At 50.0% G+C, this 57,671-nt stretch carries 40 protein-coding genes and 1 pseudogene (2 of these 41 cut by a window edge); 21 read left to right on the top strand and 20 right to left on the bottom strand.

Annotation, left to right across the window (positions count from 1 at the left end; translation table 11 throughout):
* The 4 genes from CRO74_RS28955 to CRO74_RS28940 all read left to right on the top strand — a co-directional run.
* Positions 1-695 carry the 3' portion of a S1C family serine protease gene (locus CRO74_RS28955; RefSeq protein ID WP_097131391.1) on the top strand. It extends 319 nt beyond the left edge of the window, so the window shows 695 of its 1,014 coding nt (coding positions 320-1,014); its start codon lies off the left edge, out of view; its stop codon occupies positions 693-695.
* Between the two features lie 80 nt (positions 696-775).
* Positions 776-1,057 (top strand): hypothetical protein, encoded by a 282-nt coding sequence (locus CRO74_RS28950; RefSeq protein WP_097131389.1) that lies wholly within the window; start codon positions 776-778, stop codon positions 1,055-1,057.
* 136 nt (positions 1,058-1,193) lie between these two features.
* Positions 1,194-1,442 (top strand): MoaD/ThiS family protein, encoded by a 249-nt coding sequence (locus CRO74_RS28945; RefSeq protein WP_097131388.1) that lies wholly within the window; start codon positions 1,194-1,196, stop codon positions 1,440-1,442.
* Positions 1,443-1,461: 19 nt separating this feature from the next.
* Positions 1,462-1,872 (top strand): molybdenum cofactor biosynthesis protein MoaE, encoded by a 411-nt coding sequence (locus CRO74_RS28940; protein ID WP_097131386.1) that lies wholly within the window; start codon positions 1,462-1,464, stop codon positions 1,870-1,872.
* Positions 1,873-1,966: 94 nt separating this feature from the next.
* On the opposite strand, the gene CRO74_RS28935 is transcribed toward CRO74_RS28940, so the two are convergent.
* Positions 1,967-3,085 carry an endonuclease/exonuclease/phosphatase family protein gene (locus tag CRO74_RS28935; protein ID WP_097131580.1) on the bottom strand — a complete coding sequence of 373 codons (1,119 nt, stop codon included), beginning with the start codon at positions 3,083-3,085 and terminating at the stop codon, positions 1,967-1,969.
* Positions 3,086-3,274: 189 nt separating this feature from the next.
* Here CRO74_RS28935 and CRO74_RS28930 point away from each other — a divergent pair, with 189 nt between their 5' ends.
* The 7 genes from CRO74_RS28930 to CRO74_RS28900 all read left to right on the top strand — a co-directional run bounded on the left by CRO74_RS28930 (position 3,275) and on the right by CRO74_RS28900 (position 15,081).
* A complete protein-coding gene (locus CRO74_RS28930; protein ID WP_097131384.1) occupies positions 3,275-3,787 on the top strand; it encodes a ribosome maturation factor RimP in 513 nt (170 codons plus the stop codon).
* A 77-nt stretch (positions 3,788-3,864) separates the two neighbouring features.
* The gene (nusA, locus tag CRO74_RS28925; protein ID WP_012925815.1) at positions 3,865-5,109 is read left to right on the top strand and encodes a transcription termination factor NusA; all 1,245 of its coding nucleotides are present in this window, start codon (positions 3,865-3,867) and stop codon (positions 5,107-5,109) included.
* A gap of 183 nt (positions 5,110-5,292) precedes the next feature.
* Positions 5,293-8,751: a translation initiation factor IF-2 gene (infB, locus tag CRO74_RS28920; protein WP_097131382.1), complete on the top strand. Its 3,459-nt coding sequence runs from the start codon at positions 5,293-5,295 to the stop codon at positions 8,749-8,751.
* Positions 8,752-8,776: 25 nt separating this feature from the next.
* Positions 8,777-9,550, top strand: a complete 774-nt coding sequence (locus tag CRO74_RS28915) for a metallophosphoesterase (RefSeq protein WP_245878016.1) — start codon at positions 8,777-8,779, stop codon at positions 9,548-9,550.
* A 76-nt stretch (positions 9,551-9,626) separates the two neighbouring features.
* Positions 9,627-11,729, top strand: a complete 2,103-nt coding sequence (locus CRO74_RS28910) for a BatA domain-containing protein (protein WP_097131379.1) — start codon at positions 9,627-9,629, stop codon at positions 11,727-11,729.
* Between the two features lie 118 nt (positions 11,730-11,847).
* Positions 11,848-12,375 (top strand): hypothetical protein, encoded by a 528-nt coding sequence (locus CRO74_RS28905; protein WP_097131377.1) that lies wholly within the window; start codon positions 11,848-11,850, stop codon positions 12,373-12,375.
* A 252-nt stretch (positions 12,376-12,627) separates the two neighbouring features.
* Positions 12,628-15,081, top strand: coding sequence for an ABC transporter permease (locus CRO74_RS28900; protein ID WP_097131375.1), 2,454 nt, complete (start codon positions 12,628-12,630; stop codon positions 15,079-15,081).
* 222 nt (positions 15,082-15,303) lie between these two features.
* Here the strand turns inward: CRO74_RS28900 and CRO74_RS28895 are convergent, their stop codons facing one another.
* The 4 genes from CRO74_RS28895 to CRO74_RS32450 form a co-directional block, all read right to left on the bottom strand.
* Positions 15,304-19,926: a lamin tail domain-containing protein gene (locus CRO74_RS28895; RefSeq protein WP_097131373.1), complete on the bottom strand. Its 4,623-nt coding sequence runs from the start codon at positions 19,924-19,926 to the stop codon at positions 15,304-15,306.
* A 694-nt stretch (positions 19,927-20,620) separates the two neighbouring features.
* A complete protein-coding gene (locus CRO74_RS28890; protein WP_097131371.1) occupies positions 20,621-22,207 on the bottom strand; it encodes a sulfatase family protein in 1,587 nt (528 codons plus the stop codon).
* A gap of 139 nt (positions 22,208-22,346) precedes the next feature.
* Positions 22,347-23,924, bottom strand: a complete 1,578-nt coding sequence (locus CRO74_RS28885; protein WP_097131369.1) for a sulfatase family protein — start codon at positions 23,922-23,924, stop codon at positions 22,347-22,349.
* Between the two features lie 117 nt (positions 23,925-24,041).
* On the bottom strand, positions 24,042-24,146 hold the full coding sequence (locus CRO74_RS32450; protein WP_144035994.1) for a RagB/SusD family nutrient uptake outer membrane protein: 105 nt from the start codon (positions 24,144-24,146) through the stop codon (positions 24,042-24,044).
* Between the two features lie 583 nt (positions 24,147-24,729).
* Between CRO74_RS32450 and CRO74_RS28880 the strand changes: the two genes are divergently transcribed.
* The gene (locus CRO74_RS28880; RefSeq protein WP_097131367.1) at positions 24,730-25,074 is read left to right on the top strand and encodes a hypothetical protein; all 345 of its coding nucleotides are present in this window, start codon (positions 24,730-24,732) and stop codon (positions 25,072-25,074) included.
* A 106-nt stretch (positions 25,075-25,180) separates the two neighbouring features.
* Here the strand turns inward: CRO74_RS28880 and CRO74_RS28875 are convergent, their stop codons facing one another.
* Both CRO74_RS28875 and CRO74_RS28870 read right to left on the bottom strand, forming a co-directional pair.
* Complete coding sequence (locus tag CRO74_RS28875; protein WP_097131365.1) at positions 25,181-28,855, bottom strand: nSTAND1 domain-containing NTPase; 3,675 nt, start codon at positions 28,853-28,855, stop codon at positions 25,181-25,183.
* Between the two features lie 3 nt (positions 28,856-28,858).
* A complete protein-coding gene (locus CRO74_RS28870) occupies positions 28,859-30,721 on the bottom strand; it encodes a CHAT domain-containing protein (RefSeq protein ID WP_097131363.1) in 1,863 nt (620 codons plus the stop codon).
* 289 nt (positions 30,722-31,010) lie between these two features.
* Here CRO74_RS28870 and CRO74_RS28865 point away from each other — a divergent pair, with 289 nt between their 5' ends.
* Entirely contained in the window at positions 31,011-34,064 is a 3,054-nt protein-coding gene (locus CRO74_RS28865; RefSeq protein ID WP_097131361.1) for a caspase family protein, read from the top strand.
* 476 nt (positions 34,065-34,540) lie between these two features.
* Complete coding sequence (locus CRO74_RS28860) at positions 34,541-34,939, top strand: DUF1016 N-terminal domain-containing protein (protein ID WP_097131359.1); 399 nt, start codon at positions 34,541-34,543, stop codon at positions 34,937-34,939.
* 120 nt (positions 34,940-35,059) lie between these two features.
* Here the strand turns inward: CRO74_RS28860 and CRO74_RS32155 are convergent, their stop codons facing one another.
* Positions 35,060-35,269: a hypothetical protein gene (locus CRO74_RS32155; RefSeq protein ID WP_245878015.1), complete on the bottom strand. Its 210-nt coding sequence runs from the start codon at positions 35,267-35,269 to the stop codon at positions 35,060-35,062.
* Positions 35,270-35,610: 341 nt separating this feature from the next.
* Between CRO74_RS32155 and CRO74_RS28850 the strand changes: the two are divergent.
* From CRO74_RS28850 to CRO74_RS28840, 3 genes and pseudogenes are all read left to right on the top strand, one after another.
* Positions 35,611-35,817, top strand: a pseudogene (locus tag CRO74_RS28850) (helix-turn-helix transcriptional regulator); the annotation flags it as partial.
* Positions 35,818-36,033: 216 nt separating this feature from the next.
* Positions 36,034-37,308 (top strand): flavin-containing monooxygenase, encoded by a 1,275-nt coding sequence (locus tag CRO74_RS28845; RefSeq protein WP_097131356.1) that lies wholly within the window; start codon positions 36,034-36,036, stop codon positions 37,306-37,308.
* A 189-nt stretch (positions 37,309-37,497) separates the two neighbouring features.
* Entirely contained in the window at positions 37,498-37,890 is a 393-nt protein-coding gene (locus CRO74_RS28840; protein WP_097131354.1) for a barstar family protein, read from the top strand.
* A 271-nt stretch (positions 37,891-38,161) separates the two neighbouring features.
* On the opposite strand, the gene CRO74_RS28835 is transcribed toward CRO74_RS28840, so the two are convergent.
* The 8 genes from CRO74_RS28835 to CRO74_RS28795 all read right to left on the bottom strand — a co-directional run bounded on the left by CRO74_RS28835 (position 38,162) and on the right by CRO74_RS28795 (position 46,023).
* Complete coding sequence (locus CRO74_RS28835) at positions 38,162-41,410, bottom strand: histidine kinase dimerization/phosphoacceptor domain -containing protein (RefSeq protein ID WP_097131352.1); 3,249 nt, start codon at positions 41,408-41,410, stop codon at positions 38,162-38,164.
* A 28-nt stretch (positions 41,411-41,438) separates the two neighbouring features.
* Positions 41,439-41,951: a YybH family protein gene (locus CRO74_RS28830; RefSeq protein ID WP_097131350.1), complete on the bottom strand. Its 513-nt coding sequence runs from the start codon at positions 41,949-41,951 to the stop codon at positions 41,439-41,441.
* A gap of 22 nt (positions 41,952-41,973) precedes the next feature.
* Complete coding sequence (locus CRO74_RS28825; protein ID WP_097131346.1) at positions 41,974-42,378, bottom strand: hypothetical protein; 405 nt, start codon at positions 42,376-42,378, stop codon at positions 41,974-41,976.
* Between the two features lie 83 nt (positions 42,379-42,461).
* Entirely contained in the window at positions 42,462-42,998 is a 537-nt protein-coding gene (locus CRO74_RS28820; RefSeq protein WP_097131343.1) for a GNAT family N-acetyltransferase, read from the bottom strand.
* A gap of 49 nt (positions 42,999-43,047) precedes the next feature.
* Entirely contained in the window at positions 43,048-43,542 is a 495-nt protein-coding gene (locus CRO74_RS28815; RefSeq protein WP_097131342.1) for a RidA family protein, read from the bottom strand.
* A 60-nt stretch (positions 43,543-43,602) separates the two neighbouring features.
* On the bottom strand, positions 43,603-44,142 hold the full coding sequence (locus tag CRO74_RS28810; RefSeq protein ID WP_245878014.1) for a nuclear transport factor 2 family protein: 540 nt from the start codon (positions 44,140-44,142) through the stop codon (positions 43,603-43,605).
* Positions 44,143-44,180: 38 nt separating this feature from the next.
* The gene (locus CRO74_RS28805) at positions 44,181-44,675 is read right to left on the bottom strand and encodes a YybH family protein (RefSeq protein WP_097131340.1); all 495 of its coding nucleotides are present in this window, start codon (positions 44,673-44,675) and stop codon (positions 44,181-44,183) included.
* A gap of 610 nt (positions 44,676-45,285) precedes the next feature.
* Positions 45,286-46,023 (bottom strand): LytR/AlgR family response regulator transcription factor, encoded by a 738-nt coding sequence (locus CRO74_RS28795; protein ID WP_097131338.1) that lies wholly within the window; start codon positions 46,021-46,023, stop codon positions 45,286-45,288.
* A gap of 745 nt (positions 46,024-46,768) precedes the next feature.
* Between CRO74_RS28795 and CRO74_RS28790 the strand changes: the two genes are divergently transcribed.
* Both CRO74_RS28790 and CRO74_RS28785 read left to right on the top strand, forming a co-directional pair.
* On the top strand, positions 46,769-47,176 hold the full coding sequence (locus CRO74_RS28790; protein ID WP_097131336.1) for a PadR family transcriptional regulator: 408 nt from the start codon (positions 46,769-46,771) through the stop codon (positions 47,174-47,176).
* Positions 47,177-47,211: 35 nt separating this feature from the next.
* A complete protein-coding gene (locus CRO74_RS28785; protein ID WP_097131334.1) occupies positions 47,212-49,764 on the top strand; it encodes a PspC domain-containing protein in 2,553 nt (850 codons plus the stop codon).
* A gap of 144 nt (positions 49,765-49,908) precedes the next feature.
* Here the strand turns inward: CRO74_RS28785 and CRO74_RS28780 are convergent, their stop codons facing one another.
* Positions 49,909-52,308: a hypothetical protein gene (locus CRO74_RS28780; protein ID WP_097131332.1), complete on the bottom strand. Its 2,400-nt coding sequence runs from the start codon at positions 52,306-52,308 to the stop codon at positions 49,909-49,911.
* Between the two features lie 384 nt (positions 52,309-52,692).
* Between CRO74_RS28780 and CRO74_RS28775 the strand changes: the two genes are divergently transcribed.
* Positions 52,693-53,796 carry a fatty acid desaturase family protein gene (locus tag CRO74_RS28775; protein WP_097131330.1) on the top strand — a complete coding sequence of 368 codons (1,104 nt, stop codon included), beginning with the start codon at positions 52,693-52,695 and terminating at the stop codon, positions 53,794-53,796.
* A 55-nt stretch (positions 53,797-53,851) separates the two neighbouring features.
* Positions 53,852-54,565, top strand: a complete 714-nt coding sequence (locus CRO74_RS28770) for a B3/B4 domain-containing protein (protein ID WP_144035993.1) — start codon at positions 53,852-53,854, stop codon at positions 54,563-54,565.
* Between the two features lie 132 nt (positions 54,566-54,697).
* Here CRO74_RS28770 and CRO74_RS28765 read toward each other — a convergent pair whose 3' ends face one another.
* The 3 genes from CRO74_RS28765 to CRO74_RS28755 form a co-directional block, all read right to left on the bottom strand.
* Positions 54,698-55,765, bottom strand: coding sequence for an AI-2E family transporter (locus tag CRO74_RS28765; protein ID WP_097131326.1), 1,068 nt, complete (start codon positions 55,763-55,765; stop codon positions 54,698-54,700).
* A gap of 106 nt (positions 55,766-55,871) precedes the next feature.
* A complete protein-coding gene (locus CRO74_RS28760; protein ID WP_097131574.1) occupies positions 55,872-57,254 on the bottom strand; it encodes an L-serine ammonia-lyase in 1,383 nt (460 codons plus the stop codon).
* Positions 57,255-57,333: 79 nt separating this feature from the next.
* Positions 57,334-57,671: the 3' end of an oxygenase MpaB family protein gene (locus CRO74_RS28755; RefSeq protein WP_179830333.1), read on the bottom strand. 418 nt of this gene lie beyond the right edge of the window; 338 of the gene's 756 nt are visible here — the last part of the coding sequence; the start codon falls outside the window, past its right edge; it ends in the stop codon at positions 57,334-57,336.

Genomic DNA, 57,671 nt, shown 5'->3' with positions numbered 1-57,671 from the left:
CGTCGCAACGTCAGTTGTTGAATGATTATAACGGGCGGGGCCGTGGGTTAAGCACCAATCCTGCGCAAGTGGCCGGAACAGGCTTTCTGCTGACGGGCGATGGCTATTTTGTTACGAATAATCACATCGTGCGCGACGCCGATTCGGTATACGTACAAAGCACCAAAGGCGAAGTCTATAAAGCCAGAGTTGTCTATACCGATCAATCGCATGATCTGGCATTCCTCCAACTTTGCGACGATAACGCCTTCCGAACCATGCCGACGGTACCCTACAGTTTCGATGCCCGTCCGTCTGATTTAGGAGAGCGGGTATACACGCTTGGGTATCCTCGTGAAGAAATTGTTTATGGCGAAGGTTACCTCAGTTCGGGCACTGGTTATCGGGGTGATTCAACGGCCTATCAGGTAGCTATTGGCGTGAATCCGGGTAATTCAGGTGGGCCGTTGCTGGATGAGAAAGGGAACGTTATCGGCATTATTAGCGGGAAACAGACAACATCGGAAGGAGTTAGCTTTGCGGTGAAGACTAATTACCTGCTCGAAGCACTCAATAATATTCCGGTCGACTCTCTAAAAGGTCAGCCACTTAAATTAAACCGACGCAATACATTGGCTAACCTGTCTCGTAAACAGCAGATTAAGCGGATGCAGGATTATGTTTATCAGGTAAAGGTGTTTAAACACAAAGATTAAAGTTCATTAATAGGCCGCGCTTCTGCCAAACAATTGCCGCCATTGCCGAGTTTTCTGAAAAAAATTTAAACTCAGCAACGATGAAAAAGCTCATGACACTGGCTGCTGCCTTACTCTTTTCAGTAGCCGTTGTGTCCGCCCAGGATACAAAACAGAATACTAAAGAAGCGGCCCACCAGGCTAAAGAAACAACAAAAGCAGCTGGCCGAAAAGTAGGTCGTGAAGCTGATAAGGCCGGAGACAAAATTTCCTCGGCGGCTAAAAACACCAAGGAAGATGTTAAAGACGGTACCAATAAGGCGCTCAACAAAGCTGATCGCAAGATGAAGAAGGCAGAGCGCAAATTAGATAACTCGAAATAAACGAAACAGATAGTAATAAAACGGCATCTCCCTAAAGTGTGGTGATGCCGTTTTTTATTGGTATCCGACGAACTTCAAGCAGACCTTACTGCGTTCTGTCGGCAGTTAATTGCTTTCTACTGCATTACGCAAACCTATGAATTCATCCATTTCGGTGCTTTTATTTGGGATCACCCGCGATCTAACTGGTCAGTCAGCGGTATCGGTTCCTTTGGCTGAAGGGGCCAGCGTTGGCGACTTGCTTACCCAAATACACCAGAAGTACCCTGCTTTAGCGGGTATTCGTTCCTTGCTGATTGCCGTGAACGGTGAATATGCCGAGTCCGAACAGGTGTTGACCCGGCACGACGAAGTAGCTCTTATTCCTCCCGTGAGCGGAGGTTAATTCTTTTGCTTATCATTCTATGATTGCCCTTACCTCAGACCCCATCGACGTCCCGGCCGCACTTCGGTTTCTACAGTCGGAACAGGCAGGTGCCATTGACTTTTTCCTTGGTGTTGTTCGCGATAATACACAGGAGCGCCCGGTCGACCGGCTCGAATACGAGGCCTATGACCGCATGGCCATCAGCGAAATGCAAAAGATTGCCGATGTTGCACAACAACAGTGGCCTATACTTCGCTACACGATCATCCACCGAAAAGGCACCCTGCAAATTGGTGATATAGCCGTCTTAATTGGCGTTGCTACTCCTCATCGCGCTGCCGCTTTCGAGGCTTGCCGATACATAATAGACACCATCAAACAAACGGTACCCATCTGGAAAAAAGAAGTCTTCACTGACGGAGAATCGTGGGTGAATGCGCATCCTTAAAGTAGTTAGGAGCGAGGAGGGAGTAATAGGAGTTGCTGACGCGAAAACTCTGCTGGCGTCAGCAACTCCTATTACTCCCTCCTCGCTCCTAATACTACTTAACCAAATACGTTCCCACAATTGGGTAGTGGTCTGAGTACCCGATGTAATTGAGGGTTTCGAAGTTCAGGACCGGCAATTTCGGGTCGTGAAATTGATGGTCGATTCGAATAAAGCCCGGCAGGCGATTATACGTGAACCCAAAACCACGTCCTGCATCTTCAAAACTGTTTGGCAGTACCCGACGCAGCCGTTCATAAACAACACTATACGGGGTGTCATTGTGGTCGCCGGTAACGATAACAGGATAGGGGCTTTCCCGGATGTAGTTGATGACCTTATATACTTCCTCTCTTCGATCCGTAAAACCATTATGCAGCGCCTTTACTACGCCATGTGTTTCGCGCTTTACGCCCTTTATCTCTTTTTGTTTCAGGACTTTACCGACACGAATGCCCATTGAGCGGAGGTGAACATTAATGACACGGATCGTATCATTTCCTATTTTGATGTTTGCCCAAACGATTCCGTTTGACCCTCCGAATGGTTCTCTGCCTGAGCCCACAATTGGGTAGATAGAAAAAATAGCAGCCCCTACATCACCTTCGGGTACTAATGCATTCTCCGGGTACAAAAGTACAGAATAACGGTATCCGGCTTTCCTGAATCGAAGTACAACGTTATAATCGGGTATCGATGTGGAGTTGTAAAATTCCTGGAAGCATTTTATGGGTGCATCGTAGCGCAATACATAGTTATCTGTTCGGCGAACGCGGGGGGAACTTGTATAAAACGACCAACTGTCGTTCAGGTCAAAGGATTGAACATTGTAGCTAAATACTTTTATCGGTTTACCGTTACCGGTTAGTTCGACCGGTGTATGCCACACAAACGTGCGTGATCCAAATAAAATCAGACCAACGATTAAGACAATTCCCGAAAGCCAGCTTCGCCAGGGACGTGAGGTTAGCCAACAAAAAACGACGATCAGGTTCAGAACCCAGACTACCGGTAAACTAATCATAATCATGCTTGCTGACCAGTGTTCGGTTGGCAAACTATACAGGAGCCAGTAGCCAAGGCAGGTGTATAAAACCAGTAGTAAATTCAGCGACCAAAGCAACGACCGAAAAAAATAGGCGATGACCTGTCCAACCCGTATTCTTAGCGTCATAGTAGCGTCGTTGAGCGAGGAAAATTCTATTTTGAAGTCAAAAATAAGGTATAATGACCGGAATGCCTGCAACTGGGCCAGCACAGGGGCTTGCGATGGACGCAGAAATTCATTACCTTTGTGGCACAAAAACTATATGGCATTGATCAAAAAAGGGAGTCGCACTCCCTTTTTTGTTAGCCATACCTTATGGACGACAAAGCGAAAATTACCGAACTACTACAGCCTTACCTGAAAAACGATCAGTTCTATATCGTTGATATTCAAGTAGCTGGAAGGCAAGGTGGCCGACTGAAGGTCACGATTCTTTTAGATAGCGATGCGGGCATCACAATTGATGACTGCGCTGATATTAGCCGCAGGCTAGGAGGACAGATGGACGAGATGAATTTTTTCGGAGATTCGCCTTTTACGCTGGAGATTTCATCCCCCGGCGTCGATTATCCGCTGACTTTTCCACGTCAGTTTGTTCGCAATGTGGGCCGTCAGTTGATCGTGACCCTTACCGATGGAGCTATCCGTAAAGGGGTATTGGAATCGGTAGCCGAAGATCATGTTGTTCTGGATGTGGAAGCCGAAAAAAAATCGAAGAGTAAAAAGAAAAAGGAAGCTGATTTATCTACCGACGTTCCACCCGTTGGCCCAACGCCGATTTCGTTCGGGCAGATAAAAAAAGCGCAAGTGGAAGTATCATTTAAATAAGGTTGCTAGCCGATAGTTGGACGTACATTCACGAACGATTACTAACATCGACTGTCGACTATTGACAAAACACGAAAATGACCAGTGGACTATTAATTGAATCGTTTGCTGATTTTGCCCGGTCGAAGAACATTGATCGGCCTACCATGATCGCTATTCTGGAAGATGTTTTTCGGACCATGATTCGCAAGAAGTATGGCACCGACGAAAATTTCGACGTGATCATCAACGCTGAAAGTGGTGATCTCGAAATGTGGCGGACGCGCGAAATTGTTGACGATAATTCGGAAGATATCTGGGATTATGATAAAATCCCCCTGGCCGAAGCCCGTAAAATTCAGGACGACTTTGAGGTAGGTGAGCAGGTTGCCGAAGAAGTAAAGCTGGATGATTTTGGCCGTCGGGTAGTGCAAACAGCCCGCCAAACACTCATTCAGAAGATAAAGGACATGGAGAAAGAACTCCTTTATCAGAAATATAAAGACCAGGTTGGGGATTTGGTGACGGCAGAAGTGTATCAACTGCTGAAGCACGAAATTATCCTGGTCGATGGTGAAAGCAACGAACTGAGCTTACCCCGCACCGAGCAAATCTCCAAAGATCGATATCGGAAGGGGGAGCCCGTAAAAGCGGTTATCAGCCGGGTCGATATGCTCAACGGCACTCCTAAAATTGTGCTGTCTCGTACATCCCCCGTATTTTTGGAGCGCCTGTTCGAAATCGAAGTGCCCGAAATATACGATGGCCTGATATCCATTCGTAAAATTGTGCGTGAACCGGGCGAGCGGGCAAAAGTTGCCGTTGAATCGTACGACGACCGGATTGATCCTGTTGGTGCCTGTGTAGGTATGAAGGGATCACGGATACACGGTATCGTACGTGAACTTGGTAACGAGAACATTGACGTTATCAATTACACAGAGAACCTTGAATTGCTCATCAGTCGGGCACTTAGTCCGGCCAAAATCAGTTCAATGCAGATCGATCGGGAAACCAAACGTGTATCTGTTTTTCTGAAACCCGATCAGGTTTCGCTGGCCATTGGTAAAGGTGGTCAGAACATTAAACTGGCCGGACGGTTGGTAGACATGGAAATCGACGTATTCCGGGATAATGAAGGCCAGGAAGACGATGAAGACGTTGACTTGATGGAGTTCTCGGATGAGATCGACGAGTGGATGATTCAGGAACTTCGGAAAGTAGGTCTGGATACGGCTAAAAGCGTGCTGGCCCTAAATAAAGAAGAATTAGTTCGCCGGACTGATCTTGAAGAAGACACCGTCGAAGAAATTTTGAATATCCTCAAACAAGAGTTCGAATAAGTAATTAATGAAGACGGGGTTACCCGTGTGGTGGAACATTAAGAAGGAAGAGCACTTTTAGGGGCATTTACCGGTCATTCTTAACTTTTCACCCTTCATTATCAGAATGAGGGATTTTTATTGTTGGAACTGGTGTTCATACCTTACCAACACCTGTTAAATTTGCCGAATATAAACCGAAGTATGGCAGAAGAAAAGTCAATGCGCCTGAGCCAAGTGGCAAAAATTCTCAACAAAGGGCTTTCCTCTGTTGCGAGTAGTCTGTCTGCCAAAGGGTTTAAGGTTGAGATTAATCCTAACACCAAAATCAACACAGAACAGTTGGAGGTGTTAGCGAAGGAGTATAAATCTACGGAACTCCTGAACGGAACTCGCCGGGCTGAACCGCCGGTTGTAGCCGCCGAGCCACCGCGTCGTCAGGAGGAGGATGTCGTTCTATACCGTCGTGATGACGCGAGACGTCCGATTGTTGAAAACAAACCAGAATCAGCTCCGGCTGATTTGCCCAAACCGGCTTCGGTGGAGCCCAAACCAGCACCACAAACCGCTCAGACCGGTTTGCCAGGCCTGAAAGTACTGGGCAAAATTGATTTGAACGCCAAACCGTCACCTCCGCAGCCCCAGCCTATTCCACAGGCAAAGGCACCGGAGCCACAGGTGGCGAAGCCCGTTGTGGCTCCGCCGGTCGAATCGAAGCAGCCTGAAGAACGTGTATCGGTGCCTACTCCTGTGGAAGCACCCAAACCCGTTGTTCCACAACCTGCGCCACCAGTAGCACAACCTGTTGTTGAGATCCCCAAAGCGGTACAAACACCGCCTGTTGAGGTAAAACCAACCCCAGCACCTGCTCCTGTAGTTGCTGCACCGCCGGTAGCTGTTGTTAAGGAAGATGTTGCTCCAAAGGAAGCACCTAAACCAGTTGTAGCTGAATCGAAGCCTGCACCTGTTCAAGGGGCTCCAGTGGTACCAGTTGCCGTCCCAAAACAACAACAACCTGCGTCTGCTCCAGTTTCAGCTCCTGTGGAAGCATCTAAGCCCACAGTTCAGGAGAAACAAAAGGAAAACCGTCCAGCTAATCAGGCTAATCCATCGAAACAGGAAAGCCAGACAGCCAAACCGGCACCGGCTGTTTCTGCTGATGAGCCAGATGCTGCAACGGAAACAATCCGGGCGGCTGGTAGCCATCAATTAGGCGGGTTGAAAATTCTTGGTAAAATTGAGTTGCCGGTTAACAACCCGCGTCAGGGTGGTGGCGGCAACAATGCTGATAAGAAAGGAAAACGTAAGCGTATTCGCGGTGGTCGTGAGGGAGGGAGCAATCCCAATCAGCCGAACCAGGGCGGTGGGCAACCACAGGGTCAGGGCGGAAACCGGCCTCCACGTGAGGGCGACCGCGGACCGGCAAACCGTACCCAGGGTGATCGTCCACAAGGCGACCGCACCCAGGTAAGTGGCCAGCGGGAAGCTACGCCACGCGATGGCAACCGTCCGCAGGGACAAGGTCAGAATGACCGAACGGCAGCACCTGCTAACCGTACGGGTGGCACTGGTCAGAACCAGGGGGGGACTAACAATGCCAACCGGACTGGACAGTCTAATACGAACACAAATACGAATGCCAACAACCGATCGGGTGGTGGCAATAACAACGCCAATCGGGGTGGAACCGGCAATGCTAACCGTGGCGGAACCGGCAACAATGCCAACCGTGGCGGTGGTGGTCGTCGTGAAGCGCCAACTCAGGCCGATGTTCAGAAGGCTATCCAGCAAACGAACGCCCGGATGCGCGGTAACACGCCAAACCGGGGTGCCGACCGTCGACGTGATCGACGAAGCCAACGCGAAGACGATCGTCGTTTATTGAACGAACAGGAGGAACTGGAAGCAAAAACACTGAAAGTTACCGAGTTCGTATCAGCAAACGATCTGGCCTCGCTGATGGATGTATCGATTAATGAAGTTATCTCGGTTTGTTTGAACCTAGGTATGTTCGTGTCGATCAACCAACGTCTGGATGCTGAAGCGATCACAGTTATTGCCGATGAGTTTGGCTACGATGTGCAATTTATATCAGCTGAGGACGAAACCGAAGCCAGTATCGACGTTGAAGCTGATGAACCGAACGACCTGCAACCACGGGCGCCAATTGTGACCATCATGGGTCACGTTGACCACGGTAAAACATCATTACTTGACTACATTCGTCGGGCTAAAGTTGCGGCTGGTGAAGCTGGTGGTATTACGCAGCACATTGGTGCTTACAGCGTAAAACACAGTGATAACCGGATGATCACATTCCTGGATACACCGGGTCACGAAGCCTTTACGGCCATGCGTGCACGGGGAGCTAAGGTAACGGACGTCGTTATTATCGTAATTGCCGCTGACGACAGCATCATGCCCCAAACGCGTGAGGCTATCAACCACGCTCAGGTGGCTGGGGTGCCCATTGTCTTTGCTTTCTCGAAAGTGGATAAGCCGGGTGCTGATTCTGAAAAGATTCGGACTGAACTGGCCTCTATGAACATGCTCGTTGAAGAATGGGGTGGTAAATACCAGGCACAGGAGATTTCGTCTAAATCGGGTATGGGCGTTGATGATCTGCTCGAAAAGGTACTGCTTGAGGCAGAACTGCTCGAACTGAAAGCCAACCCATCACGCCGTGCATTGGGTACAGTTATTGAAGCTTCCCTTGATAAAGGGCGCGGCTACGTGTCGACTGTACTCGTTGAGAATGGTACACTGCGTCAGGGTGACATTATGCTGGTAGGGGCCCACTACGGTCGCATCCGTGCCATGACAAATGACCGGGGTGAGCGGATTAAAGAAGCTGGTCCATCAACACCTGTACAGATTTTAGGTCTGCCGGGTGCTCCGCAAGCCGGTGATAAGTTCAACGTAATGGAAACGGACCGTGAGGCCCGCGAAATTGCGAACAAACGGGAACAACTGCTGCGTGAACAGACATTGCGTACCCGCAAACACATTACCCTCGAAGAGATTGGTCGCCGGAAGGCTATCGGTACCTTTAAAGAGTTGAACGTGATTGTGAAAGGCGACGTGGACGGTTCTGTGGAAGCCTTGTCGGATTCGCTGCTGAATCTCTCTACAGAAGAAGTTCAGGTGAATATCATTCACAAGGCCGTTGGTCAGATCTCCGAATCGGACGTTCTGCTGGCGTCGGCTTCGGATGCGGTTATCGTTGGTTTCCAGGTGAGGCCATCGGCAAGTGCCCGGAAGTTAGCGGAGCAGGAACAGATTGAGATCCGTCTCTATTCGATTATCTACGATGCGATCAATGAGGTAAAAGACGCTATGGAAGGGCTGCTTGCTCCAACTGTGGAAGAAGTTATCGTTGGTAACATTGAGGTACGTGACGTCTTCAAAATAAGCAAAGTGGGTACAGTAGCAGGTTGTTACGTAACCGAAGGAAATATTAAGCGGAACAATAAGATTCGAATCATCCGCGATTTCATTGTCGTGCATACGGGTGAAATAAGCGCACTGAAACGTTTCAAGGAAGATGTTAGTGAAGTGAAGTTTGGCTACGAATGTGGTCTGAGTATCAGAAACTTCAACGACATCGAAGTTGGTGACGTTATCGAAAGCTTCGAATTGAAAGAAGTGAAGCGTACACTTTAATCATAACCGCTCCGCCGGAGCGGTTATGAAAAAAGCCCCTACAGGTTTTCCTGTTGGGGCTTTTTTGTACCTTATCAATCTGAATGTTATTGAGATGAAACTTCTTACAATTAGTGATCTCCACGGGCGAACCGTTTGGAAGGAAGCAAACATCGACCAGTATGACCGAGTTATTTTCCTTGGCGACTATACCGACAGTCATATTTTTGATAATGAGACTATCTTTAAGAACCTCCTCGACATTATCTGGCTTAAACACCAGAACCCCCACAAGGTTGTTTTACTCATAGGTAACCACGATGCACAGTATCTGCACTTCCCGTATTATCGATGTTCAGGCTTTCGGGAGGGAGCGAAGGCTGAGTTAAGTTCATTGTTTGGTATGAACGCCAGTTTATTTCAAATCGCTCATCAGGAAGGAGATTATCTGTTTTCACACGCTGGCGTTACCAAAAAATGGCTGGCACATTTTCTCGTAAAAACCGGTAATGAGTTAAATGAATGCACATTCGGTTATAATCTGGCCGGATTATTGAATGAAGCTCACAGACAGGAAGAACGTTTTCGAAGCCTGCTTTTTGACGTTGGCCCGAAACGGGGAGGTGTTAATGCCTTTGGTGGGCCGATTTGGGCGGATCGCAGCGAAACGTCTACTGATTTCCTGATGGGATTTCAGCAGGTTGTGGGACATACACCCGTCTCCGATTTCTCAACAATATATGGCGATAGTGGGTCTATTACTTATACGGATGTTTTACAAACGAAAACGGCATTTTATGAAGTCATAATCCCTGACTAACTTAGGGACTGAAGAAACGAAAGGGCCGTGTAAGGCCGTTATTAAGAAAACCCTGTTTGCTCCGCAAATACCCTGAATGAATTTTCTCTATCCTTCTTTTCTGCTTGGTTTGTTGTCGGTCTCCGTCCCGATTGCCATTCACCTGTTTAACTTTCGACGGACAAGGCGGGTTTTCTTCTCGAATGTAGCCTTGTTGCGCACAGTTCAGACTGAAACGAAGTCGTTTCGACGGTTGAAACATTGGCTCATTCTGGCCTGTCGTTGTCTGTTTCTGGCCTGTCTGGTACTGGCATTTGCACAGCCATTCATCCCCAGTAAAAATAAGTTGGGTTTATCGCGCCAGGGAGTGACGAGCCTGTATGTCGATAACTCATACAGTATGCAGAATGAACGCAATACGAAACGATACCTGGATATTGCCATTAGTAAGCTGGATGAGTTACTGACGTTGTTCAGGAATGCAACATCACTCCAGTTATTGACCAACGACTTCTCCGTGGCTGAACAGCAGGCCGGAACCGCCGAGGCCGTTCGGGATCGCGTAACGTCTATCCGATTTGCTCATACGCCACGTACCTTCGAAACCGTTTACCGGCGGCAGCGTAACCTGCTCAGTTCTCTTAATCCTGGTGGCCGAAACCAATTATTCTGGTTTTCCGACTTTCAGAAAAGCACCGCCGGTGATTTATCCAGACTGAAAATTGATACAACCGATCGGCTGTTTATCGTGCCGCTCGATGCTCAGGCTACCAAGAACGTGTATGTCGACTCAGTCTGGCTCAGCACACCGTTTATCCGGGAAATGCAGAATAACAGCCTGAATGTAAAATTGAACAACGCTGGCCGGGAAAATGTCAAAAACCTGCCGGTACGGCTGTACCTTGATGATACGCAAACGTCGACCGCAACGGCAACGCTGACATCGGACGGATCGGCGACGGTTGCGCTTAACTTCAACGTGACATCAAAAGGGTATCACCGGGGGCGAATTGTGTTTGAAGATTACCCGATTACGTTCGACAATCAGTATTTTTTCGTCATTGAAGCATCGCCAGCCGTTCGGATACTACATCTTTACGAGCAGAAATCAGGTCCGGCAGATCGAACATCGGACTACATCAATGCCGTTTATTCCAATGATAGTTTGTTTGTTCGGCAAAGTTTCAGCGTGCAGAATTTTGACGTTGGACAGTTAAAAGAAACAGATTTGGTTGTGCTGGAGGGAGTTTCGGAAGTGAATGGTACACTCCGTACGGAATTGGAGCGCTTTGTTCGGCAGGGTGGGAGCCTGGCAATTATACCTCCTGCCAATCCCAATAGTAACTCCTACACCCCTTTTTTACAGACGTTGGGAGTGGGTACCGTTCAGGTTACCGGCACATCGGGCACTACACCAACGGCTCTGCCGGTAGCTGATCCCGACCGGCGTAATCCATTTTTCCAGGATGTTTTTCAGCAGAGTTATCAGTCCGAGCCCTTGAATATGCCCACAGCTGCGCCCGTTTGGCGATGGAGTTCGGGCCAACGGTTGCTGAGTCTGCGGGATGGAAGTCCATTACTTACCCAAACCAGGCTAAGTGGTGGAACAACCTCCCGCCAGGGAAGTGTTTATGTACTGGCCAGTCCATTAGCCTCAAATTATGGGAATCTGGCTGAACACGCGCTGTTCGTCCCAATTATGTATAAAATGGCGGCCCTGAGTGTCCGGGCGCAACGGACGGCTTATTCATTCGACGATAATCTGGTCACCATTTCGGTTAGCAATCCATCCGAAAAAGCTATTTATAAGCTTAAACATGACAAGCTGGAAATTATACCGGTACAGCGAATCGTTGGCAATCAACTTCAGCTCGAAATGCCGAAGAGTAACGAACTGGCGGCCGGTCAGGAGGTGGAAGCGGGTTATTATGAGCTTCGCCTGAACGATAAAACCGAACGATTACTGGCCTTCAATCACGGCAATCAGGAGTCGACGATGAGTTTTTATTCGGCTGACGAATTGCGTAAAATCTTTGCAACCCAACCGAATGTCGAAATATTTGATAGCATACAGGACGGCGATTTTGTTCAGGTACTCGAACAGGAGAATCTCGGCAAGAGCCTCTGGAAATATTTCCTCATAGCAGCGCTTGCGTTTATGTTGCTGGAGGTTGGCCTTGTGCGGTTTATGAAGGGGTAAACTGCTACCTGTGGCTGGCTATGGGCGAGGAGTAGGTGGTGAACTTGCATAACCCGGCACCGTCACAACACTGGTTCTGAAACCCTTACAGATCAGCCGGGTACGCAGGTCGCGCAGTTTGCAGGCTGCTCAGGCCCCGGACGAAGCCCGGTACTATCTCGTCAATCTTGACCCAACCCCGAAAGCGGATAAACCCGGTAAATACAATGACTATCCGCTTCTTACGGCCGGTAATTTCAGGGGGGCTAAAGGAGGTTGGCTACCCAGTCATTCTACCAGCTTTGAGTTCGGTTCCGGTGACTTTGGCTACGTAATTTCCTGTAACAGTGTCGGCCAGAGTGATGTCAAGACAGACTGGTTGCGGAATATCGACGGACAAGGCAATTGGTGGGAAGTAGACCCTAACAGCGTTATGGGCGTTGCGCAGGCCCACGATTGGGGAACCATAGATCTCTTTAACGATTACCAAATGCCTGCTTTCGGTACGAGCCAGAGCGGTTCGATCGGCAAGGCCAGCCAGATCAAGCTGCCGACAATGGTACTACAGGCTGGAGGAACACACAAGCTCGAACAGGATACTATGGTTACCATGATGCAGCAAGCCGATTCTGCGCGTATGGCCAGCAAGCGTTTCCAACCTGCTTAGTGAAGCCGCTTTTACGGGGCAAAGGCAGGAATGTTATCAGGCCTTCGTCCCATTTTTAGCTCAATTCATCCCATTTTTTCATTCAGCATGTACTAGCCTGGTATTTTTGCTGTGGGTTACTTGTACACTCCGCCCGAATACATTGAGCGGAGTGTACAACCCAATGGGCCGTGTCGCACAAGGCTGATCTACAGTAGCGATGCCTTTAGGTCCTTTAGAGTGTATTTTGTTGCCCTTTCCAACCACTGGATCATGATCGGAAGCTACATTAAAACATCGAGACGTAACTTGATGCGCAACAAGCTGTTCTCGTTTATCAATATTGTGGGCCTTGCCATCAGCATGTCCGTCGGGCTACTGCTGATTGCATTTGTACTCGACCTGTATTCGTACGACAGCTTCCACACGAACGGGGATAGAATCTATCGCATTACTAACGTGTTGACTGCCAATCGTCAACAAAGTCGCTCGCATTCCGTTGGCAAACTTGCTACTACATCGATAAAAACCGGCAAGCTGATTCGGCAGAAAGTGACCGGCATCGAGGAGGTGGCTATTCTGCGCAACGACTTTTCGCAGGATGCCAGGGTTGACGACAAAATACTACCCATTAAAGGTTTCTGGGCGGAGCCGTCGCTGTTCCGGGTACTTACTTTCCCGATGCTGGAAGGCAATCCCGAAACGGCATTAAAAGATCCCTACTCGATCGTGCTTACGGAGACGGCCACCAAAAAGCTATTCGGTAACGAATCGGCACTCGGAAAGGCGATCCGATTCGATACCCTCCAGTACCAGGTGACCGGTGTCATGAAGGATGTCCCCTTCTTTTCACATATCAACTTCGAAGCGCTGGTATCGCTGTCGACGGCTGTGCAGCTCAATCGTAACGACCGAAACTTCGAAAAATGGACAAGCATGTCGTCGAACTATGTATACCTCCTGCTACCGGAAGATGCCGACATGGCGTCAATCCAGTCGCAGCTCGACGCTCTGGCCAGAGAAGAGAATCTGGCCGAAGAAGACACGAAGATCGAACTCGAACTACTTCCTTTGTACAAGATCGTGGTGGGGGAGACTCTCCGTCGTTCTGAGGGTGGTCCCGGCTCCGTGGGCCCTCACATGTCTCCAATTGTGCTTTGGCTACTCGGCGGGCTTGCACTCGTTGTAATTTTGTCGGCGTGTTTCAATTACGCCAATCTGTCGATGGCACGCGCCATGCGTCGTTTTAAGGAAATGGGTCTTCGCAAAGCAATTGGTGCTGATAAGAGTCAGGTATGGCAACAGTTTCTGGTGGAGGCAGTCATGATCTCACTGGCCGCCCTTCTTCTATCCTACGTTATCTTTCTCTTCTTGCGGCCGTTGCTCATCAACCTGGCTCCGGAGATGCAGCGCATGGTGAAGCTCGACCTCACGCCCTCGATGGTCGTCGCCTTCGTCGTCTTTTCGGTTAGCGTAGGGGTTATTGCCGGTTTTATGCCTGCCCTTTTCTTTTCTAAGGTTAGTGCAATCAATGCGCTCCGAAATGTTTCCGTTCCAGGGGGGCAGTCGGTGAACATAGTCAAATACGGAACACTCCGACGTGCCCTGGTGGTGATCCAATACACGCTCACCCTAATCTTTATCACAACGACCGCCATTGGCTATGTGCAGTACAAAAACATACTCGCATTTGACCTGGGATTTAATACGGAAAATATCCTGAACATCAATACGCAGGGGAATAAGCCCGATGCACTGCTTAAGGAACTGAGCGAGATACCGGAAGTTACGGCACTGTCCCGGTCGCTGATTATTACCAGCGTCGGGAATGCGTGGGGCGGCTATATGAAATACAAAGAGTCTCGTGATTCTGCACTGGTCCTGACTAACCACGTCGACGAAAACTACCTGGCTCTGCATGAATACAAGCTCATTGCCGGAGGTAATTTCAGGGCACGGCCCACGTCAACCGCAGCCGCTACAGAGGTGATCGTGAACCAGCAAGTCTTAAAGCGCTTTAACATCGGCACCAATGACCCCCAGAAAGCCATCGGGCAAGAAATTACATTCACAAGTTTCAAGGGAACCCGCCGGATGACTATTGTTGGCGTCATGAAAGACTTCCACTATGGCAAGGTCGACAACTTCATTGAGCCGGTAGCCTTTATGTTCTGGACGCCCGAAGACAGGGCCATCATTAACGCCAAAATACATAGCAAAGACCTGCTGGCAACCAGAGCCAAAATCGAATCTGTATGGAAAAAATTCGATCGGGTTCATCCTTTTCAGGCGAAATTTTATGATCAGGAAATCGAAGATGCCTACAGTGAATTTTCGGCCATGATCAAGATTATTGGCTTCCTTTCCTTCCTCGCCATTTCAATTGCGTCGATGGGCTTGTTCGGTATGGTAGTACTTACCACCCAGACAAGACTAAAAGAAATCAGCATCCGTAAGGTGATGGGCGCAAGCCCGGTCAATCTGATCTATTTATTAAGCCGTGGTTTTCTTGTACAGCTATTGCTATCAGCACTCATCGCGCTGCCTGTCACGTACCTTTTCTTCGAAAATGTTCTGCTCACCCGTTTCCCGTATCATACACCCGTGCAGGTCGCCGAGTTATTGGTGGGCTTGCTGGTGGTACTACTAATCGCCTTCGTTCTGATCGGATCACAGACGATGAAAGCTGCGAAGCGTAATCCGGCGGAAGTCCTGAAAAGTGAGTAGAGGGGAGGAGATCGGCAGATCCTATTTTTGGTTAATGGCCGGTATTCGAAAGCTGAAGACGATACAGTGCCCAATGCTGAGGTTAGCGAGAATTTGTACACTACGAATAAATTGAGCGGTAGTAAGCGCTCGTTCAGGGAAATTCTTTTGTTGAATGAACGAACGCTTACTACCGCTCAACTGTCAACTGTAGCATACACATTAACAGTTCGACCTTATTCTTTACCGGGTTTTGATCAGTTTATAACGTTTGGCCCGAGACCCTGTTCCTATCTGTAATAGATATAAACCGGGTGCAAACCCGCTGCTCATCCGAATAACCTGCTCAGGATCGGTATCTTCCCGTTGCAAAACCACACGACCGTACGCGTCATAAATAAGCAGGGGTGCTTTAGCCGATGACTGACCCCGCACCAGCACAGTGAACGACTCTGAAAACGGATTCGGGTAATACCTAACCTGCATGTCCTGTTCCTGACTCTCTGCGGCTAAGCGTCCCGTTGGAGTCTGGTTGACCACCGTAAAGCTCAGCGTTAGTGGCGTACCGGCCGTGCCGCTCCCCCCGCTACCACTGTAGGGGGTAGCGGTCAGGGTATAACTTCCCACCAGTGGTACCCAAGTGTTGAAGTTGCCCGCCACGTCGCCGAACAGAGCATAAGGGGCAACTGTCTCGGTCACATTCTGACTCTGGCTGCCACTGAGGCTGAACTTAACGCTGCCCACCGTAACGGGACTGGTGTTGGCCCGGATGTTGAGGTTGCGCGTGGGCAAGCTAGCCAGGTTAAGCTGCTCATCAGGAGTCAGTAGTTTAATTTCCTGCTCGGTGTCGGCATTGATCAAACTGAAACCGACAAGTGAAATCTGACCAGGCGTCGTCGTCTGATCGACCACCGTGAAATTCAGCGTTAAGGCCGTCCCTGCCGTGCCGCTCCCGGCGGCTCCGGTATAAGGCGTGGCCGTTAGGGTATAACTTCCCACCGGCGGCACCCAGGCGTTGAAGTTGCCCGCCACGTCGCCGAACAGAGCATAGGGGGCAACTGTCTCGGTCACATTCTGGCTCTGGCTGCCACTGAGACTGAACTTAACGCTGCCCACCGTAGCAGGGTTGGTGTTGGCCCGGATGTTGAGGTTGCGCGTGGGCAAGCTAGCCAGGTTAAGCTGCTCATCAGGAGTCAGTAGTTTAATTTCCTGCTCGGTGTCGGCATTGATCAAACTGAAACCGACAAGTGAAATCTGACCAGGCGTCGTCGTCTGATCGACCACCGTGAAATTCAGCGTTAAGGCCGTCCCTGCCGTGCCGCTCCCCCCGCTACCACTGTAGGGGGTAGCGGTCAGGGTATAACTTCCCACCGGTGGCACCCAGGCGTTGAAGTTGCCTGCCACGTCGCCGAACAGAGCATAAGGGGCGACCGTCTCGGTCATATTCTGGCTCTGGCTGCCACTGAGGCTGAACTTAACGCTGCCCACCGTAGAGGGGTTGGTGTTGGCCCGGATGTTGAGGTTGCGTGTGGGCAGGGTGGCTAGATTTAGTACATCGTTAGCTACCAGTTCCCGAATCGGCAGATCCGAATCGGCATTGATAAGCGTGAACGTCGTAATCTGTTGACCCACGGACGCGGGGTTGTTGCTGGCGTTTGGGGTAGAAGCGGTAAAACTCACGAAGGGAGTGGCTCCATCTCGTTGTCGCCCAATCGATACATCTGTCGTTTGCACCCCAAAGCTTACCGAGTCCAGAAGGGCTACATTTGCTCCATCTGGCTGAAAGAGACCAATCTGCTCGCCACCCGAGCTCAGTTTAATTCCTACGTGCAGCACACCCTGCGCGGCCTGCTCATCGGCCCAAAGTAGCAGGAAGCCTTTCGGTGGAATCGTCGTTTGGCCTGGCTGCGACGAAGGAATCTGGTACTTGCTCGGTTTTGTGAGATCGTCAGTAATGTACAGTCCCCCAATATCGACGGGCTGTGTGCCGCTATTGTACAGTTCGATCCAGTCATCGAATTCGCCAAACTCGTCTGGCTTGTTAGCGTTGCTGGCCATGAATTCATTGATGTAAATACCGGGTAATATGGGAAGTGTATTGGTCGCACCTGGCGACGGGGTCGTAAAAAACTTGAACTGTTTGCTGCCATCCGGGTATCTTCCTCTCGATACATCCGTCGTTTGGATTCCGTAACTTAACGAGTCAACCAGCGCAGCATCGGGACCAACGATATCCGTTAACGCCAGCTGACCGCCTGTGGGGCTCAGGCCGAAACCCAGATGCAATACCCCCTGAGCCGGTTGATTGTCGGCCCATAGCCTTAGGAAGCCTTTGCCCGGAATGGTTGTCTGGGCCGCATTCGTAGTTGGTATTTTCCAAAGAGAAGGTTTGCTGAATGTATTGGTGAGATACATCCCGCCAATATCAACCGGCTCGTTATTATTGTTGTAAATCTCCAGCCAGGCATCATGCTCCCCGGCTTCGTCTGTACCACCAGTTTGGTTTGCCGCAACGAACTCGTTGATAAACAGGTTAGATCGAAAGGAGATCGCGTTTTTACTGCCCGGCGTCGGAACAACAAAGGTCCTGAACGTAGCACTGCCATCGGGGAATCTACCCGTCGATACGTCGTCCTGCTGGGCTCCGAAAGTATACGAGTCCAGCAGCGTGGCGGTAGAGCTCAGCAGTTGCGATAACCCGATGGCTTCTCCGCCTTTGCTGAGTTTGAGGTTCACGTGCAAAGGTCCCTGGGTAGGTTGTCCATCCGCCCACAAAAGCAGGTACCCTTTGGCCGGAACGGTCGTCAGCGCCGGATTGGTCATGGGGATTTGCCACTGAGTGAGGTTATTCAGCGCATCAGTGATGTATAGACCACCGATGTTGATCGGCTGAGCCGTTGCGTTATAAATCTCGATCCAGTCGTCAAATTCGCCAAACTCATCAGGCTTCCTGGTGTTGCTGGCCATGAATTCGTTGATATACAAACCCGAAATCAGTCCTGATACCGTGAAGGAAACCTCGTGCAACGCACTCCAGGTGCTACCCGTTTGCACGCGGGCTTTGATCGTCAGATTAGCGGTCAGCATCACGGGTTCCGTATACGTTCTGGCACTGGCCGAAACGCCCCCTTCGGCCGTTTGCGGGTCGGTGCCATCGATGGTGTAATAGATGGTGCCCGAAGGGTTGGGGTTGGTCATGGTCAACTGGAAACCGGCCGCAATGCTACCACCCTCCTGGTTAAAACCCGGAGCTGCAATCGTTGGGTAATAACCCTGCGCAACAAGGGCATTGATGAGCCGGTTCACATTCCCGTTCATGAGCCCGTCTACCCGGTTTATCTCGGGTGTCCAGTGCGTGTCGCGGGTGCGCGTTACCCCGTCGTTGAGGGCATCTCCCCAGCGGGCAGATTCTGCAATAATGGCGGTGTTTATGTACTGGTTGATAAGCTGCCAGCGGGCACGGGAAGCCGCATCGGTGAGCCCTCCGTTGTTAAAGCAATGTTTATACACCCGGTCGGCGAAGAGTTGCATGAACGACCGGTTGGTTCGGGCCGCATGCCAGAGCTTGGCGATGGTTGCCGAACCTGTCGTCGTATTTCTGAATTCCGGATGTACCCAGGCTCCCTCATTGGAGCCGTTCGTGACGTCGAAAGACCATTCGGCATCCCAGGCGTTGTAGAAGAAAGGACTGGGTGGATTGTTTCGATTGCCACCATGAAAATTATTGCCGGGCCAGTCCGTCATGCCCATCATCCAGGTAAGAATCAAATAATCGCAGAATTTTTCGACATCCAGGTATTCCTTCAGTTTGGCATAATTGGCCGCTACTGTCATATCCTGATTGACGAGGGTAGTGGTCAGGTACGAAAAGCGGGTGGGGTCCCCATCTCTAATTCCGTCGTGATCAAGCGACATCCAGTCGGCAAAATCACCACCAAAATACGTAGACAGCATACCATTGTCGGTACGCTCTACGGGGTTGTAAAGCCCCCAGTATAAACCATTGACATACAGATGGACAAAGGTACCCCGCCCGCCTGTTCCGGAAATGACCTGCTGCGACGTCCGGTACCATTCATCGCGCGTGTAACAGGTCCGGTCGGGATTCCAGTTACGGGCCCAGGATCGGTTGTTTCCGCTACGCAACACAAGTTTGGTGTCCTTGAATGTGCTGGTGGTAGCGGCATTGTTGAAGGGAGCCTCCTTCAGTAGGTTACTGGTAATACTCGATTTCATTCTGAGCTTCAGCGAGCGTTTGAGCCGGTTGTGGCTGTGGGGTTCCAGTTCGCAGTCGAACTGCTCCTTCAAACCCGACGGATAGAAAATCTCTACCGAGGTAGGATGCGTCGTTTCGCCTTCATAGAGGTCCCAGAAATCATCCTTATTGAGCACCAACGACATCGTTGGGATAGACGTCAGCCCGCTTTTTATGGCCGTACTATAGGCCGGGTTATTGACAACGGCCGGGTCCATTTGGTAATCGTGGACAGCCGTGGCAGAGCCGGAGCCAAGCGCATACGTGTGGTTGGGCCATCCACTAATCGTAGCTGGCTGTTTCAGTACATCGGCCAAAAACAGGTAGGAGTGCGTAGCGACCGGCGTGCTGGTTATACCGTTATACGCAACGGCCCGGATAATGCTGGTGGTTGCTACGGGTATGGCTCCGGCGTAGAGGATACCCGTGGTTGGGGTTGGCGCGGAGCCATCAGTCGTATATCGCATCGTACCGCCAGCCAGTGTAGTGGACAGCGTGAGTTGAAAGGGGGACTCGTAAAGTCCCCGGCTTGATGAAAATGTAACGTTCTGACTGCTTACCCAAAAGGGCAGGAGTACCAGCAGAATAAAGAGGAAGTAGTGTTTTTTCATGGGATTTAATGTTTATGGTATATAGATTTAATAGATATATCTCGCAAGCTATCCGTATGTGGTTTCTACTTAATTTACTATTGGGATTTTGTAGACTTTTTTTGCTTGCCGAGCCTGATTTGATTAACCGGTATTGGCACGCCACGTATTCGCTAAATTGGCATCTGATACAGCCTCATTTAGCTATGAATTATAGCTTTTCTGTAGATTAAAACCGGATTAAAAGCTTGTATATGTAGTTATATAGGAAGGAGTCGGCTTTTGTAAGTTCGCGGATGAATGGTTCAACACGGTGGAGGTTATCAATTTTTGACTCCTAAATGTATAGTGACAGGATACGCACTCTGCTATATTGAGAGGTAGTTTTTTTATGTATTGCTAAGTATATATACTGGCTTTATCGCTATGTGGATTCTTTCTTTATCCAGTAGCAACTCGTTGCTCCGAATGGTCTAAGTCAGCTTTCTACCCTATTTAACGCCAGGGCGGTCAAGTCGTTGTGGCTGATAGTGCATCAATCCGGTGACGTAGAAAAAAGGTACCATGCCACCAAAAAGCAATTTCCAACGGCCGAATTAAGTTATTCGACCGTTGGAAATTAATACCCTCATATAGCGGAAATATTGAAAATAGTACCCCTATGGCGGAGCAATCAGGGGCTTGGTTCTATCTTCCAGTGGTTATAAGTGTATTTTTACTTATCAGCCTCCATTAGCTTCAGGGCTTCGTCATCTTTGTACCTGACAATCTGCTCTTTCAACTGCTTTTTGAGTAAGGCCGTTGCCTTTTCGTAGCCTTTCTGGCCGTACAGATTCTTTAGGTTTTTGGGGTCTTTCCGGATGTCATATAGCTCCCAGAAATCATCTGGACCGTAAAACCGGGCCAGTGTGTACTGAGCCGTACGTAAGCCGAAATGGGGCGACACATGGTGCGGCTGTGGGTATTCGTAGTAATGATAATATGCCTGATTGCGCCAGGTATTTTTGCCGCCGGTCAGCAGGGGTAGAAACGATTCGCCCTGTACATAGTCCGGAATGCGGGTGCCCGTCAGGCTCAGCAGCGTGGGTGCCCAGTCGACATTCGACACGACCTGCTTCACCTGGCTGCCCGGTTTGATAACGCCCGGATACCGGATAACAAACGGGGTTTTCAGGGATTCTTCGTAAATCCAGCGCTTGTCGAACCAGCCGTGTTCGCCCAGATAAAAGCCCTGATCGGAGGTATAAACGACCACCGTGTTTTTGGCCAGTCCGCTCTTATCGAGGTAATCGAGTAGTTTGCCAATATTGCGGTCGAGGGAGTTTGCCACCGACAGGTAATCTTTCATATACCGCTGGTACTTCCATTCGACTAAAGCCTTACCGCTAAGTTTCTGTTCGTCAAATTCTTTACTGACTTTATTCTCGTAATAGTCGTAAAATGCCTTTTTCTGTTCGGGGGTGAACCGGTTATAAGACGCGTTGGGGGTCTTGGCGTCATAATTGGCATGTACTTTCAGATCGCTGGCCAGAACCATGGTTTTGTCGATGCTCATGTCCTGCTTCTGGGCTGCGGTTCGTCCTTCGTAGTTGTCATAGAACGTAGGCGGCAACGGAAATGTAACGTTATCGTAGGCACCTAAGTCCTCCGTGGCTGGTAGCCATTCCCGGTGGGTAGCTTTGTGGCCTACCACCAGAAAGAATGGCTTCGAAGTGTCCCGGCGATCAAGCCAGTCGGTAGATAAGCCCGTTACAACGTCGGTAACGTAGCCCATGTGTCGGGTTGTCTTGTTGTTGGAGTCGACAAAGTCCGAATTATAATAACTCCCATGACCCGGGAGTATATTCAGGTAGTCGAAACCATGAGGGAGGCTGCCCAGGTGCATTTTGCCGATCCAGGCAGTTTGATAGCCGTTCTTCTGTAGCTCTTCCGTGAAAACCGGCTGGTTGATATCGAATACTTTCTCATTGAGTTTGTAGCCGTTCCGGTGCGAAAATTGGCCGGTCAGTAAGGTAGCCCGGCTGGGGCCGCAGATGGAATTTGCCACTACGTTGTTATAAAGAATAGCCCCTTCGCGGGCAATCCGGTCAATGTTGGGCGTTTTGGCCAGCTTGCTCCCATACGCACTGATGGCCTGAGATGTGTGATCGTCGGAGATAATAAAAATTATATTAGGCCGCTGCTGCGCCGAACGATCCGTTTGGGGTTCATCCGGCAGAATAGGCGTATAGCCGGGTATCGCCAGTAACAAAGCTACGACGGTTGCGCCCAGCAGCGAGCGAAAAATAGTTTGTTTAGTCATTGGTTTACGGGTTAGATAGGGATTTTTACTAACTGTAGTACGTGCCGGGAGAGGCAAACAGCCTGTCGTTTAGTTTATGGCCGATTTTGCGGCTGGGGTAGAGTAGCTCGACGTGCCACAAAAAGCCCCGTCGCTGACGTTAGTAATTACCCCGGTAGCGGTGGTCGAAGCGTTTCTGCTTGATCGAATGAAGCGGAATCTGCAATCCATTGGTCGATTCGAGCCAGTCGAATACCTGACCTTTCAGATCTCTTGCTATCTCCTGATGTTCCGGGCTGCGAATCAGATTGTTCACTTCCTGCGGGTCGTTTTTCAGATCGTACAACTCGTTGGCTTCCCAAACGCCGTGATTAAAGATGTACTTGTAGCGGTCATTTCTAACGCCAAACATGGTGGGCGTCTGGGGAAAATCGGCCTCCCAGTAGTATTCGTAAAAAGCCCGGTCGCGCCAGGGTATGGTTTCGCCTTTGAGCAGGGGCAGGAACGAGTTTCCCTGCATCTGGGCGGGTTTAGCCAGACCCGCATACGCCAGAAACGTTGGGGCAATGTCTACATTCTGAATAACCTGCTCCAGCTTGGTACCGGGTTTTACAATAGCCGGGCAACGAACCAGCAGCGGCACCCGCATCGACTCTTCGTACATGTGCCGCTTGTCGATCAGGCCCCGTTCGCCAAAGCTGAACCCGTTATCGCCCATGTAAACGACCATTGTGTTTTCCAACTGGCCATTTTCTTCCAGCCATTTTAACACCCGCCCAACACTGTCGTCGACACCCATCAGGGTTTCGCAGTACTGCCGGTAAAAATCGTTGAAATCAATGGCCCCGTGGTACAGGTAATCGACACCATGCCAGCTGTAACGCTGCTGTTTCACCCAGTTGGGCATATCGGCCATATTCACCTGCAAGGCTTTGGTTTCCGGATTTACCGATGGCCTGGTTCCCGGCGTGGATCCGCCCCAGACTTTACTTGTATCAGAAGCCGTCAGGTACATCGTTTCCGGATAATTGATGGGCATGTTTCGGTACATGCCTTTGTGGCGTCTGGCCGGTTGAAAGTCCGCGTGAACGGCTTTATGAGACAGGTACAGGCAAAACGGCTTGTCTTTATTAAGCGAACTCAGCCACTTAACGGCATAATCGGTCAGCAGATCAGTAGTGTAACTGCTATCCCCGTGGGCAACCTGTTTGCCGTTGATGTTAAACGTCGGGTTGTAATAAACGCCCTGCCCTTTAAAACTTAGCCAGTAGTCGAAACCTGGTTGGGGGGCATCGTCGGCGTTACCCATGTGCCATTTGCCCAGAAAAGCCGTTTTGTAGCCTGCCTTTTGCAAATACTGCGGAAAGAACTTCAGCCCCGGCGTCATGGGGGCAAAATTGTCGACCACCTTATGCGTGTGGGCATACTGGCCACTCAGGATACTGGCGCGGCTGGGTGAACAAAGGGCGGTACTGACAAAGGCATTTCGAACATGGGCACCTTCGGCCGCGAGCCGGTCGAGGTTAGGGGTTTTCAGCCCGGCAACCTTGCCCGTAAAGCCCATAAAATCGTACCGATGATCGTCGGCCAGGATGTAAATAATGTTCTTTGGTTTGGCCGCAGGGGGACTCGCCGACGATTGGCCGGGAGCCTCGTTACCGGCTAACTGAGGCCGAAAGGCCGTTAGCGAGCCAATGAGCGCCAGCAGGCCAAACGTGTAAAAAAGTGGGTTTTTCATAGAAAATTGGGAAACGGGAAACGGTACAGAAAATCAATTGAGTCTTTTTATCATGCCTCAGCACCGGTCGCCCGGCATCATCAGCATAACAAAAAAGACGCAATGGCAGCTAACTACTTAATAACCGGTATTCGGCTTTAATTTTTTATTCGTATCTATTTCCCGTTGCGGAATGGGACGCAACACATGAAACGGCTTGGCTTCATGTAATCTCGAAGTCACGTTAGTTTAGAAAGAAATCGTATTGACAGTAGTTGTCGTTGAGGTTGTAGGAGTAGCTTTCAGGGTAGCGCCCGAATTTGAGTAGGTTCTTCCCGTGTATACGCCCTAGCCACTGGTATTGCCAACGAAGTTCCCACCGCTATAACTTCCACCAACGTATAACTTATAGGCTGATCCTTTTTGCAGATCCGGATGAGAGAAATGGAAGTAGGCAGACGCACTTTTAGGCTTAAACGTCTACGGCTATTCATTCGATGTATTAGGCGAAAATTTTACGGATACCTAATGACATACGAGTCCAGGATAGAAAATGTGGCATGAGCAGCGAAATTGGTTGCCCTGTCAGTTGAATACAGCTTAGTGATTTTGCTCATACAGTTGCCTGATCGATATCATATAGTAAGGAGAGGGGCTTGACTATTTTTGTAATGAAATCAATGACCAGGCTGATTTACCCCACCATTTACAATCGTTAGTTTGCTTACCTGAAGAAGCCTGGTCATTGATTTTTTATAAAACACACTCGTATACGTATCAATCTTTTTAGCTTTTTCACCCTTAACGGCTTAAGCCAGAACCAAAGATGCTAATACCAACTACCTTTCCTCAGTCAGGCTTATTTGAGTATGCTTATCCAACCTTCGACGATAAGCCTCAACACATTTACGTTCACTTTATTACGCCTGATCAGCAGCAGGCCTTTGTTTCGTTTCCCCATCATCCGTTCAAGAAAGCGGCTCAGTTAATTCCGGTCAGTTGGTTCGACACGGTCAGTATGGTTCAACTGGAGGGCCAATCACCACTTTTTTACTTTCTGGAATGTATGCTGCCCCGATTGGTTAGTTCAAAAAAGCCTAAACTTGTGCCTGCCGATTTGTTATTCAATCAGGTTGAGGTTCATGAGTTCGATGAGTTAATGGTAGCTTAAGTCCATTTGGCGTACTTGTTTGATCTGCCACCCTTGGCGGATACAAGTATCTTTATCGGTAGGCATCAGCGTTTGAGCAGTCGCACGCGTAAGTAGCAAATTCTATTTATTGGTCGCTCACGCCATAACGCTGCCTGTTCTCCTGCGACAGAGGAGCTACGTTATCATTATTCTTCTTTAGCCACTGTAAAGCTCCATCGGCTTTGTACCATAGCTTAACCGTTTTGCCCGATGTAGTTAGAAATTGGTGGCCATCCGGGGAAAACTGCGCTGATTTAATCTGAGGTTGATAGTATAACGCTTTGCTCAAAGGCAGATGGTACAAACTTGCCACTGCGTCGCCCTTACGATCCCACAAATTGACCTTATAGTCAGACACGGTCAGGATAGTATTGCCATCAGGAGAAAATTGAGCCGATAGAACCGAAGCCTGGTGACGCAAAATGGCAATCGATTTTCCTGTCAAATTCCAGAGTCTGGCTGTATTGTCTCGGGAAGCCGTTAGTATACTATCGCCTTGCGGAGAAAACTGCACCGAGTTAACCGGTCCCTGATGGGGCAGCGTTGCGACTACTTTTGCCTGCCGGTTCCACAGCTTAGCCGTGCCATCCGCCGAAGCTGTGACAAGTAATTTACTATCAGGCGAGAATTGCGCCGATACAACCGCTTTGTTGTGGGGCAGGGATGCTAACAGAGTACCGTCATAATTCCAGAGTTTAGCCAAACCATCTTCCGAAGCCGTTACAATGGCATCGCTCATACGCGAAAATTCGGCTGTTAGCACAGGCCCCTGGTGGGTTAACGTCTTAAGTAGTTTGCCATCTGGCATCCAGAGTTTGGCCGTTTTGTCGGCCGAAGCGGTTAAAATTCGGTTGCCATCTGGAGAAAAAACCGCCGATACTACTCTCCCCTGATGCGGCAAGGTTGCCAGAAGTTGTCCGGTTAAATCCCATACTTTGCCCGTATTGTCGTCTGAAGCGGTCAGTAACCGGTTTCCATTGGGAGAAAATCGGGTTGAGTTAATAACTCCCTGATGTAGCAAAGTGGCCAGTACTTGCCCTTTAGCATTCCAGAGTCTGGCTGTACCATCTGCCGAACCTGTCAGCAACGTTTCGCCACTGGGTGAAAACTGAGCTGATACAACAATTGCCTGGTGGTTTATCAGTCTCAAGACCTGCTCATGTAGATTCCACAGTTTCGCAGTCCGATCTCGGGACGCTGTCAAAATTCGGTTTCCATCAACAGAAAACTGTGCCGCATTGACCCAGTCAGCGTGCGATAAAGTAGCCAGCTGCTGCCCGTTGCTAGTCCATAAATCGGCGGCTTTATCGCTCGATGTGGTCAGGATTAGACTGCCGTTTCCGGAAAATTGGGCCGAGCTGACCGGTTCTTGATGCGTCATTGTCACCAATACGTCTCCGCTGAGGTTCCAGACTTTGGCTGTGTAGTCACCTGAAGCGGTTATAATTTTAGTGCCATCCGGGGAAAACTGCGCTGAATTGACCGAAGCTTTATGTCGTAATACTTTTAGTAGCTGTCCGTCAAGATTCCACAGTTTAGCGGTGTGATCCCAGGAGGCAGTCAGGATTTTGGTGCCGTCGGGCGAGAACCGGGCCGAATTAACCCATCCTGTATGCGTAAATGGTTTTATCAGTTTGCCTTCCAGGGTCCATAAGTTGGCGGTGTAGTCTTGAGAGGCCGTTAAAACTCGCTTGCCGTCGGGTGAAAAGTGCGCTGAAACAACGGTTTTGCGATGGGGTAGGCTGGTTATAAATTGACCGTCAATACGCCATACTTTGGCGGTGGAATCCCGGGATGATGTGACGATAAAGTTGCCATCTTTTGAAAATCGGGCCGAAAGCACCCAATTCCGGTGAGGAAGCGTTTTCAGTAACTTACCCGTCAGATCCCACACCTTAGCTGTACCATCGGCCGAAGCCGTTAGTAAAAACGAACCATTCGGTGAGAAATCAACCGAGTTAACCCAATTTCCGTGCGTCAATGTTGCCAGAAGCTGTCCCTTCAGGGTCCAGAGTTTGGCAGTGTTATCGGCCGAAGCGGTCAAAACCGCATGGCCGTCGGGCGAGAACTGAACAGCATGAACCGATCCCTTATGAACGAAGTCGATCTGGTTAAGCAGGGCTTTATCGGCACCGTTAAAGCGGTCGAACAAACGGCCCTGAACCAACGCATTGTGAGGAGCGTACCTGTCTGCCCGCTCAAACAGGCGCATGGCTTGCGTTAGGGGTAGCTTATCGCTGTCGTAAGCCCAGAACAGCGCTTTGGCAAAACGGGTTTGCTGTTCGGCCAGCGCCCTTTGACGGATTGCCCTTTGCCGTTGGTCCAATGCCTCCTGACCTTGACGCACTGCATAATAGATTGATATAACGGCAAGGACTAACAGCACGGATACAATAGCTACCGTTTGCTGTAAACGTGCATTTTTACGACGCTGCTCGTCGATTTCCTGCTGTTGCTGTTGCTTAACCCGTTCGCGGCTTTGCTGCACAAACTGCCAGATAGCTTCGCTGTTGGGTGCGTTACGCGCTAAGGTCGTTTGCAGAGATGATTCATACAGTTGAATTTCGGCCAACCGGCGTTGGGAAAGCAATAAATCGCTGGCGTTTTGGTTGAGGGTGTACTCCTGAAACGAGTCGTTCAATCGCTTGATGAGGGCGTTTAGCTGCCGCTGCTCCACCGACCGGCCGTTGTCAATTATCTTGGCCAGGCTGTCGTGAGCCAGTTCATACATACCTTCATCTGCCTGTAAAATACGGGCGTCTTCTAAAGCCTTGACAACGCTGCTGATCAACGGCAAAGCCAGTCCGGTTTCATCCTGCAGTGTTTCCAGGCTGCATTCCCGTCGGGTTCCTTCGTACGTTGCCAATGCTTCCAGAAGGGTTTTAACGGCTGGCTGGTCGGCCTCGGCAAGTTGACTACGAATGGATTCTGCCTGCTCTTCCATAAACAGCGTGAGCACATCGTCGATGCGCCCTACCCGCTTCACCAGGGCCGGATCGAAGAGGGTAGGGCCTGTTTGAGCCTGAGCCGAACGCCAGAGCCGGTCGAGGTACACCTGTAGGTAGGGTAGTTGAAATGAGTTATGTGCAGTTTGGTTATTACGAATGATCGCCTGTACGGTTTGGTCTTCGTCCGTTACGGTAATCCCCGCCTGCCGACACGTTCCAACGATCACTTCGTGCAGGTTCCGTTCGCTCATGGGCTCTACCCGCAGCCGAAAATCAAACAAACCCGGCAGCCGGTCTTCATAGGTGTAAAGCGACGCGATGTATTCCTCCCGCATGACCAGCAGCAGTTTGCAGCTTGCCGATGATTGATACAGCGTTTTGAGGAGGGTAAAAAACTGACTTTGCTCGGTGGGATCGCCACTGATGAACAATTCCTCAAACTGGTCGAAGATTAAGTAAACAGGCCGTAATGCGTAGCGAGCCACTTGATTGACCATCTCGGCAGTATCGGTCGTTTCTTCACTGTCCAGAACGCCAGACAGCGCGGTTTGCAACGATTGGATGATGTTCGAACGTCGGCGGATGAGGATCGGGAAATAATCGGAGGAGGATAGCGCCTGGGCCAATCCGCACTGCACCAGGCTCGTTTTGCCCGTTCCGGACTGACCGTAGACCAGCAGGAGCCGCGAGCGAAAAATCAGTTCGACAAGCCGCTGTTGCTCGGCCCGTCTACCGAAGAATCGGCCCTTATCCTGCGCCGTGTAAGCCTCCAGAAACTTGAACGGACTTTTGATCAATGAAAAGGCAGACATAATTTAAATGCGGGATAGTTCGCTGGGATCAAGATCATTGGTGTTTGTTGTTGCCGTAGTCGGTAACACCTGGGGCAGGCCAAGCAGCGTCCGTAACGACTGGAATTGCTCTCGCAGAACGCCGAAATCCTGCTTGGCCCACAATTCCTCATCAACCGGACCCACAAACAGCCCAGTATCTTCAGGACGGGCAACGTGTTTGAAACGCAACCTGTCCGACTCGCCGGAATGAAAACTGTATAGGTCAAAAACGGCGTTGTCGCTCTTGAAAAAAACGTTTTTGTCGATCAAAAACGGAGACAGGTTTAGGAACCCCTTCGCCTGAAGTTCTTCGGTAACCGTTCCTTCCCTCAGTTGACGCGTAATTTTTACCAGCAGTACCGATTGGCAATCCCACAGGTCGGCGAATTGAATTTCCTGAAAATACATTTCGTCGGTACGGTAGCTCTGACTGGTTCGCAGTACGACCATTTCGTGCCGATAAGCGGGTTGTTGCCGGTAGAAGCGAATAGCGCGTATGTTTTTGAACGATTCGAGCCGGTACCTCGCCCAGAAGCCCATGTGCTTTATTAATTCGCTGAGGTGTTCTTCGCCAACCTGGCAAAGCGCAGCTACATTCCCGATTCCGTTTGGCTGGGTAAGTCGTTCTTTGAGCGTATAAAGAAACTGAAGGCTGCCCTCTAACTGCGTCTCCTGCTGAAACTGATCGAGCCAGGTGGTCAACTCGTCAATGAAGTGGGGAGTGTGCTGCTGTTCAAGAAACGCCCGGAGCGGCCGAACCGAAGTCACAATCCGGTCGGTTTGCCAGTTTGACCATCCGTTAGTTATCAATTCCTCAACGAGTTGGTGCGTAGCTGCGTCAACCCTGGCAATAACCGGGTCGGCGCTCTGTAGCCAGTCCCGAATCTGAGACAATAGTGTACTCATCAAGAGGTCGACCGTTGAATCCAGAAGCGTTGTGTAGTTGATTAGTCGATCTCTCGTTGCGCGAACAGGAATGAGTTTATTCTCCGGTGAAATGTGCGGACAAAGTAGTTTCCGGAGCGGCTCCGAAATCGGGAAAGGCAGTCGCTGAAGTACTTCTTCGTGCAGCCAGCTTCGTAGACCCTCATCCGAAAGGGTCTGTTTTTGTTTCATTCGGTATTGTTCGGTCAGTGTTGGGTCGTGCAAACGCAGCGCATCGAAAAGCGTTCGGCGCAGGGTTGTATTAGGTATGTACGGTGCCTCGTCGGTAACCTCACCCGTGGGCAGTTCCCAATTGGCCGTCTCTTCATCAGGACAAAAAAAATACCATTGATCAGGACTAACCTCCGGCGCCGTATCCAGATCGCCACGGGCAATGCGCCGGACGTCTGTTCTGATTTTTATCTGTACGCGCAAACGAGCTTGCTCCACGGCTTCCTGTAGGGAATACTGATTCGCCAGGGCCTGATAAAACGCACTGGCGAACTGGGTAGCGGAGTAGTCATCTACGGGCGACCGTGTGGCAATAACGGCCGCTTTCACGTGCTGATCTGCCAGTAGCCGGACGTGGTTTAACGTTGAGCATCCATTCAGGAAAATTAGCCGCAGGTTGGGGCAGCGGGCCAATAGCTGAGCCACGCCCACGCCCCTGGCCGTAGCATCTTCCAGTTGTAATGCCGTGCTCCCGGCATGACCGCTAAAGTGGAATAGGCAGAGTGACGCCTGATAGGTTAAAATCTTACCGGCTACAGATTCGGTGGTCGCAAACGAATCGCGTATTTTCTGAAAATGGTTTTTACTGCTGCGCGGGTCAAGTAATCGGTCAACGTCGCTATCCTCGTTGCCTAAGGTCTCTAAAGGACGGTTGCGGTCATTCGCGTAACAGAGCAGGAGGGTATCCATTGCGTTGGATGCGTAAGTAAGGCAATTGGCTGATTCAGGTTTCAAGATAAGTAAAAAGGTACGTAATCAGGCTGGTTTTTATCGAAGTTAATTTGTTCATATCAAGTCAATTACAGGATTGTGTCAGGCGCTGTAATTTTTATACCGTTCGATAAAAACATAGCCTTCTTCACCGGGCTAACCGATAATTTACTTTACTGTGCGTATCCTATACGTTCCAGACATCATACATTTTGATACCTTACCACCAGCCGGAACTGGTTTCAATCAACAAAAACAACCCCTTGACATGAGTACGCAGAAACCTCCGATGGTATACGCCTTATTGGTTGGTATCAACAACTACGATAGAATTAGCAAGCTCAGGGGCTGTTTACACGATGTAAAGGCAGTGGAGAACTACCTGACTCAGCGTACCACGTTTGACTTCAGCCTGACCGGAAATAGAACAGGTAAAATCAAAAAACTGACGGACGAACAGGCGACTCGTCACGGCATTGCCAACGGGTTTCGGCAGCACCTGAGCCAGGCCACCAAAAACGATACGGTCCTGTTTTATTACTCCGGGCATGGTACGCAGGAACAGGCGCATGCCATCTGGGAGGAGACAGACAGAAAACTCGAATGTTTGGTCTGCTACGACGGTGGAACAACGAAACCCGCTGAATTTTTGCTGACCGATAAAGAGCTGCGATTTCTGATTCATGAACTGTATCAAAAAACCGGGGCGCACATTGTCACGTTGTTTGACTGCTGTCATTCCGGCGACAATACGCGGAATGCCGCTCTGGTGGAGGCAACGCACGAGGATGTGCTGGCGCGTCGGTTGGGGGGGAGTGCGTTTCCAATGCGCAACTGGTCGGATTTTATGTTCAGCGACACACTTGCTGAAGCAGATGTAGCCGGTAAGAGAGTAATGGATTTTTTGCCGCAGGGCGCACACATCCAGATGGCCGCCTGCGAATCGAATCAAACGGCTGTTGAGGTGGCGGGGGAGGGGATCTTTACCAAAACGCTGCTGAAAACGCTTACCGATGCGGCCGGCAATCTATCCTACAACACTCTTCGTAGCCGCATTCGGCAGTACATGCGGGCTGGCTACGAGCAAACGCCCCGTGTGTACGCGCCCATAGAACCGGAGAAGCTATTGAACCTTGGTGTTTTTAATCAGCCGATTGCTCCGCAACAGACAATATCGGAAGCGGTGTACAATGCCAAAACGGGCTGGCAATTAAACGTGGGGGCTATTCACGGCGTCGACGCCAGGACAACCGTTACCCTGATTGATCCCGGCAATGCCCATAAAACGATTCCGGTGCGCGTGAGCACGGTCGGCGTTTTTGTAGATTACACCCTGCTGACCGATACCGCGTCTCTTCATCAGGGCACAATTTACAAAGCGATGGTGTCGGGCCTGATGACGCAGGAACTCGTTCTTGAACTGCAAAATCACGACGGCAACCCGAAAGCCGTTGAGGAAATGATCGTTTCCATGCAGGGGGCGGCCAGGGGTAGTTTTTCGTTCGGGGGCGAGGAGGGGAAAGCGAATGGACAAGCGCAGGCAGAGAAAGACAGTGGAATGGCGCAGCGAGCAGATTACACGTTCCACATTCGCGCCGGAGAAGTGTATCTTACCTTGCCCAACGATCCGTATCGGCCCTTACTTCGGCCGATACCATTTGTAGCTGGGCGTAATCAGGGGCATGTGCTGCGTACCATGCAACACGTTTCCCGCTGGCATTTTATCAAAGATCTGCAAAACCCGATCATTCCCCAAAACTTCCCCGAGCAGGCACTCGCCGTCGAATTGACGCGGGTAATGGCTAACGGAACCACGCAGGTCATTGACACCTCGCGGGGAGTTGCAGCAATTACGTATGAGCAGATTGATCAGGTATGGAAGGGTACGATCCAACTGAAAATTACCAACATCACCGGTCAGGATCTGTATGTATGTGCCGCTTACTTAAGCAAAGAGTTTGGAAGTTTCCTTGATTTTCTGCCGTCACGCGTGTACTTACTACCGGCAGGAGCTTCGGTCTACTTGGGCAGAAACGGGAAGGACCGTATTGGTTACAGGTTTGGCCGGGTTGCGCAGGAATACAATTGGCCAGAGCGAACAGAATTTATTAAATTCATTAGTTCTACAACCGAATTCGATGGAGAAGCCTTAACACTGGAAGAACTGCCACAGCCACTCACGACCAATGATATTGGGAAAAATACCGATGCTACTTTCAGGGGTGATCTGGACGTTGAGGATGATACGAAGGTGACGTTTGATGGCTGGATAACTCAGACCATACGCCTTAATTTCAAGAATCCGGTCTATAATCAACCTGAACCCGAAACGCTCAAAGCCCTTCTGGAATGGGAAGAGACGGCCTATTTTGCGGGCGGTCTGTATGGAACGGTCAAGCCTGACGCGTTTGGCCAGCCCACCATCTGGGAACTCAATGAGGAGATCAGCAAAGGGCTAAAGGTATCGGAAGAAAAGAAAAACATCTTCACGGATTTTAAACTCTTCGCAGCTAACCAGATTGAATCGGCGCAACGGCGTAAACGGTATCGCAACCTGTTAAAGCAAGACCCCAACCGGCTGAGAATCGTAGCCGAAGGCGACTCCTGGTTTCAATACCCGATCCTGCTGGAGGATACGCTCGATCATCTATATAAGTTGTACGCCATTCGCAGCTTCGCCGAAGCGGGTGATACGCTGGAGAATTACATGAAAAAGCGGGAATACCTGGATGCGATCGGCGAAGAAAATGCGCATTTTTTCCTGGTGAGTGGCGGGGGCAACGACATTTTAGGTGAGCAGTTTGAACACTTTTTGCGCGACTCTCCCGATCCTGATGGCACCACCGTTCAAAAATATTTCAACACCAGTCTCGACGCTAAACTTACGGACCTTGAATCGTTTTATGAGGATATGTTTGGGCAGTTGCTTGACCGTTACCCCGACCTGTACATACTGGTTCACAGCTACGACTATGTCATTCCCCTGGATACGGATGATCCCATCAATAAGAAGAAATCGAGCTGGTTGGGCAAATACTTGATAAAAAGGGGAATTCGGCCCCAGACCGAACGCGAGCAGTGCATTAACTTCATCATGGATGAGTTTAACAAGCGGCTGAAAAGCGTAGTGGAACGGACCAACAACCGATTCAGGAATCCGGACAACAAGACTCTCCCTGATCGGGTGTCGTACATCGACGTTCGCACTGTGGTAAATCGCACCAGTTGGTTCGATGAAATTCACCCGACCAACGAGGGATTTCAGTTGGTAGCAAATCGGTTTATTGAAGAGATTGAGGAGATCAGGAAGAGAATCAATTGAGCTGCTCCTGATGAGTCAAGGCTCAGTCATTAATAAGGTTATGTCCCTGATCACGTCTCCTCAAGCCAGACCACATTAAGGCCATTTTGTTATGATTGCCTCTTTCTTGTCGACTTGTCTTGTCCGAGAATCTATTGGACGTTTAATTGAACGGTTTTGATAACGGATCACTACAAGTTCAGTTAATGATGAACATTGACCTTTTCGTGCACGATAAAAAATGAACTAAACTAGGCCACTCTACCACAATCAGTTACATCACAAAGCTAATAGTTAGCTTTGTGATTGACACAAAAATTGAAGTGGTCAACATCAATAAAATGGGCTCCTGAGATGGCTTCAACGATTACCTTTGCTTGTACTTGTCCAAAATCTAAATGTCCTGGCAAAATAGGCTAGAAGCCTGATCATCGGCAAATTTCGTCATGGAAGAGTTTAAGCAATACCCGGAACTACTTCAATGGGTTAAATAACAGATTCAACAGGCTCAAGTCAAAATAGTTACCTCAGCCAACCAACAACTCTTACTCTCCTATTGGCAAGTGGGTAGTTTGATCCTGTTTTTTCAACAGCAACAAGGCTGGGGAGCCAAAGTAATTGATCGCCTTTCGGCTGACATTCGTCAGGCCTATCCAGGGATTGAGGGGTTTTCAACCCGTAATATGGGCTACATGAAGAAGTTTGTCGTGGCTAATCTACCCTTAATTTTGCAACAGGGTGTTGCAAAATTACCTGAAACGTCTCAGGAGGCCATTGATGTAGCCCCCATTTTAGAAAACGCTGAAAACTTTGAGCAACTGTTCTTGCGCTCCGTATTGTCCAAAATCACCTGCGGGGCCGCCCTTTCCAAGAAGGCATCCTGTAACAGCCAATAAAGCTTTCGTCCTCCAATGCGCGGATGATCTTGACGGACCTTCTTGACCAGTTGCAGAATGTCGGCGTCATGGTTCACCTGGTCCGCTTGCCGTTGCCAGTATTGATAGTACCCCTGTCGACTAAAACCAATCGGACCGCCGAGCGGCACACCCTCCAGCTGCCGAATCGAAATGTTTGGGTGATTCGTCAACATAAACCGGATGGCTTGGTAACGGGCCGGGCCACGGCGGCTTTTTTTCAACGTCGACCCCCAGCTCGTGTTTAGCAACCCGGACCAGGGTCGAATAATAAAGGGCTTTAAAGTTGGCCGTTTCCAGTTGTTTTTCCATCGACTGGAGCTTAGTCCGCAGTTGCTTAACTGCATCCTCAGGGGTAAAGCGACGAGTTGATTTTCCGGTCGGCAGGGAGGGCTGATCAGAAGCAATCGTGGTGGTTTGTTTACTAGCCTTGGCTTCCTCTTCGATTTTCCGGATCCACCGAAGTACCGTTAAGCGATTGACTTTGTAGCGCTCAGCGGCTTGGTCAATTCGGACCGCCGATGCGGTTGAGCTGATCGAGGAGAACGGCGGCCACCATTTCCCGAATGATTCGTTTGGGCTGTTTCATGCGGAGTTTAACAAGTCTGTCCATAAATTGACTATTTATGGTCAACATTTAGCCGGACAAGTCAATGCTTAAAACATTGACCGGGCAAAGTGCCCGGCAGTATATCCATAACCAGTTGATTGAGGAGGCCAAATTCATGTTAAGCACCACTCGGCTGAGGGTTGCGGAGGTGGCCTACCGACTGGGATTTGAGCATCCCCAGTCATTCAATAAACTTTTTAAGAGCCAAACTCATACATCACCGTCAGAATTTCGCCAATCGTTCAATTAAACAACGTCGTCTATGGCAACCATTCACTTATTGTCTCCTAAATCTACCTAAACGCTCCCATGTGAGACAATGGAGCATTCATATATCTGCTCCATAAATGGGGCGTTTAGTTGGACGGTCACTTTTTTAATCCAAAAGAAATAATGATATTAGCTACTTGCTATACAGAGATAACTATCTAATAAACAGCCCTGTTAACGTTGACTCGATTTGCCTATGATTAAGCCCGTACTGGATGTCATTGTGGTTGGCGCGGGGCATGCTGGCATTGGCGTCAGCTATTATCTAACCAAACAGGGTGTTCCCCATCTGGTCTTTGAGCAGGGACGAATCGGGGAAACCTGGCGTTCCCAGCGGTGGGATTCCTTTAAGATGAACTCGGCTAACAAATTAAATCTGCTTCCCCAGCAGGCCCCCTATTTTGACGATCCCGATGCCTTTGCTGGGGCAACTGAATTTGCGCTGGCGCTGGAAACCTACGCCCACCAGGAAAGTCTGCCAGTTAAAGAATACTGTCCGGTAGTGTCCGTACATACCGACCAGGAACGAGCTGTTTTTCGGGTTACCGTCTCGCAGGAGGGCAAAGAGACAGTCTATCTCAGCCGACGGCTAGTTATCGCTTCGGGTGGACAAAATAAGATTTGGGTCCCTGACTTCGCCAATCACCTGGCCAAGTCGGTGATGCAACTACACGCCAGTGAATACAAAAATGCCCATCAACTCCCAGCTGGAAATGTGTTGGTGGTCGGGAGTGGCCAATCCGGAACTCAGATCGCCCAAGATTTGCTGCATTCGGGGCGACACGTTTTTCTGTCGACGGCCCGGGTTGGTCGGATACCAAGACGCTACCGGGGCAAAGATATTTTTGACTGGCTGGTTAAGATTGGGTTTTACAATACGCCTACTGAGGAGGTCACTGACCCGTCTTTGTTAAAGGTCAAAAACCCGCAGGTGTCGGGAGCCGGGCAGCGGGGGAAAACCTCGAGCTTACAGTCCCTGGCCAGAAGTGGAGCCATTATACTGGGTCGGGCGGACAGGGCCGAAGCAAATACTATTTTTTTTCAGCCCAATTCGTCCTCTAACGTCAGGTACGCTGACGAATTTTCCCAGCATGTGAAACAGCTCATCGACGAGTACATTCAAAAAAATAAGGTGTTGGCTCCGCTTGCCGACATTGATCTGGATGATGTGCCGGACGAAGAAGCCGCCTGCGCGTCTGATTTAACTCAACTGAATCTAGTACAGGTGGCGATCACCTCAATCATCTGGACGACCGGGTTTAGCGGTGATTTCAGCTACCTGCCCTTGCCCGTGCTCAGTGACGAGCAGTTACCCAAGCATCGAAATGGGATTGGTACCGTCGACGGACTTTATTTTATCGGGCTCCCCTGGTTGAGGAAACGGCAATCGGCCATAATACTAGGGATTAAGGAAGATGCAGAATTTATTGTTAGTCACATCGTAAACAGTAGCTTATCTGGCAAAAGGTAAATGAACCGTCCAAATGAATTTAATCATTGTTATTTTAAGAGATTGGATCGTTTTGCAAGCGCTGATCCAGCCTTAAATTCTGACTGCCCGAACTAGTAATGGCCTGATCGTATGCTACGCATTGAGTTAAACAGTGATTATATTCAGAGTCTCATAACGCGCTGGTATAAACTGACCCTGAATTGAACGATGGTCAAACAGATTGAAATCGAGGGTAACACAATTAATGACATTACCTCCTTTTACAAGGAGATCAATCGGGTGTTTATGGAAGGCGAAAGCTGGCTGATTGGCCAGAGCCTTGATGCCTTCAATGATTTACTGTTTGGGGGTTATGGTGCTTTACAAGGAGCAGAATCGGCTAAACTTGTGTGGCACCATATGGACCATAGCCGGAAGGCTTTAGGCTATCAAACGACCCGAGATTACTATTTGGATAAGCTAAAGCCTGGATCACCCTACAATAAAAAAGTGTTTCAAGAAAAGCTAGTCGCTCTGGAAAGCGGTAGTGGCGAAACGTATTTTGACAACATAATGAGCATTATTGCCGAGCATCCGAGAATTAAGGTGATCAATGAATGAGGGTACTGGTATAGCTGAGAGTTGGTCGTTTCCCTGATCTGAAGCCGTTAGTACTTAGTCCCAAATAAGGCTCCCAATTGAGAATGAGGAACGTTCCTTAATCTGCTTCTTGAATGGACCCTTTTAGTGGTCGAAAACGGCCAGAAGGAGGAGACGAAAAGGTACGGTAATCAACAGGTTCGTTAGATAACTAAAACGTCCCTATCGAAAGCGGGAAATTGGTTACCAGATAAGCAAACGGTCGAATACAGGGTTCTGATTTTGGCTGGCCTTAGGAAATGACTGGCCGGTTGAAACGGAGTTTGATCAACGTCCCATGCTGGTTTTCGTAGGTCAGCATACCATCGAGCTGGCGGGTAAGCAGTTCCACCAACTGGGTGCCGAAGCCTGTTTCGTTGACGGCTTCCACCGGCTGTTTACCGATACCATTGTCGGCTACCATCAACAGCAACGAATCGTCGCCCATCCGCGTCAGGCTGATGCGAATTGTGCCTTTGTCCTTACCGATAAATGCATATTTAAGCGAGTTAGTTATTAACTCATTCGTTATTAGTCCTATGGAAACCGCCGTGTCAATGTCCAGCACTAGTTCGGGCATCGAACAATAGATGGTGACGCGACTGGCGGCATCGAACGAATCGAGAATGCTTTCGCCCAGATTGTTAAAATAATCGCGCATTTCGATAGCCCCTAACTGTTTGCCCTGATACAGTTTCTGGTGAATGATGCCCATACTCTGCACCCGATTTTGACTGGCCTGTATGGCTTCCTGTACGTTGGGGTCAGTAACTTTAGCCGATTGCAAGGCCAGCAAACTTGACACCACTTCCAGATTATTCTTGACCCGGTGATGAATCTCTTTCAGCAGGAGTTCGTTCTGGGCGTTTTTCTGAGCAATCTCGTCGCGCTGTTGTTTAATGACAACGGCTTCCTGCAGGGCCAGTTCGCGGGCTTGTTCACGCAGACGGACCTTCAATAAGTACCAAAAGCCGAGTAGCAGCAGCAGCGCATAAGCCGCATAGGCCCAAAGGCTTTGCCACCAGGGTGGGCTGATGTGTATGCGGAGGGGCGCTAAAGTTGTCCAAATTCCGTCGCTGTTGCGGGCTTTCAGGTGGAACAGGTACGTTCCCGGCTTCATCTGAGCAAAATCAACGGTGTTTTTCAGGCCGATGTTTACCCATTGTGGCTCGTCATTCGGTCCGGTCAGGGAATAGGCATAGGCACGACTGCTGGGGTTGCGGTAATCCAGCAACGCAAATTTTAGTTCTAAGGTGTTTTCCCGGTGCGACAATGCCAGCTCATCGGCTTGCCAGCGATCCGGGGGCATGGGCCGCATGGTTTGAGTTCCGTCGGTGTCGAAGCAGGAAACGCCCACCAATCGCAGTGGTGATGAGGCTTTAGGAATGTTGTGGATGGTATCGTTTGGCCCAAACCGCCGTAAGTTGTTCTGGCAACCGAAATAAATCTCGCCGGTAGTAGCCAGTGCTGTAATGGGCGTAGAGTAAACCGAGTTGCCTACAAACTGCGGGAATGTGGTTACGCGTTCCGTAAGGGGGTCGATACAGGATACCACTTGATTCTGGTTGAACCAGATTTTGCCGGTTCTGTCGAGGGTAGCGTGGGCAAAATAATCATCCGTGAACCCGTTTGCTGCACCATATTTTTTGAATCGCCCCGTTTTGACCGACAGCTTCTGTAAGGGAGCCGAATACCCACTCGTTATCCATACATCACCCTGCTTATCAACCAGGGGCGCAAAGGTGTAGTTGCTGGCCAGTCCATAGGGGTCGCCTTGCCGGAGTACAAACCGCTGCACTTGCCGGGTTCGTTTGTTTACCCGACTAAGGCCATGAGCGGCTCCGCACACCCACACCGTGTTCTGGACATCGACCGCAATTTTCTGAAGCGTGTTCGACAATAAGCTGTTGGCGTTGGTGGGATCGTTTTTCCACTGTTCATACGTACTTACCAGCCCCGTCTCGACCGATAAGCCGCCCTTCGGAATGCGGAAAAGCCCCTGCCCCCAGGTCGAAATCCAGAGGTCGCCATCCCGGTCAAGAACCGAAGCGATGGCGTTCTGAATCTTCTTACTCCCGGCCTTATCTAAACGGACGGGTGTTAAACGACCCGTCTTTTTGTTGTAAACGAACAAGCCAGCTTCCGCACCGACCAGCAGATGTGGATCGTAGCTGGTTGGTGGGGAACCTGGCAGCGGGATGGTGAAATAAGTGAGGGGTTGTTTCAAGACCACCTTCATCTCATTCAGGCCCGGCTTGGATTGGCCCGGCCTGGCGCGGCCCGGCTTGTATCGAATCAGGCCCAGATCGGTACTGATCCAAAGGAAGCCTTCCGAGTCGGGCATGAGGGACTCCGTTACGGGTCGGGTCGGAACGGCACCGGCGGAGTTGCTCAATTTAGGCAGTGGAATGTTGGAGTGGCGTTCCTGGCGGGGGTCGAAGAAAAGCGGATTTTTGTCGCTCGCTCGCTCCAGCCAGATTAACCCCTGTCCATCTTCGTAGAGGGTTACCAGTTCCCTGAGTTGTTCCCCGTTGCTGATGGCTACGGGTGTGCAATGCTCCACGATGGTCCGGTCGGCTGAAATGCGGAAGATGTCGTTATCGCAGCAAAGCCAAAGCCGCCCCGCCCGATCTTCCAGAATCACGTTTGGAAACGGAATGGGTTTGCCATCGGCCGTTCGCTTATCGAACCAATTGATTTGCCCTGTTTTGGGGTTAAAAACCCGTAGCCCCGTTTGGTCCGTAACACCCATCCAGATCAGGCCCCGACGATCTTTGCAGAGGCCGTTAATCACATTGAGGCCATCCGTGGCGCTGATGACGGGCACCCCTGATTTATTTACAGTCGGAAAGCACCGCCAACGGTTACTGGTTCGGTCAAACTGCTCGAACCCGGCCGTTGTGCAAACGTAAACATAACGGGGGGCCACCAGAATGGGCGACAGCGGGTTGCCCTGCAATTGCCCTGCCTCACCTGGTTTGGGCAAAAACCTAATAGAGCTACCTGTTTTGGGGTCGAACCGATTCATGCCATAATCGCTGCCGATCCAGAGATAACCAGATTCATCGCGTTGAAGAAATCGGAGCTTATCCGATGATAAACTGGTTTTGTGGGTGGGCAGGTGCCGAAAATGGGCCACGTTGCCCGTTCGCTGATTGTAGGCATTAAGGCCCCCGTCGCGGGTGGTCATCCAGAACGTGCCTCGCTCGTCCTGAACCATATCCGCCACCCGTGCTGAGGAAAGGGAGTTCAAATCCGCCGGATCAGAGAGCACCTTTACGATCTCATGGCCGTCGTACCTGCTCAGGCCACTGCCGCTGACGAACCAGAGAAAATCGTCGCGGTCGGTAAAGAATCGATTTATGGTTAATTGATTTCGGTTGCGGCCCAGCGTTTCTTTGGGGGGTTCGTCGAAGTAAAGCACAGTGGATTGTGCCTGCCCGGCAGACGCGGACAGGCACAATTGCAGGAGGAGCCACCCAAAAACAACGTATCCATTCATGTTGACCTGTTTGTTAGCCCAAGCTACCTCACTTGTCTTTCTGATCCTCGTTGTTAATATCGCGGATGCAGATAAATTTTCCGTCGCGTTTTTCAAAAATGCCCATGTATTTGCCGGTGCTCACTACCTTGCCAGCCGCGTCTTTAACCGTTGTCTTCCCGACTTCGGTCACCACGTTGCCATCGCCGTACACGTCCATCGTCTCGTAGGAAACCGTCGTTCCGGCCTTGCGCGCTTTCATACTTTTGAGCAACACCTGCCGGATAGCAGCCTTTCCCACGGACATGGGTTCGTCGTCGGCCATTTCTATGGCATCGTCTGTGTAGAGTGCCATTACCTTGTCGATGTCCTTAACGGTTGTGGCGCTGGCCCATTCGGTTTCGATGGCTTGTATTTCCGTTTTGATGGCGGCCATATCGGGTTTAGCTACTACCTGCTCGGTGGTAGCTTCTGCTTTTTGGGCGGGGGCGTTGCAACCCGTAATGCAGACAGACGTAATGGCAATAACGGCCAGGAGTAGGGTGAATGGATTTGTTTTCATTGGGTTTTTGATGGTTAGACGATTAAGGCACTCTCACTAAGCGACGGTAGAGTTCAACGGCTTTTATTTTCTCGTACACCGTACCCAATTTTTTATCTGCTTCCTGAAACGATTTGTCGTCGTGGATTTTCTGGTACGCGTTGGCATTGGGCCAATTGCCCTCAAAGAAGTAGCGGTATTTGTCGGCTCCTTTTCCCTCTACTTTGTAGAGTGTGTATCCGGCGTTACTGTAGCCCAGGCCTTTAATGATCGTGTTCAGCTCGCCAATCAACGCCGACAGCTGGGCCTCCGTTACACCGGCTGGCATATCGAAAAGGTGGATACTTTTGAGTTGAGTCGTTGCCGTTTGCTGAGCCTGTGCAGATGTCGACAGGCCGAGGCTAACCAGCAACCAAAGAGCAGCTAGGGAAATCAGGAGTTGTTTCATGGATTTGATTGGTTAGTTTGACTGTTTTAAGATCGATCCCCCGGCAGTATAGGCTGGGCTTATCTGTGCTCATGATTTCGGATTTATGTAGTGTCGTGGGTCAAATCCAATTCCATGAACAACAAATAGTCTTTAAATGCTGCGGGGATTTCCATTTCTGGATACGCGTCAATATCACGAAATCCAAAACGTCTATATAAGGCGTGAGCGGCTTCCATAAACTTCGGACTGTCAAGCCGAATTTTTTTATAACCGACTTTTCTCGCTTCAAGTAAAAGTCGGTTAAGGATAGCTCGTCCAGCTCCAATTCGTCTACTAGCTGGATCAACAAACATCCGTTTTATTTCACCGATTTCGGGATTGATACGTTTTAGACTTCCAAGCCCACATACTTTACCTTCGTAAATAGCCAGGATTAGCTGTCCGTAAGGTGGTTGAAACTTGTCAATCTGTTGGATGTCCTGTTCAACAGTTTCTTTGGGATTATGAGGATGGACGCCGTAGAGTTCATGCATCTTGTCGTTACCCCAAACTAAATAGTCAAACCATAATTTTTTAATGGCTTCAAAATCGTCAGGAATGACAGCGGTTCTTGTGTTTACTTTTTCACTTTCGTTCATTTCCTGAATAGGTTTTGGTTTGTTTACTTTCTATAGTAGCCTTACTGAATCAGCGCACTTTATAGGCTTCTAACTCAATCTCAATCAACTGGCCGGGCAGTGCTAACTCCTTTACGCCAAACCACGACCCGGTCGGAAACTGCTTTTTGTAGATCGTATTTCGGTAAGCCGACTGGTTCACAAATTCGGGCATGTTCGTGGTCAGGATATTCTCCACCACAACGTCGTCCCAGCTGTAGCCATAGTGCTTCAGAATTTTGTCCAGGTCGGCGTAGCAATTTTTCATTTGTTGTCCCAGATCACCTTCAGCCGTCAGGTTTCCTTTATCGTCCATACTGACCGCACCCGATATTTTCAGTTCATTGCCAATCCGAACGGCATGGGAGTAGCCATACGCTTTTTCGACTTCAGGTCGTAACATAAAGTACTCCGGTGCATCGGATTGAGCCGCTGGTTTCTCATTTGCTTTTTGGGGAGCAGTATTGCAACTGACGGTAAACAGGGTCAGGGCGGCAATAACAGGAATAAATTGGTTGATTTTCATGGGTCTGTCTACTAGAGAAAAGGCTGATAGGTTACTGGTTTTATATGCACACAGTCTTTGCTACTTGACGGCTACTGGTGCCAATGCAGACTCGTGGTAAAACGTCGCTTTCCACGCGCCGTTGATTTTGGTGAAGAGCATCGTTCCCGCTACGTGTTCGTACTTTATTTTCTGGCCGGTTTTGAGCGTGGCATCCTGTTCCATCGAGAACGTATAAAGCACCAGCGAGTCAGTCAAAACCCGAATCACTTCCTTAGTTGGCACGACGCTCAACGTCTTCATCTGGCTAAACCCGTCTGCATTCAATTTTTTTAGCGCGTTGTAATCGCCGAAGGTGCCATCGGGATTGACCGCCTGAAAATCAGGCGTATTTTCAAAGTAGGTCATACACGTTTCAATGTCCAGTTTTTCGACCTGCTGGAAGAATCCGTTCACAAGAGAAGAAATTTCCTGTTCAATCGCCTGCTTTTGCTCAGGTGCCATTGCCGACACGGCGGTTGTTTTTGCGTCATTATCCTTTGCGGGTGAACTACAACCGGCGGCAAACAGGAACAGAGCCGTAACAACGGCCAGCATCTGGGGTACTTGATTGGTTTTCAACGGACTATTTTTAAAGAGGGTGGATTGACTATGTTGATTTACTTAGCCGCAGGCAGGGGTAGATCGGAGTTTGATATGTCGCGGAAGGGCCTCCATTTACCGGCTTCCTTTTTCCAGAGGACGATGTACTTGTCCTTGACCACCTGCGTACCGGCTTTATCGAACAGGCTTGACTGACCTTCCTCCGACACGAAATCGCCGGTTCCCCATACGTCGAGGGCGGTAAACTCAGCTTTGGCGATTCCAGAACCGAGGACGTTGTGGATGGCCGTCTGAATATTTTTGCGGCCCACGATAGCTGGTGCGTTCGAGAACATCAGTTTCGCGTCTTCGGTATAAAAATTGGCCATGCCCACCGAGTCGCCTTTGGCGATGAAGCCCGCGAACTCAATATTGGCGGCTTCGATTTCTTTTTTGAGTGTAGCGTTATCGACCGTCACGGCACTTTCTTTAGCCGGCGAGTTGCAACTGGCAGTGAATACGAGCGTAGCTGCAAGTACAGCCAGCATCAGGGATACCTGGTTGGTTTTCATTGGTGTAGTTTGGTTGGTTTTGGGGATTTGGATTGACTGGAAAAATGGGTTTAGACGAACGTTAGAAGCCTGTATCAGGATCAAACGTCGGCCCACTCGTTGAGCGGCACGTGGGCGGGTTGGAACTGCATTACCAGCTCCTGTGAAGCTAACGCATAACTATACACGTTTCAGGCAGCGTTGACCGGGGCTTTGCCGTTCAGCATGAGCGTCAAGTCCGATAGTTTATAGCTTTCGCTGTTGAGCAGCTAGTTCCTGCCATGCAGCCCGTTTTGAACCACGCGTATAACTTACCCTGATGCTGTGGTTCGTACAAACGGTAATCGTAGCCATGGTAGACCAGTAAGATGGCAGTTGGAAGGATACATAGAAAGCAAAAAATCACCTGAGAAGGGACGGTGGTAAACTGGAGACACATGGTTGAGAACGGGTTGGGGTGGATTAGAAATGGTTAGCCCAATCGACTCGACAACGCGATTTGGCCGACAACGGATCTAAACTATCGCCAGCGTATTCCCAAACCAAGTTCGCCCGGACGAGCGCATCCTTTTACTGTCCGAAAGGGGGTATTTTCTTACCGGATGTGTGAACGGTAATGCCGGTTTTGCTCTCAAATGGTCTGGATTCGTTTCAGTAGTGCCTCGCGCAGGAGGTGGCTGAGCGGAATCGTTATACCCCCAATTCCGATATGGCCTTCGCCTACCTCATCGACCTGCGTTAGATTTACCAGATAGGAGCGGTGTACACGTACAAAAAAGTTGGCCGGGAGTTTGTCTTCCATCACCTTCAGTGTCGTTGTCAGCAGGTATTCCTTTCCTGCTGTGCAGAGGTGGCAGTAGTTGCGGTCGGCTTCTACGTAGAGAATATCGGCGATGAAAATCTTAACGATCTTTTCGCGGTGCCGCACAAAAATCCGGTCACTGAGCACAAAGGGTGCGTCGGGGGCGGGGTTGGCAGAGGTGGGCGGCTCGTCGGCCAGGCGGCTCATGGCCAGCTCGATAGCCCGTTGTAGCTCAATTGCCCGGATCGGCTTGGCGATATAAGCGTAGGGATGTGTTTTTTTTGCCCGGGCAAAGGTGGCCTCGTCGGTATTGGCCGTGACGTAAATAATTGGGATGTTCCACTGCTGGTGGATCGCATGGGCTGTGTCGATACCGTCGAGTGAGCCTTTGAGACTAATATCGAGCAGAATTAGGTCAGGCCGGTTGGTTTCAGCATGTTGAATGGCTTCTTCGCCCCTGGGCACAATCCCGCTCACCTCATAACCCAGTCTAGTGAGTTGCAGGGCGATGTTGGCGGCAATGATCATGTCGTCCTCCACGACGAGCAACTTCAGCGGGGTGTCCATTCTATTTGTTGATCGTTCGTCAAGTAATCATTATGCGTGTATCGAAGGTTGAACTCGGTACCGCGAATCCTCGGTAGCGCTGGCAGTGTAATCAACACTATAAATCCGCTACGAAGTAAACTCAAATTTTATAGTTATGAAAATCAATGACTTGATTAAGTGAAGCCATTCGGATAAGAATTCTATGGCACGTATGCGACGGATCACATTGGACAGATATTAAAAATTTTCTGTCTCGCAAAAACGCTCTTTAAATGGATGTTTAGTCTAGCATTAAACCCTATCAGACCTATTAGGATATAAAACTTAGGATCTTATAGAGACCGCTTTACCCAGACGTGAGCGTGATCGCTTGTTTTCCCCAACCTCCAACTGGTCGGCCTACTTCACCTGCAATTAGTTGACCAGCAAGCTGTGGACAGGCTAAAAAATGGTCAATTTGTAGTCCGTCATTCCGCCGGTAATTCTGACCAAAGTAATCTCAGTAAGTATATATTCGTTCAGAGGGAACTAGTTCTCTAAGCGAATCGATCCAGGGCAGTTTCTACTTAAGTTTTGGTCCAATAGAGGGAATGCCATTGGGTAGGTAGTTAGTACAGGCACGATGGCCGCCCCTTTTTCCACCATTCATCCTGTCTTTTAAACCACTGATACAGAAAATCGGATAAAAATAAAAAGGTACCTTGCATCGCATAGTACCTTATTGTACCTTTGAATTAGGAAATTAACGAAATCAAATACACCAATGAATATAGAAAACGCTCAGGTGCAAATGCGGAAGGGTATTCTGGAGTTCTGCATTTTGCACATCATATCGCGGGGTGAAATTTATGCCTCCGATATGCTCGACGAGCTGACTTCCGCCAGAATCATGGTTGTGGAGGGTACTCTGTACCCCCTGCTAACCCGCCTGAAGAATGCCGGTCTGCTCGATTACAAATGGGTAGAATCAACCTCCGGGCCACCGCGTAAATATTACATCCTAACCGATCTTGGTCGCACATCACTGGATGCACTCAACGCTACCTGGCAGGAACTTGCCGAATCTGTTAATGCGATTGTCGGAAAAATAGATTTACACAAAAAAATCACGAATGGGGCGGTCAACGTGTCGCCCTCGCCTGACCCAATAATTCCTCCAGCCAACGCTTAGCCTATTCTCTTCAAAAACCGAATCGTCGGACTCCAATGAAAAAGACAATCAGCATAAATATTAGTGGCGTCATCTTCCACATCGAAGAGGATGGCTACGACAAACTTAAAAATTACCTGACTACGGTACAGCAATACTTCTCGACCTATGAAGACAGTCAGGAAATTGTCACCGACATCGAAAACCGGATTGCCGAGAAGCTTCTTGCCAAACTGAAAGCCGCTGACAAACAGGTCGTTTCGCTGGAAGATGTCAACGAACTCGTTGCCGCTATGGGTACCGTTGCCGACTTCGAAGCCGTTGAGGAGGAGGAAGTTCTGGTAACCAACGGCGGTCGCCATTCGGCAGCGGGCGTTGGTAAGGGGACAGCAGGTAGAGGGCCGGGTGCTCAAACGGGTAATCCAAATCCGGCTTCCGGGTCCTATTCCTCACAGCCTGCCAGTGCTTATGTGGCTCCCCGTCGGTTGGTGCGCGACCTGCGCCGGAAAACTCTGGGTGGTGTTTGTGCCGGTCTTGCCCACTATTTCAACATGGACGTGGTCTGGATTCGCCTGATTTTCGTTGGCCTGTTTGTTGGCTTACCCGCTCTGAGTGGTGCTTCGAATGGCCCCGATGGATTCTTTGGCGGTCTGAGCGGGTTCACCTTCATCATCTATGTTGCTATGTGGATTGCCCTGCCGGGTGTAATGACGATTGAAGACGACAAAACGGTAAAAAAGTTTTTCCGTAACCCCGAAGATAAAGTGCTGGGGGGCGTTGCCTCCGGGATCGCGGCTTACTTCGGTGTCGATACGGGCATTATCCGGCTGTTGTTTGTACTGGGCATCGTGTTCTTCGGCGTTGGCTTCCTGCTCTATATCGTGCTGTGGATGATTGCCCCACAGGCCAATACCCTGACCGAGAAAATGGAGATGCAGGGTCAGCCGATTACGCTCTCGAACATCGAGCAGAGTATTAAGCAAAACCTCAATATCAACGAAACGCCGGATCGGGAGAGTACATTAACTCGCGTTCTGCTATTCCCCTTTCGCGCCATTGCTACCATTATTGGTGGGCTTGGGAGTGCCTTGGGGCCGCTGTTGAACGGCGTTGTTTCCCTGATTCGGGTATTTGCCGGTGTGATGATGTTAATACTTGGTTTTTCATTCATGATCGTTTGCCTGGCCCTGCTGGGTGCTGCCATTGGCCTGTGGTCGGGCACGCACTTTGGCCCCGGTACTGATCTGCCGATTGAATTATTCCGCTCTGATGTGACGGTGCCGATGGTGTTCTCGGCGTTTGCCGCCGGTATCATCCCCGCTTTTGGCCTGGCTATTCTGGGGGTTATGCTCATCACGACACGTAGCGTACTGAGTGGTCGTACGGCGCTGACCCTGGCGGGTGTGTGGCTGTTGAGTCTGGTTATTCTGGCCGGAACCGCTACACCGCTGATTTCCAGCTTCCAGCGGCACGGAACCGTTGAAGAAACAAAGGTGCTGAATGTACCGGCGGCTATTCCAACCTTCGCCATGAATCAGGTTGAAAATGATGATAGCTTCCGACCATCGATTGATCTGAAAGGCTACGAAGGAACAACCCTTAACCTGATTCAATATTTCCGGGCACAAGGAACCACTCGGGCCGAAGCGCAAGCCAATGCCCGTCAGATTAAATACGTCTATTCCATCAAGGATTCGACGGTTCGGTTCGACGAAACCATGGAACTGGCTCCCAAAGCTCGTTTCCGGGCGCAGGATCTGGATATGGATCTGATGATTCCCTACGAAAAACCGTTCCGCATGACGAGGGATTTTGCCCGCTTCATTCGCAATGAGTTTGGTGAAAAAGAGATTGACCGCATGGGGGAAAGTATCTGGAAATTCACCAAAGCTGAAGGCCTGGTGTGCATTAACTTCCCCCGTGAGAAAAACCGGGATGATAACGACGAAGACAACGACGTAACCGACCTGACCGACGATGTACAAAGTGCCGTAGCCAGCGAACTCGGCGACGACTTCGACCGGGTAAGCGATCACACCCGTCAGTTCAATGTAACGAACTTCTCGAAAGTAAATGTGGCCGGTGCATTTGTGGTCCGTTTCCGGAAAGGTGATGTCTACAAAGTCGTTGCCGATGGCCGCGAAGATGACATGAGCGATATGGACGTTCGGGTGAACGGCAGCACACTCGAAGTGAAAATTGATCGTCGGGGTGGTCTGTTCGACTGGAGCAACCGCAAGCGCGTCGGGCTGACCATCACGGTTCCGGGTATCGACGAACTAACCTTATCAGGTGCTTCCAAAGCTAGCCTTGCCGGGTTCGGGAACTACAAAGACTTGAAAATCGATATGAGCGGTGCCTGCCGGACCGTATTTGACGGAACGGCCGACCGGATGAATATACAGCTGTCGGGTGCATCGAATGCGGTGTTGCGCGGTCATATCAATCAACTCGAAGCTGATCTGACTGGAGCCAGCAAAATTGAGGCAACGGACCTGGATGTCGACAAGGCCGAAGTCGATGCCAGCGGTGCCAGTCATGCCAACTTCGGTCACGTGAACAAAATGGATTCCGAAACATCGGGAGCCAGCAAAGTAACGCGGCAGTAATATAAATTGATTAAGGTGGCCGTTAGGGCGTCAGGGATTTGTCCGGTTTTCGACTGGTTCCAACGCACTAACGGCCATTTTATCTTTGAAACAGGTAGAGCTACCTCATGCCAGAGGGATGCCTGCTGATAGATTGTTGTTGGCCTATTTTCGCTTCTTAATGAACCTGGCCTTATTGTTCAGCTTATTGACCGTTCCAGATTTAACCGTGCGGGTGTGGATTTGCTGAAGTTGTTTAGCCCGTTTTTGGATCATATCGACAATCTGCTTAAAGGTTTTGGCTCCCAGTTTAGCGCTTTCACCGGGCGTATCTGTCGGGTGAACCTTATCTTTATGAAGCAGCAACGGGTAAAGATGCCCCTCTGGCTCTAGCTCGGCATTGAGTAGCCTGACATCCACGAAACCAGTCAGATACGCCTGATAAAATTGCCGGGTAGCCTCGTTCAACTGGGCTGTCTGCTCTGGTTGTGCAGTGCTTGCCAGGTAGCAGGCAGAATTGAAAAGTAACAGCACATCCCGGTCTTTGCGCAGATTGGAATAGCTGGGAAGTCTAAAAATAATATCACGCTTGGGGGCAATAACATAACGCCCGATTTTGCCAGCCATGTAGGTTAGCAATCCATCCAGGCGGTCATCTTCCTGCAAAAAATCAGGGCTTTCCAGAAAGAACGCCTTATACTGATAGTTTTCCGGATTAGGCTCGATAGTACCGGCACACACCGTTTCCAGGACAACAATCCGGCCTATGGCCTGTTCATCATGGTTAGCCAGACTCGATGTGCCATAAGCTGTTTTTAATTTATACACTTCCGAGTTCGGCCGTCCGGCATCAACATGAATGAGGATGTGGCAGGGTACAATATCGGCCCTGTCGGCTGACTGATCGAAAAAAATAGACAGGAAGTTACCCGCTATAGTGGCCCATCCGAAGAGCGTAACGGTACCGTCGCGGTGGGTCATTTCAGCCCGACCGATCTCATTGATTTTAAGGGGAAGCCGACCTATAAAGGATTGTTTGGTGCTCAGTACATACACATAATACAGGCCCGAAAAGTCACTGATCCGTTCCTGGAGCGGTTTTACGTCGGGCTCGTTCATCGGTGGTACTACCGGCTGGATGAAATCTCTGGAATGCCCGCCAAAAATGAGTTTGTACAGGATATCATTGCCAGTCGCTTCGTCAAGTGTGATCCGACGGCGCATAACCAGCGCGTCTAACTGCGATTTTTTATCGGGCGAATCGAGTAGTGTGTAACCTTGTAGGGAGGCCTCTTTGTGAAAAACAACCCGGGCCGCCATGGGGCGATACGATACATTCTTCATGCCCGAATAAACACCCCAAACTCCCTCTTCAGTCACGTTGTTGTGCGTGTCGATGTAAATGGTCAGGCGATGCACAGTGCCATCCATCCGGTCGAAATAAGCAATCAATCCGCCTTTCTCCCGGACTGATCGCACTCGGCCCCAATACCGGCGTTTTACTTCATTTTCGTTTTCGGCTCCCAGAATAGCTCTGCCATCGGGCAGTATTTCCAGTGCTATTGTCTCCAGCCAGTGTTGGTCGTCAGCATATTGCACCCACTGCCCTCGGTAAAAGCCAGCGCGTTTTTTTACCCGTTCCGACTCATCTACCCCTTTTGTTGGCAAAGGCACATTCAGTTGGCCTTTATAGAGCGAAATGGCCAGTCCGGGCGAAATCGCTAAAGGCAGCGCATCGGTGGGTGTTGGCTTGGTCAGGACAATTGTGCGGGAAGTGATCTTCCCGTCGGGCATTAGCTGTGTATGCAGGCCGGTCAGTTCAGACCAGTCGGCTAAATCAATCTCGTCTGGCCATTGAAAAATACACTGTTCCCAGGCCCCGGATTCAGACATGACAACCAGCGGCTGTTTTCGGGTAAAACGACCGACCAGGATTCGCTCGGGCTGGTTGCTGCTACCGTAGAGAGCCATTTCCAGTTCTCTCTTGGGTAATAAACTGAAAGCGACGCGCTGGCTGGTGAATTCCCTGTCTTTGGCCTCCTCCGAGAATAGTTCGGAAGAAGCTAATCCCTGGTAAGCGTGGTAGTCAAACCAGTAGAGACTTTTTAGGGGCTTTTCCTTTTCTGACGTTGAAATCCGTTCGGATTCTTTAGGGGGTGGACTAAAATCGAACCAATCCTTGTCGGCATTCCAGACCATCTTTCCCTTAAGAGCCCCGATAACCTTCATTAAGTTCTTGCTAAATTCGACCAGCTCATTTCGAAATCTACCCTCTGTTTTAACACGAGGTGTCTTAGTCGACTTGCCGTCGGCACCAGTTTCGCCTTTGGAAAATTGAAGTTCATCAAACTTATTAAGCGATGTTTGGGCAGAAAACCGCTTGATATTGGCCTCTTTTAAGAGCGATTTGTAGTCGCCCGGCACACCTTCAAGAGCCTTCCTGTAGTCGGTCCACAACTGATTTAGGCAGTTGTCAAGTATATCTGGTGTTCCTTCCTTCTGAATTTTTTCAAAATATGCAGTAAAAGAAGCAGCCGAACTGTCCAACAAATTAATGGGCGACATAATACAAGCGGTGCGTAGTAGACATAAAAGGCAATTATACGCACAAAATACCCTCATACCTAAACGCTGGGTAATTCTGGGTACTGCCCAACGTGCTGTTGGGTAGGCCTTAAAACTGCCCAGATCCAGCCTGTTGCCCAAAAATTATATGCCCAATTTGTGGTGAATAACTACCTAATTATCAGATCAATAATGATGAACGAATACGGGACGTTTTAGGATTCTTTCTGCAACTGCCACCTGGAGAAAGTCGTTAGCGCTGACGGTAGACTCAATTGGCAGTTGATGAAAATCCGCTCTACACATGGCTGGAATATGCTCCCCAGCTCGATTACGCAACTTGTATTTGGAAAAACTAACAAGTTAAAAAACGACTAAAAAGTCATGAAAACGGATATTACTCGTAAAGCGTCCAAGCGTCCGCAAGCGCCAATCAGTGAAGTACTTAGTGATTTGCAGTGCATTGGAAAGGAACTGCAGCAGGCCGATCAGAAAAAAACGCTGCAAGCGTTGCAGCGCCCCTCCGCCCTGTCGGATCGGCGTTCGCTGGTCGCTCTGCTAACTATTGCCGGTGTGTCCCTTGGGTTACCCTGGCTGGTCCTGAACACACCCGATCAGTGGAAAGCCGTAGTCATTGCCGTTGCCATTCCTTTGCTGGCTGCCCAACAGTGCGCCATTGGGAACTTTGCCCACGTCGCTATACACATGTCATTGTTTCGCAATCGTCATCTCAACAACCTGGCTACTCAGGTGCTATGTGCCTTGATGATGTACTCAAAGTGGGTGTTCTTTTCGACGCATTCTCTAACGCATCACCCATTACTTGGTAATCAGGCCGATCTGGAACTGATTTCGAGAAGGCCCGCCATAAAGCCCACCATGTCGCGACGGCGGGCTAGCTGGGAGTTCGTCAGGACGTTCGCATTTGATCGTTCCGCCTGGCTTACCACTGTTTTCGGCGACTTGCCCATAATGGTGTTGCTTCTGCCACCCCACGATTCACTACGCGGGCTGACACGGCAGAAGCTATTTAGTGACCTGCTGCGGTGTGTACTAGTATGGGGTATATTGTCGGGATTATTGTGGCTGGTGGGCGGTGCTGCTTTTCTCTATACCTTTCTGAGCGTTTGGTTTGGTGCGAAAGTAACGGCCTACCACCTTATCCGAGTGGGCCGTGAATTGTTCGATCATTACGGCCTGCCTAAGAATCCCACCGGGAAAAACGGTCAGGTAAATGTGCTCGATTATACGCGCACTATGCCGTATAACTGGCTGACCTATTTTTTCAATGGCTACTCGGATCGCCTTCATACCCTCCATCATCTGTATCCCTCTATTCCGATGGTGATGCTGGCCGATGCCCATGCGCTGCTGATGGAATACGCACCTACGTATAGAAATCGAGTAAAGATGTTCGATACGTACTTCGCCGGTAACAACTCCATTATGGCGAGTATGATTGATGGCGTCAACGCGAAAAACGTATAATCCACTAATTTAACAAACCCCTGGTCCCGCCTTGCGGGACCAGGGGTTTCTGACCATGAATCAATCACAAATTATACCAGACATTACCATATCAGCCGAGGTATGGCAACAATTTCCGAACCTGCGAATTGGCTACATCGCTGGATACGGGCTCGATAATACCCAGGGTTCTGACGACTTATGCGCGCTCTGTCAATCTGCCGAAAGTGCCCTGAGGAGTAGATTCGGGGCGGTTGACTCGCTGGCTCTGGAACCGTCAATTACTGGGTGGCGTCAGGTGTACCGGGCTATTGGCGCTAAGCCTACTACGTTCACACCCACAGTTGAGGCTCTCCTGAAACGCATTCTGAAAGGAAATCCAATGCCCATTATTAACAAGGCCGTAAATGCTTATCTGATCGCTGAAATGGAGTCATTGGTTCCCCTGGGCGGCTACGATCTGGATACGATTTCGGGTCCAATCCAACTTACGAAAACGACCAGTCCATCTCCGTTTATCGGGTTTGGAGGCAGCGTTGTCGAAACAATGGTTGGGGAGTTGGTTTACCGGGACGATCGGTCCGTATTAACCAGGCACTGGAACTATCGGGATGCGCTTCATTCCCAAATTACCGAAAACACCCAGCGGCTTATACTGATGGCGGAAGCGCCCGATTTGGCAACTTCTGACGATGTTCTTTCGCAAACGCTCCACCGGGTAGAAACGCTGTTAAAAACGTATTGTGGTGGCACCTACCAGATTGGAATCTGGAGGAATGAAACGGATTAAAGCCAGCAGCCAGCCCGTTTCAAACCCTTTTTTGACGACACCCCTGCACATCTGTCTTATGTGCTGAAGTAAGTAAAAGAGCGAAAGAGTGAAATCCGGTTTGGATCAAACGCTCTTTCGCTCTTTCACCTTTTATTTTACCCTTTGAGCCTCCGTTTCCACTTTTTCCTTTGCTACGGCTACTTCTTTCTCCTGTTGTTTGTTCTGCCGCTCGAATACCTGTATCAGCACGATGAAGTAGGAGAGGAGTAGCGGACCCACCACCAGGCCTAGAATGCCGAAGATGGGTACGCCAAGCACTATACCGGCCAGGGTAACCAGCGGATGGATGTCGCCCATGCGCTTGGCCAGCATGATGCGAAGCAGGTTATCGATGTTGATAATGACAACCACGCCCACCACCAGAATACCAATTCCCTGATTCGTATTACCCTGCGAGAGTTGAATGAGTCCGGCTGGTCCCCAAACGAGGGGCGTTCCCAGTACAGGAATAAAGGCCATAAAAAAGGCTACCGTACCCCAAAAAAGAGCATCGGGTACGCCAAAAATCCAAAGTGTGGCACCGGTCAACACTCCCTGTACCAAACTGACAAGCGCCTGCCCGATCACGTTGGCGTTTACATTATTTTTGAGCGACTCACCTAATTCTTTCTGTGTATCTTTTTTGAAAGGCAGGTATTTCTGAAGTCCGGCCTGAAAGGCGTCCTGCTGTACAAACATAAAGTACATGGTAAAGAACATCAGACCCAGAATCACGATAAAATCCAGTGCGCCACCCGCCAGGGAAGGCAGCAACCGACTGGCATAGGAGCCACCCTGCCGCAACAGATTCTGAATGTTTTCCTGACTGGTAATCTGATAGCCGGTCATTTCTTCTGCTTTCTTGGCAAGATTCAGAATGTCCTCCGTATGCTGGGAATAATACTGAATCCGGTCGATAAGCAACAGGCTCAGCGTCAGGAAGGGCATGATGATAACAACTATTGAGAAAATAATCAGTAGTGTTGTTACCAGCGATTTATTCCAGTTTCGTTTGATGGCCAGGGCTGTGAACCAGGGTCGGAAAACAACATAGAGAATGCCTGCTCCTAAAAAAGCCGATATGTAGCCGCTTAAGCCATAGATAATGAAGCCTGCAATCACGATCAGGCTGGTTATGAGCAGGATACGTTGCTGCTGAGGTGTGTAAATATTAGTCATAAATAAGCGTAATGCTGCGTTTGTAAGCGTTGTTTAATAAAACACGCCAATCGCCCTGAAATGTTTAGAATTGTACCGGACAGCCTGGCTGTACGGCACTCCTCCGTCAACATTCCGTCGCGCTCAGGGCCAGTCCTGCTTCGGAGGTCTCTTTGTATTTGGTAGACATATCGCGGCCGGTGGCTTTCATGACTTTGATGACCGAATCGAGCGATATTTTCTGAAAGTGGGATGCTCCTGATGTGGCGAGTAGATAGGCATTGTAGGCTTTTACCGCTCCCATCGCATTCCGCTCAATGCACGGAATCTGCACATAGCCACCAATGGGGTCGCAGGTCATGCCGAGGTGGTGCTCAATGCCAATTTCGGCAGCGGCTTCGATTGGCCCAATATCGGCGGTAGGCTGGGCGCAGCGCGTTAGGAAGGCGGCTCCCATAGCCGAAGCGGTGCCGATCTCGCCCATACAGCCCATTTCGGCCCCCGAAATACTGGCGTTGTGCTTCACCAGGAAGCCAATAACCGCAGCCGCCAGCATACCCGCCCGCATGGTGGCTTTATTGTAGTGAAAATGATGTTTGGCCAGAAAGGTTAATCCCGGAATAACGCCCGACGCGCCCGATGTAGGGGCCGTCACGACTATACCTCCAGCGGCATTCTCTTCTGAAGCCGCCAGACAATACGCATTCAAAAAGATCAAAAAACCGTCCGAGGACTGGCTCATTCCCTTCGCCTGTTGAAACAGGATAGGCGCTTTGCGGCTGAGTCTGATGGTACCGGGCAACACGCCTTTGTGCTTGAGCCCGCGCCGAACGGCCTTGTGCATGAAGTCGAGCAGTTGATCGAGCCGTTGGTTCACCTCCGTGCGGTTTCGGCTGGTAAGGGCCATTTCATTGGCCATGAGTAGCTCATCCAGTGAGAGGGCGTGATCGGTCAAGAGTGCTTTCAACTCCGTCATGGTGCTATACGGATACGGCACATGTCGTGCATTGGCACTTGCCTCAGGTTCACCTTTACGGATAATGAACCCGCCCCCAATAGAATAATATTCTTCTTCGGCCATCACCTCCTCACCCGACGTTAGTTTAAGTACCATCGTATTGGCGTAGGGGGAGTCATAGCGTTTCCGCTCGAAATGAATCTGTTGTGTACCAACCTCAAGAGCTTTCTCACCAAGCGGAACCGGGTATCGAACAGCCGGGTCGCGCAACAGTTTCAGCATGGCCACAGGGTCTGTCGATTCCGGTTGCCAGCCCAGCAGACCGGCCACCACCGCCCGATCGGTACCGTGACCTTTGCCCGTGGCACTCAACGACCCATACAGATATACGTGAATGGCATCGGCCCGTTGCTGCACATCAGGTGGTAGTTGAGCCAGCCGTTGCCGGAAGTCGAAAGCCGCCTTCATTGGACCAATGGTGTGCGAGCTCGAAGGCCCGGGACCCACCTTAAACAGATCAAAGACAGAAGTTGTGATGGGTGAAGATGCCATGTTGATGAAGTTGTCTGGGCCAAGCTCCAGCTTGGCCATGTAGACCGTTCGATGGCCAGGCTGGAGCTTGGCCCCGACGCTATCTGTCCAGCTCCCGAATCTGGTCCAGGTACGCAGTGGGTAGCAATATACGCTGGACAACTGACCGAAATCCTAATCCAATCAGGATTTTATATAAACCTATTGAATAGGCCAGAGCCGGTTTTTTGGGTAACTCCAGTTGCTGAACAACCTGCTTTGGCACGAGGACAGCCTGTACCTGGCGAAGCAGATTATAACGCCAGCTACCCAACTGCTCGCGATACCGCTGGAATAGCTTATCCGTAAATTCACTATGGACCAAGTCCCGATTTAAATGGGCTTCCCGGTCGATTTGCCAATCGGCTAAAGTGCCTGGTAAGTCAGGGACATGCATCC

It is taken from the genome of Spirosoma fluviale (assembly GCF_900230225.1).
Lineage (GTDB): Bacteria > Bacteroidota > Bacteroidia > Cytophagales > Spirosomataceae > Spirosoma > Spirosoma fluviale.
The sequence above is the reverse complement of the archived record's forward strand: the minus strand, read 5'-3'. Positions and strand labels throughout refer to the sequence as shown.

Coding starts and splice junctions, on each gene's coding strand:
- CRO74_RS28875 (WP_097131365.1), bottom strand. CDS start 28,855: ATGTCTGCCTTTTCATTGATCAAAAGTCCGTTCAAGTTTCTGGAGGCT.
- nusA (WP_012925815.1), top strand. CDS start 3,865: ATGACCAGTGGACTATTAATTGAATCGTTTGCTGATTTTGCCCGGTCG.
- CRO74_RS28825 (WP_097131346.1), bottom strand. CDS start 42,378: ATGAAACAACTCCTGATTTCCCTAGCTGCTCTTTGGTTGCTGGTTAGC.
- CRO74_RS28895 (WP_097131373.1), bottom strand. CDS start 19,926: ATGAAAAAACACTACTTCCTCTTTATTCTGCTGGTACTCCTGCCCTTT.
- CRO74_RS28820 (WP_097131343.1), bottom strand. CDS start 42,998: ATGAACGAAAGTGAAAAAGTAAACACAAGAACCGCTGTCATTCCTGAC.
- CRO74_RS28940 (WP_097131386.1), top strand. CDS start 1,462: ATGATTGCCCTTACCTCAGACCCCATCGACGTCCCGGCCGCACTTCGG.
- CRO74_RS28885 (WP_097131369.1), bottom strand. CDS start 23,924: ATGAAAAACCCACTTTTTTACACGTTTGGCCTGCTGGCGCTCATTGGC.
- CRO74_RS28805 (WP_097131340.1), bottom strand. CDS start 44,675: ATGAAAACCAACCAGGTATCCCTGATGCTGGCTGTACTTGCAGCTACG.
- CRO74_RS28760 (WP_097131574.1), bottom strand. CDS start 57,254: ATGGCATCTTCACCCATCACAACTTCTGTCTTTGATCTGTTTAAGGTG.
- CRO74_RS32155 (WP_245878015.1), bottom strand. CDS start 35,269: ATGGAAAAACAACTGGAAACGGCCAACTTTAAAGCCCTTTATTATTCG.
- CRO74_RS28890 (WP_097131371.1), bottom strand. CDS start 22,207: ATGACTAAACAAACTATTTTTCGCTCGCTGCTGGGCGCAACCGTCGTA.
- CRO74_RS28765 (WP_097131326.1), bottom strand. CDS start 55,765: ATGACTAATATTTACACACCTCAGCAGCAACGTATCCTGCTCATAACC.
- CRO74_RS28835 (WP_097131352.1), bottom strand. CDS start 41,410: ATGAATGGATACGTTGTTTTTGGGTGGCTCCTCCTGCAATTGTGCCTG.
- CRO74_RS28795 (WP_097131338.1), bottom strand. CDS start 46,023: ATGGACACCCCGCTGAAGTTGCTCGTCGTGGAGGACGACATGATCATT.
- CRO74_RS28780 (WP_097131332.1), bottom strand. CDS start 52,308: ATGTCGCCCATTAATTTGTTGGACAGTTCGGCTGCTTCTTTTACTGCA.
- CRO74_RS28910 (WP_097131379.1), top strand. CDS start 9,627: ATGAATTTTCTCTATCCTTCTTTTCTGCTTGGTTTGTTGTCGGTCTCC.
- CRO74_RS28840 (WP_097131354.1), top strand. CDS start 37,498: ATGGTCAAACAGATTGAAATCGAGGGTAACACAATTAATGACATTACC.
- CRO74_RS28790 (WP_097131336.1), top strand. CDS start 46,769: ATGAATATAGAAAACGCTCAGGTGCAAATGCGGAAGGGTATTCTGGAG.
- CRO74_RS28845 (WP_097131356.1), top strand. CDS start 36,034: ATGATTAAGCCCGTACTGGATGTCATTGTGGTTGGCGCGGGGCATGCT.
- infB (WP_097131382.1), top strand. CDS start 5,293: ATGGCAGAAGAAAAGTCAATGCGCCTGAGCCAAGTGGCAAAAATTCTC.
- CRO74_RS28830 (WP_097131350.1), bottom strand. CDS start 41,951: ATGAAAACAAATCCATTCACCCTACTCCTGGCCGTTATTGCCATTACG.
- CRO74_RS28935 (WP_097131580.1), bottom strand. CDS start 3,085: ATGACGCTAAGAATACGGGTTGGACAGGTCATCGCCTATTTTTTTCGG.
- CRO74_RS28865 (WP_097131361.1), top strand. CDS start 31,011: ATGAGTACGCAGAAACCTCCGATGGTATACGCCTTATTGGTTGGTATC.
- CRO74_RS28915 (WP_245878016.1), top strand. CDS start 8,777: ATGAAAAAAGCCCCTACAGGTTTTCCTGTTGGGGCTTTTTTGTACCTT.
- CRO74_RS28815 (WP_097131342.1), bottom strand. CDS start 43,542: ATGAAAATCAACCAATTTATTCCTGTTATTGCCGCCCTGACCCTGTTT.
- CRO74_RS28770 (WP_144035993.1), top strand. CDS start 53,852: ATGAATCAATCACAAATTATACCAGACATTACCATATCAGCCGAGGTA.
- CRO74_RS28880 (WP_097131367.1), top strand. CDS start 24,730: ATGCTAATACCAACTACCTTTCCTCAGTCAGGCTTATTTGAGTATGCT.
- CRO74_RS28950 (WP_097131389.1), top strand. CDS start 776: ATGAAAAAGCTCATGACACTGGCTGCTGCCTTACTCTTTTCAGTAGCC.
- CRO74_RS28900 (WP_097131375.1), top strand. CDS start 12,628: ATGATCGGAAGCTACATTAAAACATCGAGACGTAACTTGATGCGCAAC.
- CRO74_RS28870 (WP_097131363.1), bottom strand. CDS start 30,721: ATGGATACCCTCCTGCTCTGTTACGCGAATGACCGCAACCGTCCTTTA.
- CRO74_RS28785 (WP_097131334.1), top strand. CDS start 47,212: ATGAAAAAGACAATCAGCATAAATATTAGTGGCGTCATCTTCCACATC.
- CRO74_RS28930 (WP_097131384.1), top strand. CDS start 3,275: ATGGACGACAAAGCGAAAATTACCGAACTACTACAGCCTTACCTGAAA.
- CRO74_RS28775 (WP_097131330.1), top strand. CDS start 52,693: ATGAAAACGGATATTACTCGTAAAGCGTCCAAGCGTCCGCAAGCGCCA.
- CRO74_RS28945 (WP_097131388.1), top strand. CDS start 1,194: ATGAATTCATCCATTTCGGTGCTTTTATTTGGGATCACCCGCGATCTA.